The following is a 57,671-nucleotide window of genomic DNA, read 5'->3' as shown; positions in this document are numbered from 1 at the left end:
TCAGATTTCACCAAAGCCACCTCCTGCAATACTCTTTTCGGATAATCGAGTATGTATATGCCATTTCACAAGAATCATTTATCAGGCAAGTGCATCAAACACAAACTACTCGTAATCAATCATTTACAATATTGTCCATTTTTTGTCCATGCCCTTTTTTGGGTAGGCTAATTTGTCGGGTGTAATTTTCGGTCGAAATTCTTTCGATGCAGTAGTGAATCATATCTTCAAATTTATCAGGCAAAATCTGACAGACACTTCCGATTGATTGGTATACAATTAACACTTTGAAAAGGATATAATTCAGTACTTATCGGAGTCAGGACATTCCGATTACACGCATAAGTAACAGGCCAGAAAATAACCCAGATTCTAAAATGAAATCCCTACCGTTCAGCATTGTTGTATTCTTACTCATTTTTAGTTGCAAGCTGTTGGCTCAAACACCCGGCTTACCTGACTTAGCTTTTAATACAGCAGACAAAGGACTGAATATTACCTCTGCCACAAAGATACATGTGCAGCCTGATGGTAAAATAATAGCGGCGGGGCAGTTGGTTTATATGTCAAAAATAAATGGCGTTGAGAGCAACGGTATTGTAAGGTTTAATGCAGATGCCACCATTGACACCACCTTTGATGTAGGCAGTGGTATTACTTCCGGTAAGACCATACAAGCAATGAAAGTACAGAGCGATGGTAAAATTCTTATTGCAGGTAAATTTACAAGCTACAATGGGGTAACACGAAATGGGCTAGCCCGAATAAATGCAGACGGAAGCCTCGACACAACTTTTAATCCGGCTACTGAAGAGGATGCCGACATTAATGCCATTGTAGAACAAACTGACGGAAAAATTATTATTGCTGGAATTTTCTCAAGCTATGGAGGTGTTGCCCGAAAAAATATTGCACGCTTAAATACAGATGGAAGTCTGGACACTACTTTTGACCCCGGCACAGGTACAGACAATGGTAGTTTTATTTATGCAGTTGGCATACAGCAGTCTGGTAAAATAATTATCGGAGGTTTTTTCTCAAGCTATAATGGTACAACCGCCAACAATATTGCCCGCTTAAATACGGATGGGTCAATTGACACAGCATTTAACTCAGATGGCTCAGGGACCGACCGAGAAATATATACCATTGAGATTCAGAGTGATAACAAAATTCTTATTGGTGGTTTTTTTACCACTTTTAATGGTTATACCAGAAAAGCACTGGCTCGTTTAAATGCTGATGGCAGTTTAGATACCGATTTTGTACCTATAAATATCAATGGCTTTATTTCTAATATTTTTGTGCAAAATGATGGAAAAATATTTCTCGGGGGGCTCTTTTCTTATAATTATCTTGGTAATAAAAACAACCTTGTCAGGCTAACCTCAACAGGTGCGACTGATATTTATTTTACCGTAACAGGTACTGGCACAAATAATGGTTTGAATACTATTAATGTATTGAGCGATGGCAAAGTGATAATCGGGGGTAGTTTTACTACTTATGGAGGCTCTAACAGAATGGCTATTGCAAGGCTAAATACTTCCGGTACTTTAGATAGCTCTTATGCACCTAACACAGGTTTTAATAGCTATATCTATACTATCAGTGTTCAGAATGATAATAAAATTATTGTTGGTGGCTCATTTACCCGTATAGGTAATGGAATAAAAAATTTCATTACACGGCTCAATATGGATGGCACTACCGACACTACCTTTAATGCTGGTACAGGCAGTAATAATTATGTCATGTCATCATTAGTCCTGCCAGACAATAAAATTCTGATGGCTGGCCTTTTCACATCTTATGGGGGAGTAGTAATGAAGTACATTACTCGCTTAAATACCGACGGAACCGTAGACCCTGATTTTGCCACAACAGGCCCCAATGGCCCTGTTTATGGAATGGCTCTACAAGCCGACGGCAAGATTCTGATTGGGGGGAGCTTTAATAACGTAAACGGCACCACAAGAAATAACTTTGCCCGCCTGAATAATGATGGTACGCTGGACACCAGTTTTAATCCTGGTAACTCGTTCAACAATTATGTCAATAATATAGCTGTGCAAAGTGATGGCAAAATTCTGGTTGTTGGTAATTTTCAGTCTTTTGATTCCAAAAAAGCAGTCCGTATTGCCCGTCTTAATTCAGATGGCAGCCTTGATACTGATTTTAACACTGGCTTAGGCTTTAATGGAGAGGTTTATAAAATAACTCTCCAGAAAGATGGTAAAATTCTGGTAGGCGGATTATTCACCTCATATAATGGAACCACGGCCAATTATATCATACGCCTTAATACCGACGGCACCATTGACACAACCTTTGCCATAGGAACCGGAGCACAGTATTTTATCAATACCATTACTGTTCAGGACGATAAAAAAATTATTCTTGGCGGAGGATTCAACAATTTTAATGGTTTTTCTACACTAGGGCTTATCCGTTTAAATGTCAATGGTAGCGTTGACTCTACTTTTAATACAGGCGTTGGCACCAATAATAGTGTTTTTATTACTGCTTTGCAGAACGATGGAAATCTGCTTGTGGGTGGTGCATTTACAACCTATAACGGTATAAGAAAAAACCGTCTTATGCGGGTATATAACTGCATAAACCCCAATATAAGTACACAACCCCAAAGCCAGCTAGTAATGCAGGATACCCCCGCAAACTTCTCGGTCGAAGCCAGCGGTATATCTGTTACGTATCAATGGCAGGAAAAAACACCAACTGGCACATTTACTGATATTATCGGCGCTACTGAATCCACACTTACCCTTCCAGAAGCCCTTTTATCCAAAAACACGAACCAGTACCGTGTAGTAGTCAATAGTGGTTCTTGTGCTATTATCAGCGATACCGCTATTCTTTCGGTGCGTCCATCGCCACCTGTTATTCATTCATATAGTCCGGTTAATGCGCCTGTGGGTACATCTATAACTATTACAGGGCGTTATTTCAATAATTTGGCTAGTGATAATATCGTCAGATTCGGTAGTGTACAAGCTAACGTAACAGCCGCAACCGATACTACATTAACGGTGGTAATCCCAGAAGGAGCCATGTTTGCCCCTGTGTCGGTAACCAATTTGGGTAATCACCTGACGGGCTATTCAAATCAGATTTTTCCCGTAACTTCAACAGGTAGTTTTGATTTTATCCCGCCGCAGGACTTAAAAACACCAGTCGGGTCTCAACCAAAAGCTATTTTATTAAGCGATATAGACTCGGATGGGAATGCAGATATAATCTCGGCTAATTATAACAGTGTTTCAGTCTTTCGGAATCTTTCTGATAGTACAACGCTGTCTTTTGCCGAACGCCTTGATTTAATGGTCGGCTCGTTGGTCTCACAAATAGACCTAAAAGATATGGACGGAGATGGGAAACAGGATTTAATCGTGCTGATGAAAGACGAAAGCGCATTGGCTATTTTACCTAACAAATCAACCACAGGAAATATCAGTTTCGGAACTACTATTAATTACAGTGCAGGTCTGAATCCTTATGCAATGGCCTTAGGCGATTTAAACAATGATGGAAAACCCGACCTCGTTATTTCCAATTATGGCACTGCCGAAGTCGCAGACAGCACTTTGAGCGTTTATCTGAACACCTCAAAACCAGACTCTATTCGTCTGGCAATGCCTGTTTTTACATCAACTAAAGGATTACATCCTACTGCCCTTACAATAAGGGATATAAACGCCGACGGCTTAAACGACGTGATTGTAATAAACAAAGGTAGCAATAGGGTGTCTGTATTAACCAATGAGTCGGTGCTGGATACTATTAGCTTTAATGATACCCTGACGCTGTTATCTGCACTTAACTACCCGACTGCCCTCGCCATAGAAGATTTTGACGGAGATAACAGGTTGGATATTGCCGTGAGCAATGCTGGCACAAACACAGTTTCGGTATTTAGAAATACCGTTGCTGGCGGCTTCGCTAAACAGAACTTTGAGACGCAACTTTATCCGAATGCGCTTGAAATTGGTGATTTTGATGGCGATGGCAAGCCGGACTTAGCCATTACAAATCTGAAAAGTAATTCGCTGAGTATCTTACAGAACAAATCAGTCAATGATACAATCAAGTTTGTGCAGGCAGGTAATTTTACTGCATTAAAAGCACCTGTGGCGGTCGCTATCGGAGATATTAATCATGATAAAAAATATGATTTTATTACGGCTAATTCAGAAGGGCAACGTATATCGGTTAGCCTTCAGAAAAGCTGTGCTTATACAGAAAATGCAGGCACACAAGACAACGGCCTACACTTTGATGGCATTGATGATTACGTACAGATTTCAAACTGCTCGGCAAAGCCGTTGCCGTTGAGTGAGGCTATTACCATAGAATACTGGTTTAAAGGAACAAATATGCAGTCGGCTGTTCGGCTGCAAACTGACACAGCCAATGCCATTATTATGGGTTGGCAGAACGCTCATCATACCATTATGTTTCATGGGCAGATAGATAGCATTACAGTTGGCGCATATATAAACGACGGGCAATGGCACCATGTGGCCATGAGTTGGGAAAAAGGCAAGGCGAATGGTTTTAAATCATACCTTGATGGGACGCTGGTTACTCAAAAAGACGCTACCGATATGAACTTACCCCCTATTGAGACCAACTGGTATCTGGGTAGTTTATGGGGTAATGAAGAATTTATGAATGGTGCGCTAGATGAGGTAAAAATCTGGAACATAGCCAGAAGCGAAACACAAATTCATGAAAGCATGAAGTCGGACCCGACAGATACAACTGGTCTTTTGCTTCATTACGCATTCAGGCATGGCATTGCCAGTGGCAATAACACTAATCTGACTCAGGTTAAAAATAATGCCGATAGCTCTATCTATACGGGTTATCTGAGACATTTTTCTTTAACGGGCAATACCTCAAATTTTATAGCCTCAATACCTGACTCGCCGGAACTGGCTGTTGCAGGCGACAGCGTTGTGTGTTTTCCTTCTGGCCTGAACCTCACGGCAAGTGGTTGCGAAGGTACAGTTACGTGGTCTTATCAGCACAAGACAGGAACCAGCCTTACACTTCAGGAAACAGGAACTTATAGTATTTCGGCAATTTGCACTGTTAATGGGTATCCTAGTAGGGTTAGTCACGCAATTACAGGCTTAACTATTTATGCCAAACCAGAAGCACCAACAATTACTCCTCCGGCAGAAACAAGCGTTTGTGCAGGTGATACACTCATTATAACCAGCAATAATTGTGCAGGGGTAATAATATGGTCAACCGGAGCTACGGGCAGTAGTTTAGCCATTACTGAAACAGGCACTTACAGTATTTCGGCCACTTGCACCGTTAATGGCTGTGTGAGTGAAGCTAGTGCCGCTATTGAGGCTGAAATAAAAGCCAAGCCAGTAGCTCCGACAATTATAGGTGCTGCCACGGTATGCGCCCCTACGCCTGTGACGCTTACAGCTAACGGATGCGACGGCCTAGTCAGGTGGTCTGATAACAGCACTGGCAGTAGCATCAATATTACCGAAACAGGAATTTACAATGTTTCAGCCACTTGTACTATTAACGGCTGTACCAGCAATGCAAGCGATTCTGCCAGAGTTGAGATAAAACCGAAACCCGCTAGCCCAACCATTGAAGGCTCGCTGATAGCTTGTGAGGGTGATACCATTACCTTGAACATTTCGGATTGTATGGGGGGGCAGGTTACATGGTCAACCGGAGCTACGGGCAGCAGTTTAGCCATTACTGAAACAGGTACTTACAGTGTTTCGGCTATTTGCACCATTAATGGCTGTGCGAGTGATACAAGCACGGCTGTTATGGTTGAAATAAAAACCAAACCAGCAGCCCCGATTATTCAGGGTGGCGATACTGTATGTGAAGGAGATTTTGTACCTCTCACGGCTAGCGGTTGCGAGGGTTTGATAACATGGTCGAATGGTGAAACAGGGAACGAAATATCTGTTTCAGAAGCTGGCACTTATAGTATTTCGGCCACTTGCACTGTTAATGGCTGCACTAGCAATGCAAGCAGCCCTGCGTTTGTAACAATAAAAGCCAAGCCTTCTCCACCAAGCATTGATGGTGGAGGCGGAAGTGTTTGCGCTCCTAATACGGTTACACTTACAGCAAACGGTTGCAATGGGCTGGTTACGTGGTCAAACAGTGCCACGGGTAGTAGTTTAACTCTTTCAGCGGCAGGCGTTTATGTTATCAAGGCAGTTTGCACAGTTAATGGCTGCACCAGCGAAGAAAGTATGCCAGCCACAGCAGTAATCAGAGCCAGACCCGAAAAGCCCGTTATTACAGGCACAACCGCTGTCTGTTTTCCTGATAGCGCAATCCTTAGCGTTAGTGGATGCACCGGTTCTGTATTGTGGTCGTCAGGTGGGTCGGGGTCAAGCATAACCATCTCAAATATAGGCACTTATGCTATTTCGGCTATTTGTATGGCAAACGGTTGTGCCAGCGAATCGAGTTCAACCGTATTAGTTCAGATAAAAGCCAAACCAACTGCCCCGACTGTTCGGGGTGGAGGCACTGCGTGTGCGCCTGACACAGTTACACTCACGGCATCGGGCTGTGAGGGAACCATTAACTGGTCGACCAATGCCACAGGTACAAGCCTGACGTTTGCATCGGCGGGTAGTTACAGCATTACTGCCACTTGTACCGTAAATGGCTGCATCAGCAACGCAAGCACACCCGTAACGGTTAATATATTAGCACTACCTGCCAAACCAAGCATCACAGCAAATAATAGTTCAGTATGTAATGGAGGAAACATAACACTTACAGCCAGTTCGTGCGATGGCGGCAAAGGTACGCTGTATTGGACAGGCGGCAAAACAGGCACTTCTGTTACGGTTATTCCTTCCAAAACATCGGTCTATCGGGTGCTATGTAAAACACTGGCGGGCTGTGTGTCTGACTCAAGCGATGCCTTTACACCTACTGTAATAGATATTCCATCTGCACCTGTGGTTCAGTACAAACTTATCAATATGGGAGCTACCGCTACCCTTACGGCTACCTGCACGGTTGGCAGGCCCGTGTGGTACAGTTCTGCCAGTGGTACAACCGCGCTTGCTACTGACACCTACACAACGCCTGCACTCACAATCTATACGGTTTATTATGTGGCTTGTGAAACAAACCCCGGAAATGCCATTAACTGCCAGAGCAGCCGAGCGGCACAAGTTGTGAATGTTGACCAGTTTGCCATTACCAGACAACCAGAAGACCTGTTCGTCTGCACAGGTCAGGATGCTATTTTCAGTGTTACAACTACTGGCTTTAGCATGGCCTACCAATGGCAGGAGAATCGCGGCAATGGCTGGCAGAATATCATTGATGGCGGCATCTATTCAGGAACCAAGACATCTAGCTTGAAACTAACAACGCCGGGAGCGGGCTACGGGGAGTATCGGTATAGATGTGTGGTAACAAATACGTTTCCTAATGGCGTGCCAACTAGTCTGACATCGACAGAAGTATTATTGGTGGTTCAGAACTCAGCCATAGCCAATACCCTCACAATGGTTAACCAACTGGCTGGCATAGTAAACACTTATCAGGCAACTACTGCCATTACAGCCACCAATATCATAGAATCGAATGCGAGAGTAAATTACTTTGCAGGTAATTCAATTACATTAAGCCCGGGCTTCGAGGTAAAAGCAGGAAGTTATTTTCAGGCAAAAATTCAGACCTCATGCGCCAATAATTAGGGTTATGCTTCTTATCAATCACCTACCCCATACATTTGCCTTGTTGTTGTTTATCACAGCAGCAAGGCCATTTTTAGTTCAATAAATACCCCTGATTTTTCAATAATTTTCTATGCAATCAGTTATTATAATCGGCGTAGGCAACTAAATATCAATATAGATGTTAGCCTTTTCGTATACTACTGATTATAAAGAGTTTCATTCTGAAAAAGCAACTCCGTATAAAATGCATCAATTAATAATATATTAAAACTTTATATTTTTTTCATGAGTGTATAATAGTTCAGAATCATTTCGTTAACTTGCATAGGTTTTAGTTACTACTATTATTTATGAGAAGAAAAAAAGACATTCCACGTCTGCTGTGGTTTATCTTGCCCGCGCTTGTGGGTTTAATACACTTTTTACGTAAAGAGTATAATAATTATGCTATTTACAAAGGTGTTTTCTACCATCTTATTAAAGAAACAAATCTTTACAGCTTATATCCTGCCGAGTATTTTGACACAAACCATTACGGGCCATTGTTTGCGCTAATTATTATGCCGTTCAGTGTTTTGCCTGATTATTTAGGACTAGTTCTATGGACAACCTTTCATGCGTTTGTATTATATAAGGCAATTACCACATTACCCATTAAAGAGGCTAATTTCTGGATTGTTATCCTGATTTGCCTAGTCGATTTAATGACCTCTTCTCACAATTTACAAGTTAACCCTAGTGTAGGAGCTTTAATTATTTTATCGTGGTATTTTGTCAGAAAAGAGAAAGACTTCTGGGCGCCGTTGTTTGTCATGATTGGTGCTTTTGTTAAACTCTATGGCATTGTCGGGCTGGCTTTCTGGCTGTTTTCAAAGCATAAATTCAAATATATTTATTCGGCTGTTTTCTGGGCGGCAGTATTGTTTGTTTTGCCTATGTTAATCAGTTCTCCGTCGTTTGTTGTGCAATCCTATTCAGACTGGTACCATAGCCTTGTTGAAAAAAACCTTTCAAACCAGACTGGTAGCAGCGGCATTGGTAATATGCAGGATGTCTCTCTGATGGGGCTTGTCAGGCGATTAGGTGGGTTCGAGCTCTCTAATCTGGTTTTTATTGTACCGGGGCTATTATTACAACTGGCTCCTTTAGTGCGTTTTTCGCTTTATAACAATCTTGTTTTTCAGCTAAGGTATCTGGCCTCGATTCTGATATTTGTTGTTATTTTTTCATCATCTTCAGAGTCTTCGACTTTCATTGTGGCTACCTCAGGCGTAGCAATCTGGTTTATTACACAGGAGTACCCGGTAAAACGCTGGGTATGGGCACTGCTGATATTGGTTCTGGTAGGCACTTCACTATCGGCTACCGATATTTTTCCTTATCACGTGAGGCAAATGTTTATCAACTATTCTATCAAGGCATTTCCTTGTTGTGTGGTTTGGTTTACGTGCATTTATCAGTTACTCAAAGACAAACACTCCCTACAAGATAAAAAATGGATACTTCAAGACTAAAAATTTGTATTCTGTCTGCTGCATATAATGAAAACGAAAATCTGTTGGTTTTCTATGACGCTGTCAAGGCGGTTATAGATACCTTGCCTTATTCGTTTGAGTTCTGTTTTGTGAATGATGGTAGTGTGGATAACACACTCCGAATCATCAGAAATCTGGCACGAGAAGACCATCGGGTTAAATATCTTTCGTTTTCGCGCAATTTTGGGCAGCAAGTGGCCTTAAAAGCAGGTATCGACTCTATTGATGCCGATGCCATCATTATGATGGATAGCGACCTACAACACCCGCCTGCACTGATTCCGGTGTTGATTGATACTTGGCTGCAAAAACGTGTCAATATTGTCAATACCATTCGGGAAGAAGACAAGGATTTATCGTGGTTCAAGAAAAAATCAAGCCATTGGTTTTATAAGCTACTAAACAATATCAGTAATTTATCATTAGAGCCCGGGCAGGCCGATTTCCGCCTGATTGACAGGCAGGTAACCCAAACATTGAAAAACTCAAAAGAGCAGGATGTATTTTTACGCGGCATGATTCAGTGGATTGGCTACCGGCAAGCACAGATTCCTTACAAACCACATAAACGTTTTGCCGGAGAAAGTAAATACACGTTCAGTAAAATGGTTAAACTGGCCTTAGCCGGTATAACCTCTTTCAGCGTAAAGCCTTTGCACGGTGCCATTTATTTAGGCTTTACTATTGCTTTGGCCTCGCTCCTTTACCTACCTTATGTGCTTTATAGTTTCTTTAGCGGGCATGCGGTTGATGGCTGGAGCTCCGTTATTATCACTATTGCATTTTTTGGTGGGTTAAATCTGTTTATTTTAGGAATCATAGGGTTATACATTGGTAAGATTCTTATTCAGAATAAAGAACGCCCTTTGTATATTATTCAGGAACATAATATTTATGAAAATAGCTATTCTCAGCTTTGATGTAGAAGAATTTGATATGCCATTCGAGTATGGGGGTAACCCACCAATGGACGAACAGATTGATACTTCAACAACTGGTCTGGAAAATATTTTACCCGTTCTGGCCGACTATCAGGCCGAAGCAACATTTTATTGTACGGGTGTGTATGCCTCATCAAAACCGGAAATAATTCAGGAAATGAGCCGTACGCACGAGATTGCCTCTCATAATTATTTCCATTCAACACATAAAAAAGAAGACCTCCTGAACTCCAGAAAAGTATTAGAGGAAATTACCAATAAAGAAGTAAAGGGTTTCAGAATGCCACGAATGGCACCTGTTTCGGATGCCGATTTGCTGGCAGCAGGTTATAGTTATAATGCATCTTATAACCCAACGTATCTGCCTGGCCGATACGATTACCGACATATTCCCCGAACGGTTTTCCAACAGAATGGGCTGATACATATTCCTGCGTCTGTTTCGCCCAATTTAAGGTTACCCTTGTTCTGGATAGCTTTCCATAATTACCCTTTGCCTTATTTTTTATATCTGTGCCAGAAAGTAGTAGAGGCCGACGGTTATTTGCATCTTTATTTTCATCCGTGGGAGTTTACCAATTATACAAAGCTGCCTAACGGGGCAAAATACCCGTTTTATCTACACAGAAATAATGGCTCAGCCATGTTAGAACGGTTTAAAAAACTCATGGCCTTTTTGCAGAAAGAAGGTTTTACGTTTAAAACTACCTCATGGCTACTTGAGCAGCCATATTTATTACCTGCTCTTAATGCAGAAAAAGAGCAAGCTAAGGCAAAAAGTAGTAAGTAATAACCAATGCCGAAATAGCCCTTATATATAAAAAACCAATTCAGGAGATGCTTCCTGAATTGGTTAGTAAAGTTTCAGTTCGCTTTTACACGCCTATTTTGAATATTTCTTTCAGTTCCTGCGCATCTTCGGGTTTCATTCTGCCAGCTAATACTAATCTTAGCTGACGTCTGCGTAAAGCTCCTGCATACAACTCTATTTCTTCGGGTGTTTCAGGTTCTACTGGTGGCACCTCAATCGGGCGACCCGTTTGGTCAACAGCTACAAAGGTCATAAAGGCTTTATTGGTATATAGTTTTGTACCTGCCGGAATATTCTCGGCCCATACGTCGATACCGACCTCAAGCGATGAATTGAATGCCCTTGTTACTTTTGCCTGAAGCGTTACAACCGAGCCTAACGGAATGGCTTCTTTAAACGAAACATTATCAACCGATGCGGTCACAACAATCCGATTACAGTGTTTCTGAGCCGCAATGGCTCCGGCAATGTCTAATAATCTCATCAGGTTTCCTCCCATCAGATTCCCAAGCGTGTTGGTATCATTCGGAAAAACCATTTCGGTCATAACTGTAAGCGACTCTTGTGCTTTTCTGGCTTTTTGCATAAATACGTTAAAATATTATTGTTGATGGTTAAATTTCGGGCTAGTTGTTATCGGCGGTCAAGGCGGACGAACAATTCGTTTCCTGCTCTGGGTAGTATAGAGTTATAACATTGCTCGAAAACAACAGGTATGAAATAAGGCTCAAACAGGGGCAGGTATTCTTCTGGTGTGCCTCCAAATGGCGGCCCTCCTTCAAAATTGATTCCGAAAATAACCCCTACGAGTTTTCCGTGTGGTTTTAACAACTGATACATTTGCTTGGCGTAGTCTGGCCTTAATGTTGGCGGAATAGCCGAAAGAAATGTTTGTTCAATAATTAAATCATATTGTCCGTGATGCGCAAAGAAATCCTGATGAATTACCTTACAACTGCCTTTTTCGATGTAAAATTGTAATTTTTCTGTCAATCGTTCTACTAAAACCGCCGAAATATCAATTAAAGTAATATTCTGAAAACCTTTTGCCAACAGATATTCAGCTTCGTAGGAGTTGCCGCACCCCGGAATCAGGATACTTACAGATGTATCGGCTAATTGGTCAAAATACGCTTTCAGCGGAGTTGAAACTTCGCCTATATCCCAGCCCGTCTGTTTGTTCTGGTAACGTTGGCTCCAGTACTCGTCGTTTAAAAAAGTATCCATCGGTTTTTTGTTTTTTTCTGAATCTATCTGGCATTTTTAATGTTGCCCCAGAAAGTTAACTGATTGAAATACAAATATAATAAAATGAAAGCAGTAGCCGATTACCTACGCCAAACCCTTGCAGATGTTTTACCAGCCCTGATGGCTATTTCGGAGCAGGAGGCCAGCATCAAGCCCCTCCCCGACAAATGGTCGAAAAAAGAAATTATAGGACACCTCATAGATTCTGCCACCAATAACCAGCATAAGTTTGTACGAACTATGGCGCAGAAAGAAATAACTTTTGTAGGATATGCACAGGATTTCTGGGTAGCGGCACAGCACTATAACAGTAGAAACTGGGTTGAATTGGTTACGTTTTGGCAAGCCTATAATTTACATATTGCCCATATTATTGAATATGTAAAGCCCGAAGATTTATCTAACACGATAACTATTGAAAAAAGTGGACCCTTTACCTTAGGCTTTATTATGGAAGATTATGTGGAACACCTGAAACACCACCTGAAAGCCATTTTGCCTGATACCGACATCCGTAGCAAGTTTCAGAATATTTACAACGCCTGAAAAACCAGTGGGGTGTACTTTTTGGCACACCCCACTGGCTTATTGTTTTAGTGGTCATAACTAGCCACGCGTGAAATCTTCCAGACCCCATCTTTCTTTTGCCAGATATGTAAAAACTTGAAGGTTCCGCAATCATCTTTGCCGTTTTCTTTATGGCAGAAAGTATGCTCCCCTACCTGAATGGCTCCGTAATCTTTTACCGGATACACCTCCATGCTGCCTTCTACCAATTTACGGTTTAACCCATTGTTATTTGAGGCTAGGTTTTTAAAAGATGCCATATTTTGTGCGTAGTTCATTAAACCGCCTTTATCGTGGTAAAATTCGAGGTCTTCGGTAAATATATTTTTAAGTACTTCATAATTATGCGTGTTGAAGGCGTTAAACAATACGCTATCCATGTGCGCAATTTCATTGTATAGCATATTACCTTTGTCTGGAACAGAAGCAAGTTTGGTATTTACCAGATAATCAAGCTCCTGAGTCATTTTCCAGCCTTCTTTTTGTTTTTCCCAAACTCTCGAAAACTTCGATTCTTCCAGTAATTTGTTTTCAAGGCTGTAAAACCTTTGTGTGCCTGTTTCTATCACCTTCGTGCTGCTTACTTCAATGAGTTGTAAACTTCCTTTTACCACCTTTCTTTTTATCTGGATTCCTTTCTGGCAGAAATTCTTTTCAATACTGTTCTTAAAATCTGTCAGCGACTGTCTGGTAGTAACATTGGTGTATCCGTTATCATGACAAAAAACAAAATCTTTACTCAAAATGCCGTCCAGTTTACTTAATTCACAGTCGGCAATGGCTTTAAAAAGCAGGCTGTCTTTTCGGGAAAGTTCATCAAAAATCAACGTTGATTGCGCTTGTAATTTTGATACAGACAAGAGTGTAACAAGCAGACACAAGAATGTCAGGTGGAGGTGTAATTGCTTTTTCATATTAATATAATTTTGTATTGGAGTTACTTATGTAATGTTTTAGTTTTTAAGTTTACGCTCAATTACGAAATGGGCAATAAGGCTAAAGCCGCCAAAAAGAAATATCATAGAAAAGAATGCGACTTCCTTATTCAGGTCGAATTTCTTGTATAATATATTGCCAATTAATATGCCCAGCGCAATCCCTACGAAGAGCATCCCGAATTTGAGTGTTTGCAGTTGCGCCCTGCCCTTCAAATCGAATATGGAGGCATCGCGTCCTTTTTCTATCATCAGCATACGTTCTCTGTTACGGGCCGTCAGGAATACGTACACAATGCCAAAGATTCCGGCAAAGGCGGCCACTGATACAATCATATCTCTAAGAATTTCGTCCATAAAAGTATGTTTTAAAAAATGAATGATGTTCTAATGCCCATAAGACACCCTACGGCATAACATGGTTACAGATTTTTCACAAAAAATAATTTTCTAAAAAAAATGCTTATCTTTTGTAACCACTTGCCAAGTATTGATGTCTTACCCGCAAACATTACGCTTAGCCTCAATGCATACAGAAGAACAAGCCTATATAGAAAGAGTTAAAAAGGGAGATTCGGCTTCTTATGCGTTTCTTGTAAATAAATATAAAAATATGGCCTTTACGGTAGCTCTAAAGATTGTAGCAAACGTAGAAGAAGCCGAAGACACCATTCAGGAAAGTTTCCTGAAGGCGTATCAGCAGATTCATACTTTTGAAAACAAATCGAAGTTTTCAACTTGGCTTTATACAATTGTGTACCGTACTGCACTTTCAAAATTGCCCAGCAATAAAACGTCATTTATGGCCCTGAATGAAGATATTCATGAAAAATATACTACCGATTACACAAATATCCCTTTAGAAACATTAAGCATTAAAGACACCCAGAAGTACGTAAAAGAAGCTATTGCCCGTTTACCTAAAAGCGAAGCATTGCTTATTACGCTTTATTATATGAATGAAAACTCATTGAAAGAAATTGAAGAAATAACAGGAATAACGCTGAACAACATCAAAATAAAGTTGTACAGAGCCAGAAAGAAATTAGAACAGGAATTACAGTTTTTGTTATGAAAATACTGATAGTAAAATGGCAAAAAAGAAAGAAGATAAGTTAAAAAAGCTGATTCAGGGTATTGAGCCTGACCAACCTGCGCTCGATTTTACTGAAACACTCATGCAAAAAATTCAGAGACAAGAAGAAACAGCGATGAACGAAGCGTTACAGTCTTTATTAATACAATATGCGGTAGAAACCCCCTCGACCGGCTTTACAGAAAAACTATTAGCAGCTATTGAAAAAGCCGATAAAAAACCAGTGTATAAGCCTATTATTGGGGCAAAAGTGTGGTATAAGCTAGGCATTGCGGCATCGGTAATATTTGGTTTATTGGTATTTTTCAGTAAACCCGCTAGCGTATCGGGCAAATCTTCAGAAGTGGCTAATATCATTAATCGAGGTACTCATGAACTCATGACAAGTATAAGCACACTACCCTCATTATTTCTGATGGGCTTTTTTGCCATCAGCCTGCTGATATTACTTGATTTCTGGGTAGTAAAAAAAATATAATCAAAGTGCCTGCCGGCACTTTGATTATGAGCTAGTCTTCTAAAATACCCATGCGCCCCATTTCATAATCTTCAATGGCCTGTTTTAATTCGGCCGGATAATTCATCACAAAAGGGCCATAGGTCGATAACGGCTCCTGAATAGGCTCGCCTGCCAGTAACAATAATTTACCTTTTTTTATAGCCTCAAAGTCTATCCCGTCGCCTGTCTGGTCAAATGTGGCCATGTTTAACTGCGTTACGGTGGTTTCGTTGGTTTTTATTTCTCCTTCTAATACATATACCAATGCCTGATAAGAAGCTGGTATTTCAAAGAAAGTTCTGGCTCCTGCTTCAAAATGCACCATCATGGCCAGTATGGGCGAAAAAGTTGAAGCGGCACCAGTATACCCCTTGTAATTTCCGGCTACCAGTTGCATTTCAAGCCCGTCTTCTTTTAGTACAGGCATGGTGTCTTTGGTCAGGTGCTGGTATTTGGGTTCTGTCATTTTATGGGCGCGGGGCAGGTTAACCCATAACTGAATAAGTTCAAAGTTGCCTCCTTCCTGAGCAAATGCTTCTGAGGGCCCCTCTGAGTGAATAATGCCTTTGCCTGAGGTCATCCATTGCACATCGCCTGCATTCAGAAAACCTTCGTTACCGAGCGAGTCTTTATGGTGTATTTTGCCCTGAAACAAAAAGGTAACAGGCTCAAACCCCCTGTGCGGGTGCGGGCTAAGGCGTGGTTTATTGGCATTAGGGCTATGATACGTTGGCCCTGCGTGGTGTAACAATATAAAAGGACTCACCTGCCTGATATTAGTAGCAGGAAGTGGTTGTTTTACGCGCATGGGTCCCATCTGGAACTCATTGGCAAAACTGATTTGCTGAACATTACGAGCTTTCATTGGTTGGTTTAGTTAAGCTCATTGCTTCATGCGGTTCAGGCATGATGTAACAAGTTTGTTTCTTTTTTGGTTACAATTCTATTAATAAGCCACAGGTACTCTGTCACGAAAAGTTCGACGGCTTTAGCAAAGGTTTCGTCTGTCAGGTTGCCGTGGGCATCAAATTTTTTATCAACCGCTGGTACTATGAGCATGTGCGGCGAAGCAATACCGAATAAAGCCGCTACAAGGCTAATCATTTGCTGGCTGGCCCTCATGCCGCCCATTGCCCCGGGCGATGCCGTAACAATTCCGAACGGTTTATGAATCTGTTTCGGAAAATGGTCTAACAGATTTTTCATGGCTGGTGAGTAGCTTCCATTATATTCAGGAGTAACCAGAATAAAAGCATCGGCCGAAAACATACGGTCGCCTAGTTCTTTCCATTGTGCAGGCACAGCGTCGGGCGAAGTCCATACCTTTTGAACAAAAGGTAGTTCGTAGGTTCTTACATCAATAATACCTACTGAATAATCGGTTGCTTTACTCAGATACTGCTGAAGATACAGGGCTACACGCGCGGTAACGCTTTCGTGGCGGGGGCTTCCTGAAATAATTTCAATTCTCATTTTTTCTTTGATTTAAGTATTTAGAATAACATCGGAACCTCGATGAGCAAAATTTCTGCATCTGTTCCGGCTTGTATTAATATTTCGTTAGTTTCACTTACTCCTAGCGCATCTCTGCGCTCCAAGCCGTGGTTATTAACAGTAACTTTTCCTTCAAGTACAAACACATATATGCCATTGCCCTCTAACTGGGTTTTGTAGCTTAGCTCTTTGCCTGCTTGCATATTACTCAGCGAAAACCAAGCATCCTGATTAATACCTACCCCACCTTGTTTTGCCCCGATAGGCGAAACAACTGTTTGAAACTGATTCAGCCTGTCGGCTATTGAAAAGGCTTGCTGGTCGTAACGGGGTTCTATGTTTCTGAGTTTAGGAAATACCCAAATCTGCAAAAACTTCACCGTTTCATTATGGTTTTTATTTCGTTCTGAATGGTAAATTCCTGTGCCAGCCGACATAAGCTGCACTTCGCCTTTGCTGATAGTGCCTTTATTCCCCATGCTGTCGGCGTGTTCCAGTTCACCTGATAACGGAATAGAAACAATCTCCATGTTATCGTGTGGGTGCATTCCAAAGCCTTTGCCTCCGGCTACGGTATCGTCATTTAAAACCCTTAATGCGCCGAAATGAACTTTTTCGGGGTCATAAAAACCCGAAAAGCTAAATGAATGATAACTATCGAGCCATCCATGATTGGCATGGCCACGTTCATTTGCTTTATAATATATTGTTTTCATTTTAAATACATTAACATTTAATGTTAATACATATAAAATAAAGAAAAAGTTCAGATAACAGAAAAATGCTGAATTAGCCTTTAATAGCCCGATTCAGGAACACTACATAAGGGTGCATGGCCTCGAAGCCTTTCAGTATGGTATCTACAAAAGTGGGGGTTAGTGCCTGAGCAACATCAAACGAATGGGAAACTGTAAAACTTTTCAGTTTGAGTAATTCAATGGCCGGATTAGCGTCGTCATAACCTTTAGGGGGCCGTGTGGTAGATGCATCTTTATCAAGGCCATTCGGGAAATATGTACGAAAACTTTCTGCTGCCAGAATAGCTTTTATTTCTTCATAATTATAATCAATTTCTTCACGGATTTTCTTGAGGTCTTCGGTTTCGGGCATCCAGATACCACCCGCAAAAAAACACTCGTTGGCATCGATGTGCAGATAATAGCCCGCGCCAGATGCTTTTTTACCTCCGGCATTAAACCATGCGCCGAAATTAGTTTTGTACGGAGATTTGTCTTTTGAGAAACGTACATCCCGATTAATTCTGAATATACAATCTTTAGGCTGCAAGCGGCTTTCTTCAATGGCTTTGTCGAACTGCCCTATGCCTTTAATCAGTTGCTCAATTACCTGAATGAAATTCTGGCGTGCAGTTTCATACGTTTTGCGGTTAGCATCAAACCACGGTTTATTATTATTCTCTTTTAAATCTTTTAAGAATTCTAAGGTTTCTGCTTGAATCATAGCTCTTGTATTGATTATCAACTTAAGAAACCCAAGTAAGGGGCAAAAGTTCCCGCAAATTAAAAGGTTTTATATCTCGTTTACCAGCGGCAGTCCATTCTGAAAATCGCTGATATTCTGCAAAGTAATAAGTGCTATCTGGCTAAGGGCCTCTTCGGTCAGAAAGCCCTGATGAGAAGTAATTAACACATTCGGGAAGGTCATCAAACGAGCCAGTGTATCATCCTGCAACACCTGCTCTGATAAATCATTAAAAAAGATATTTTCTTCTTGCTCATAAACATCAATGCCCAGATACCCCACCGTTTTATCTTTGAGTGCCTCAATAACAGCCTGTGTGTCTATCAGCCCACCTCGGCTTGTATTAATAAGCATTACACCTTTTTTCATTTGTGCCAGTGCCTGCCTGTTAATCAGGTGATGGGTGCTATCGCTTAAAGGGCAATGCAACGATACGATGTCTGCCTGAGCCAGTAAATCCTGCAACTCAATATATTTAACCCCTGCCGCGGCAAGCGACTCGTCGGGAAATTTATCATAGGCCAGTACCTGACACCCCAATGCTAACATAATACGGGCAAATACCCCTCCTATTTTGCCGGTTCCTACTACTCCCACGGTTTTATGGTAAAGGTCAAAGCCTGTTAGTTTTTCAAGCGAAAAATTACCTTCACGCACCCGATTATAAGCCTTATGGGTTTTCCGGTTGAGGGTCATTATTAATGCCAGCGCGTGTTCGGCCACTGCGTGAGGCGAATAAGCCGGAACCCGCACCACCTTAATACCTGCTTTTCTGGCTGCTTCTGTATCTACGTTATTAAAACCTGCACACCGAAGCGCAATTATGCGAATACCGAGGTTTTTTAGTGCATCAATAACCACTGCATTCAGTTTGTCGTTTACAAAAACGCATACGCCGTCGGCTCCTTCGGCTAAACGAACCGACTGCTCGCTCAATGCTACCTCATGGAAAATCAGTTCGTGGGTCTGATTGTATTTTTCAAAAAAATCTTTGTCATAAGGTTTTGTACTAAAAAATACGATTCTCATAGTTTTGTGTCGGGTTTAGTTTTATTTAATTGATAAGCCAGTGTAAAATGCTGCGAAAAACCAAGCATGGAATGGTTGCTCATAGCGTAGTCGAAAAAAAACTGTTTAGCCTTGATTCCAAAGCCCAAATGTACATCATTAATTTTAGAGGTAAGCCCTGTACGGATATAGAAGTTGCGCACAAGCTGGTATTCAAGGCCCATTTTTATGAGCGTCGGGAAATCAAGGTCTTTTTCGGCCTCTGCTACCAACAACAATTGACCGGAAGGCTGAAAGGCAAGACCCAGACGCAACACCGTAGGAATACGTTGGGATATATATAATTGTGCGCGGGTAAGGTTGTAAGCATTAAAACCCAACTGAACTTTGGGGCTTAGTTTACTTATTACACCAAATTCTGTGACAAATGTATGCTTTGAACTGAGGTTTTCGACAACCGCCTGTGAATATGAAACTTTAATACCCAATGCTACCCTGTCAATACTTTTTGCAAACACCAACCCCAACTTCTGTTCGTGATACAGTTTATCTCCGAAACGCTCAACCGTAATGCCTGTGTTAACTAACCGATGCACATAATTTGCCCCTAACGCGAAAGTTTGCAAGCCTGCCAGATTAAACCGGCTGTGATAAGCTGTATGAACAAAGTTTTCGGTCAGAAAACCCACTCCTGCCGGATTATTAAAAACGGATTGCTTGTCGGCCATTGCAGCCGTAGCATTGGCTAACCCCCAACTTCTGGCTCCTATCGGGAAAGGCTCGCCGGAAGCCCTAACACCTGAACACACAAGCAGATAAAAACCCCCTATGAGCAGGGTTTTCTGCCAGCCAGTTAAAACGGTAGATTTTACTTTTATCTTAGTCAAGCTAGTAGTTGTATTTTTAGGCAAAATAAACTACCCGTAGCAAAACGCCAAAAATATTTGTATTGATAAATAATTAAACAAAAAATGGCAGGCGTTTCTGCAAACACCTGCCTGTAATGTATTAAGAATGACTTCGGGCTGTAAGCTATTGTTTAGTTAAATCTACGTTTCACAATTTCGATAAACTCTTCGGCTTCAGCCCCTGTAATATCCCACATATAGCGGGGTACATATTTTTTCAGAATCAGTTCTTTTGCTTCACTAAAATCCTTGCAAAGCTCTATTTCATCTAACGCGTGCGAAAACGCCTGTATGTTACCCCCAAAAAGATTATTGGTAAACAAAAATCGCTGATTCAACGAAATAGCACCTGTGATACCTTCTATTCTGTTATGCTGATGGTGGTCCAGAATGGTTCTGCTAGCTTTAGCTTGGTCGTTCAGGCTTTTATGTTCGCTGGCAAGTTTTTCATTCAGTCTTAATTCTTCTGCTTCTTTTGTGGCTGTTTTTTCATAAACAGGTTCGCTTACTTTCTGGGCCACAGGCTCAGGTTTATACTCATAAGCTGGCCTGCTTTCAATTACGGCTTCTCTGATGGGTTCTGGCTTAGGTGGCTCTACGTAAGCAGGCACTTCGGGTACTCTGTTCTGCGGAGGAGTTACTGGCGGGGGAGTATATGCCCGCTCTTCTCTGGGCCTGTTCAACTCCAAATCAAAAAAAGAAGCACTTGAAGCACTATTAAGCACATCGGCCACCGGAACCGCCCTTGTAGGCATGAGTTCTTCAGGAATACTTACTTTTTCGGCAAAGAGCGACAAATATTTATCAGGGTTTTCGGCAGTAATGGGCATTTCCTCAATCCATGTCATGGCCTGATTAGCAAATACAAATTCTTTTCCGTTCAGTTTTTCAACCAGATTAGGTATTACCTGTTTGTTAATCTGAATATATTTTGAAAGCGGGGCCACATTTTCCTGAGTGAATCTAAAATTGGGCAAATCGCGCATTAATTCTTTGTAAAAAGTCTGAGGTTCCAGAATCAACACTAGTGTTTCTCCTACGGCATCAATCAGAAGAGGCTCAAAATGCTCACGTTTCACAGAAATAAACTGCGAAACTACATTCATAAAACTTTTTAATGCTTGTTGCACTTCGGGGTTGGCAAAATCGAAATATGGGCTACGTAAACGCTGTGTATCTCCCTGCCATTTTTCGTATAAAGCCCTGATTGTTAGCAAGTTTACTTGCTGAACATTACATAAAGAAAGAATCTGCTTGCCCGAAATAGCATTATTATGAGCAAAAAAATCATCACACACTCTGGCTGCATAAGCCTTACTGTACCGTTCAACGGCGGACAAATTCAATTTGTTCGACATTCTGAAATTTGTTTGTTTTGTAATTAAATAGCTAATGGTCTTTGACTGGGAGCTAGTGTTAGCTAGTCATGCGGAAGATTCATTTTTGCTAACTGACAGTAAAATTACTACAACTTTTTTGCCAGTTTTACTAAGAACGAAAAATTTCAGAAAATAATGTTTATTGAACCAAAAAGAGGTAGAGGGCAAGGCCATAAAACCGGTTGGGTGGAAGTTATTTGTGGGTCAATGTTTTCGGGTAAGACGGAAGAATTGATTCGGAGGTTGAACAGAGCCAAGATTGCTCAACAGCATGTAGAGATTTTTAAACCAGCCATTGATGTACGTTATCATGAGGCTGACATTGTTTCGCATAATCAGACTGCCATCCGCTCTACGCCGGTTAATACCTCGGCAGAAATTCTGCTCATGACCAGCGACTGCGAAGTAGTGGGCATTGATGAAGCACAGTTTTTTGATGAAGGACTAGTGGATATAGTAAACAAACTGGCCGAACAAGGTAAGCGAGTTATTATTGCAGGCTTAGACATGGACTCAAGAGGGGTACCTTTTGGGCCAATGCCTTTTTTAATGGCTATTGCTGAATATGTTACCAAAGTACATGCAATTTGTGTGGTATGTGGCGATATTGCCCATTATTCTTACCGGAAAGTAGCCGACGGACAACAGGTTTTGCTGGGGGAATCGGATAGTTATGAAGCACGTTGCCGGCGATGTTATCATTTAAACGCTTAATTTGTTCCGATTGCATTTCATCTAACAAAAGATTTTATAACTTTGTGGCCGGAATAGTAAACTAATGGCTTAAGTAAGAAAGATGCCTCGTTTATGTTCTGCTGATAAAAGTTTGAATCCCTTCGGGAACACAATAATACCAAGTTCTCGTAGTTCAATGGATAGAATGCGATGGTCGCCCCGTCAGATTCCGGTTCTGATGATGCACCAACAGCATAAAAGTTAATACCAAGTTCCCGTAGTTCAATGGATAGAATGTCAGATTCCGGTTCTGATGATGGGGGTTCGAATCCCTTCGGGAACACCATTCTTTTTTTCTCCTCTTAATACTGTAAGACTAAATTGCTTTTGCTGACTTGTTGAGAATACTATCGATTTATTAGAATTCCATTTTGTTAATTTAGACTTATAAATCCAATGAATCCCCTTATTGACAGGAGGGAAGAATATCCGCATGGGTTATTCTGCCTCGACACACACGCGCCTTTACAGCATAACCCTCTTTATATCCATACCGTTCAGGCGGGGTTTCCTTCTCCTGCCGAAGACTACACAGAGGCGGCAATTGACCTTAACAAATTTTTAATTGATAAGCCCTCTTCAACATTTTTTGTACGCGTAAAAGGCTTGTCAATGATTCATGCGGGCATTATGGATAACGCGCTACTGGTAATTGACCGAAGCAAGAAACCGACTGATGGGAAAATTGTACTGGCAGTTATAAATGGAGAATTTACCGTAAAGTTTTTTCAACGCATGAACGAAAAAATTCTGCTGAAACCTGCCAACGATGCGTTTAAAGATATTGAAATTACCCCTGACATGAGTTTTTCTGTGTGGGGTGTTGTTACTTACATTATCAATGAAGCATAAATATGTTTGGCATCATTGATTGCAACAACTTCTATACTTCGTGCGAGCGGTTGTTTGCGCCGAGCCTAGCCCAAAGCCCTGTGGTGGTGCTAAGCAACAACGATGGCTGTGTTATTGCCCGTTCGGAAGAAGCTAAAACAATGGGTATTAAAATGGGGATTCCTGCTCATGAAATTGAAGAAATCATCCATAAAAATCAGGTGTATGTTTTTTCAAGTAACTATGCCCTGTATGGAGATATATCTAACCGTGTAATGGATGTTGTCAGAGAGTTGGTACCATCAATTGAGATTTATTCAATTGATGAAGCCTTCATTGACCTGTCAGATATGCCCTACCACGATATAGAAGCATTTTGTTATGGCATAAAAGACACAATTTTGCAGTATATAGGCATACCTATTTCTATTGGCGTAGCCAGAACTAAAACACTGGCTAAAGTAGCTAATCGATTTGCAAAAAAACACCTACGCGACAAAGGCATTTGTGTGCTTGACAACCCTGTTGATATTCAGATTGCACTGGAAGCCACTAAAGTAGAAGACATTTGGGGAGTAGGTTCTAAATATGCCCGAATGCTCTATGAACTCAGTATTACTAATGCGCTTCAGTTTTCGTTGCTTAATCCGAACTGGATAAAAAAGAAAATGACTATACACGGGCTTCGTGTGCTTCGGGAATTAAACGAATTTCCTTGTCTTGGTCTTGAGGCACAAGTAAACTCAAAAAAAACTATTCTTACTAGCAGAAGTTTTGGCAAATCATTAAAAGACCCGAAAATTATTAGTGAAGCTATTGCAACTTTTGCCGCCCGTTGTGGCGAGAAACTCCGTAAGCAAAAAAGTAGGGCTAATCTGTTAAATGTTTTTCTTAGTACCAATCGCTATGCCAATGAGCCACAATACCATATTTCAAGGACTATCGATATATCTCCCTCTACAAATAACACCTCCGATTTGATAGCGGCGGCCCTACGCCTTTTTGACATGATATTTAAAGCCGGCTTCAATTATAAAAAATGCGGGGTAATAGTACACGGCATAGTACCTGAAGAATTTGTGCAGACCAACCTCTTTTTTGATATCAAAGAAAAAGTAAACAAAAAAAATGCGGAAGTAATGAAACGCATGGACGATTACAACAAAAAAGCTGGCCGAGATACCATCAGGCTGGCAGCTATGGGCTTCGGGCGGGAATGGAAACTACGACACGAACACAAGTCGCCCCGTTATACAACAGTTATCAGAGAAGTACTGACTATAAACATGGATAAATAAAGACAAAGTCCGCTTGAATATTTCAGTTCAGAACTACTCAGCAAACAGTAAATTTTGTTGCCTGAGTAGTTTACTCATTCATTAATTGCCTGATGGTAGCCAGATGCGCCAGTAGCACAACAGGCACAATACAGCAAGGTAGCCAGATGAACGGAAAATAGAAAATGCCTACATTGGGTTGTTCAAAAGCAAATTGCTGCAAAGGCGACGGAGCCGATAAAATAGCCGTTGAAACAATATTTGCCAGTAATATCAGGCAAACGAAGTTCCACATGAGCATGATTCCGGTACCGATACTCTTTCTTACAAAAGCCAGGTAATAAATAAGGGGGGCTGTAAGGCCCGAAAAAATATCAAAGTTTTGTCCTTCAAAAGTCATGAGTTCGGGTACTTTTTTGTACTGATATAGCCACAACAACACTATTTCTACCGGAATCCTTACCAGATGTAGTAATGTTAATGCCTTCAGGTCGAGTCCATCAATAAACTTTCTTCCTCTGGAGCTAACAAACAAGAACAGTATCAGTAAAGCAGGTGGCAATACAGCTAGTAAAAAACGTGGTGGCAGCACATTTGTTACGGTATAAAAACCACTGAAGCTAATACCTGCCTGCACCACAAGCCATAGTATTAACAATACCCATATACGGGTGGTGTACGCTTGTGCCGACCTGATAAACAGGTAAATAGCCAGAAAAGTACTTAAACCCATTACAAGAGGAATATAAAATGGCAGATGTTCCATAATAGTAGAGTGGTTGTTTTTGATGCAAAGAAAAAGCTTTAAGCTGAAATAACTCTTGTCATTTGACAAGTTCTGACTATTTAGCTACGATGTCGGGCATACTCTTTTCTGATACGGCTCAAAGAAGTATCCGTTACTCCAATAAAAGAGGCTATCATTTTTAAAGGTGCTTTCTGAAAAATCAGCGGGTTCGATTCCATCAGTTTAGCATAGCGTACTTCGGCTGTTTCCTGCAACATCGACAACATTCGTTGCTTTAGTTGTGCATAAGAGTTTACCAGAATTAACCTTCCGAACTCCCTGAAATAAGACATCCCATGAAAGGCGAGTTGCAGTTCATCAAAAGTAATATACCAGCCTTTGGTATCGGTCAAAGCCTGAATATTTTCCTGCGCTGGTATCCGTTTAAAAAACGACGACAACTCACAAACTATCTGGTTGGGCGAATAAAAAGCCGTGGTAACATCGTTCCCGTGGTGGTCGTGGGTATATGCCCGCACATAACCCTCTTCCAGAAAATAATACATCTGGCACACACGCCCTTCTTCGAGCAGGTACTCGTTTTTCTGAAATACTCTGGGCTTAAAATACTGCACAACCGAGTGCCGTTGCTCTTCCGACATCGGGTAAATGCTTTGTATAAACTCGTAAATTTTATGTTTCCCGTCCGACATTTTTACAGGTTTATTACTAATAAATGATTGGCAATTTAAGGAAGATTCGCCCAAAACTCCCACTAAAACCCCTGCAAAGTTTTTATAAGCAACCCACCTGAGAGTTTTCGCGTCTATCACGACAAACACCTTTACTCACACCAATTATGAAAATTCGCCGATTCGTCTCATCTGCTATTCTTACTGTTTTATGGCTTGCCTCTTGTAAATCTAATCAGGAGAATGTTACGCCTGCTGCCTCAACTAACCCAGACTGGACAGAAGAGTCACATAGCAATAAGGTATCGCCCAGTTATAGCGTGGTTTTCCCGCAAAATACGGTTAACAGCCTCGAAATTACCCTCAGAAAAACTCAATGGGATAGTATCAGAACCGACATGAAAGCAAAATACGGTAGTGATTTTGGTGTTGGTGGTGGCACAGGGCCAGGGGCAGGTGGTGGCGCGGGAGGCGGAGCAGGCGGCGGTGTTTTTAGTTCAGAAGAACCTAATTATTTTGCCGTTACGCTGAAGTTCAATGGCAAAACATGGACAAACGCAGGCTTTCGTCTCAAAGGTAATTCCAGCCTTTCGTCAATCTGGCGGTCGGGTATTTACAAGCTCCCTTTCCGGCTGAATATGGATGAGTTTGAAGACCAGTTTCCGGCCATAAAAAATCAGCGGCTTTATGGTTTTCAGGAATTATCGATGTCACCAGCTTATAACGATAACTCTCTGATGCGGGAAAAACTAGCGGCAGATATTTTCCGTGAAGCGGGTGTTCCGGCTGCGCAAACTGCTTTTTATAAAGTATACATCGATTTTGGCGAAGGCAAAAAGTACTGTGGTGTTTACACAATGGTAGAAGTAATAGACGACACCATGGTGAAAAACCAGTTTACTGAAGACACCGAAGCCAAAGGGAATATTTATAAGCCGGAATCGACTTTGCAGAGCTTTCAGGAAAACCAGTTTGAAAAGAAAAACAATAAAACCGAAGCCGATTACACCGACGTAAAAGCCTTTATTACGGCCCTTAACGCCAGTAACCGCTTGTCGGATGCTGCAACATGGCGGGCCTCACTTGAAAAAACCTTTAATGTTGACCATTACCTGCGTTATCTGGCTGTTAATAATACCATTGTTAACTGGGACAGCTACGGAGCAATGGCACATAACTATTATTTATATCATTCTCCGACCCGACAACTCATCTGGATTCCGTGGGACCACAACGAATCTATGAAAACCAGCAGTGGAGGTAGAAGTGCCGTTTCGTTGTCTATGACAGAGGTAAAACAAAACTGGCCTTTATTGAGGTATGTTGCCGATGACCCCGTTTATTATGCCAGATATAAACAATACGTAAAGGAATTTACCGAAAAAGTATTTACTCCCGAAAAAATGGGTACACTTTTTGAAAAGTATTATACCCTGATTTCGCCCTATGTAAACGGTACAGAAACCGAACAAAAGCCTTACTCGAACCTGACCAGTACCAACACTTTTGTAAGTGAGCTAGCCAGCCTTAAAACACATGTCTCGACACGGAATCAGGTGGTAGCAACCTTTTTGAAATAACAAAAAGTTTATGTAAAATTGACAGATAATTAACAGAGCTATTACACCATTATGATTGATTTACAGCAATTTGAAGGCATATCGCTTGCAGAAATGGAAGCCGTAAAACTGCTTAATCGGGTAGATAGCAAGTATATCTTTCATAAAAATACCCTGCCTGAGATTCTGAAAGAGCTAAGCCCTTACTATTCAGTGCTGGAAATTAACCAGAAACGCACCCACAGTTATGAATCTCTTTACTTTGATACCGACGATTACCAGTTGTATTACCAGCACCACAACGGCAAACCGAATCGGCTAAAAGTGCGATATCGCAGGTATTCTGACACCGGACTGGTATTTTTTGAGGTAAAAAAGAAAATCAGCAATAGCCGGACAATAAAGTATCGGGAAGAACGCGTAAGCCTAAACAAACAGTTACAGAGTATCGATTATCAGCTATTCAATAGTTTTTTACAAACATCCGAACGCCTGCAAGACCAACTCTGGATTTATTTTGACCGCATTACCCTCGTCAGGAAAGACCTTGCCGAACGCCTGACACTCGACCTGAATCTGGTTTTTCAGAAGGGCAATGCCCGAAAATTCAATAATGGGCTGGTAGTGGCAGAAATCAAACAGGATAAAGGCTCTGTTTTTAGTCCGGTGGTGCAAAGTTTCAGGAAAAGACACATTGCCCAATCTAACTTCAGTAAATATTCGGTTGGGATAGCTACCCTCGAAAAAGTAAAAACGAACTCTTTTAAACCTGTTTTATTAAAATTGGGCAAAATAATTCAGGAACCAGACACCCCTACTTGTTGAATTATCAGACAACCATCATTTAACCCAAACACACTCTATTACTCATTATGGAAGAACTGGAAGGCAGCTCGAATGCCATCAATCAATTTTTAGGCGATAACATAGTTATAGAATTCGGAGCAAGGTTTCTGCTAAACCTGCTGGTTATCCTGATTCTGGTACGTGGCATCTACTATAACCGATACAAGAATAAAGACTTTGTTTTTACTTTCTTTTTATTCAACATTGTTAATTTTCTGCTTTGCTTCCTGCTAAGCACAACCAAGCTAAAAATGGGTTTTGCCTTTGGTTTGTTTGCTATTTTTTCAATTATCCGCTACCGGACAGTTACTGTACCTGTGCGCGAAATGGGCTATTTTTTTGTTTGTGTAGCCATAGGCATTATTAATGCCCTTACTCCACTAAATATGAGTCATTATGAGTTACTAATGGCCGACGTACTGCTGGTAGGGTTAACATTTGGCTTAGAACATGGCCTGAATATTAAACACGAAAATTTCAAGGAAATACGCTACGAAAAAGTAGAACTGGTAAGCCCTGACCGTCGGGAAGAAATGATTGAGGACTTAAGAAAACGCATAGGTTTGCCTATTCATCGGGTTGAAATTCTGAATATCGATTTCTTGCGTGATGTGGCCCGTATTCATGCCTTTTATTATTCAGATGAAAATGAAACCAAAAGTGCTGCCTACGGAGGAGGAGAAAGCGATGATTAAGCAACTATTGGTAGCTTTGTTTATGTATTTGCTCGTTGTTCAAGCCATAGCTCAGAATAAATCGACTCAGGATTTTCAGACGTGGTATGATACCGAGCTTAAACTTAACCTTAAAAAAGGCTGGGAACTCAAGGGGCAGTACAGGGTACGGTTCAACGAGAACGCTTCTCATTACAAAGGCTCTTATTTTTTTCTGGCAGGCGAGAAGAAAATCAACAAATACCTGAAAGTAGTAGCTAATTACAGACTGGCATTAGTTGAGGACAATAATTACCATCGTTTTCTGATTGGGCTTCAAGGGCAACTTAAAGTCAATGATTTTACTTTTTTCACCCGCCCTATGATACAAAATCAGAAGAAATATTTTGTTGGCGACGATGAAAACCTTACAGACACAGACACCCACTTGCGTTTAAGAACAGGCGTAAAATACCAGATTAGCAAACATTGGGATACCTATGTGTATGCAGAACCTTTTATTCCGATTAAGCAGGGTAAAACCCCTGAAATCAGGTTCTGGCAAAATGCTGCGGGTTTGTCTTACGAATATATGAAAAACAAAAAAGCAACTTTGTATTATATTTGGCAGCCCGAAGTAAACCAGAAACACCCTCATACAAATCATATCGTAGGTCTTAGCCTTGACTTCGAGGTGAAACCTTACAAGAAGAAGAAAAAAAAGAAAAATGCCTGATTCAACAAAATTAGAAGTATGGTTAAGAGGTACTTTGCCTGATGTTCCGCCTCTTTTACAACCTATTGCCCACGCATTACTGCAAGCACAGGAAGAAGTGCATACACTTATGGCTGATTTCCCTGATACTCTTTTGTGGGAACGGCCAGCCGGTGTAGCTTCTGTGGCTTTTCATTTACAACACCTTACTGGCGTGCTCGACAGGCTTTTTACTTATGCACAGGGCAAAGCATTAACTACGCAACAGTTAGGTAGCCTTGCTGCCGAAGGCAAACCAGACGAAACCCTTACAGTACAAGCACTTATAAAAGCATTTGACGCACAGGTAGCACAGTCGTTGGCAATATTAAAAAATACCGATGAAAACACCTTAACTCAGGCCAGAGAGGTTGGTCGGGCCAAGTTACCGTCTACCGTTGTAGGCTTACTTACGCATTCAGCAGAGCATACTACCCGTCATTTGGGGCAATTGTTGGTTACGGTCAGGGTTTTAAGTTCGGCCAAATAACAAACTCTGTTAACTCGGCTGGTACTCTTCGGGAGTGAGTAGCCGTGATTTTATTATGAACCGTACGCCCAGCGGAATTTCTAAAGAAAAACTGGCTCCTCTGCCCTGCACCACATCTAGGGTAAGGTGTGTATGTTTCCAGTATTCGAACTGGTCTTTCGACATATAAAACGGACAACCAGCCACATAGCCTAGTAGCACATCGTTATCGTCGAGATACATCTCGTCTTTCTGAAAGCACATAGGGGCCGAACCGTCGCAGCACCCACCGCTTTGGTGAAATATGAGTTTACCGAAGTCTTTTTTAAGTTTTTCAACCAGTTCGGTAGCCTGAGGGGTTATGGAAACTCTTTGTGCAGAAGCCATAGTTTTCATAAAAAAGGAAGGTTGTCTGAAATATTGGCAGAATATAGCTGGCATGTAGCAATGCTGGCAGCTTGGCCCGTAAACATGTGCCACGATTAAACCATTCCGAGCCAGCTACCAGCTATTCGTTAAAATTCCAGAACAACCATTCCGGTATATTTTTTAGAAGAATCCTAATTTATTTTTGTCATAAGAAATCAACATATTTTTGGTCTGACGATAATGCCCTAGCATCATTTTGTGTGTCTCACGGCCAATACCTGATTTCTTGTAACCTCCGAATGGTGCGTGCGCCGGATACGCGTGATAGCAATTTACCCATACCCTACCCGCTTTTATACCTCTGGCAACTTTGTATGCCTGATGCGTATCACGCGTCCAGACTCCGGCACCCAACCCATACAGCGTATCATTAGCAATAGCCAGTGCTTCTGCTTCATCTTTGAAGGTAGCAACACACACTACTGGCCCGAAAATTTCTTCCTGAAATATTCTCATTTTATTATTGCCTTTAAAAATAGTTGGCTGTATGTAATAGCCTCCCTCTAGGCCCTCGTTATAAGCTGTACCACCTCCTGTTAATACTTCGGCTCCTTCTTCGCGCCCGATTTCGATATAATTCAGGATTTTTTCATACTGGTCGTTCGATGCCTGCGCGCCCATCATGGTGGTTGGGTCAAGCGGATGCCCCAGTTTAATAGCTTTTGTACGCTCAACTACTCGTTCAATAAAGGCATCGTAAATACTTTCTTCGACTAATATTCTTGATGGGCAGGTACATACTTCACCCTGATTGAGAGCAAACATAACGGCTCCTTCCAGACATTTATCAAAAAACTCGTCGTCGGCATCCATAATGCTTTTGAAGAAAATATTAGGCGATTTCCCCCCAAGCTCAAGTGTTACCGGAATAATGTTTTTTGAAGCGTATTGCATAATAAGCTGGCCTGTGGTGGTTTCGCCGGTAAAAGCAATTTTATTAATACGTGGGCTTGATGCCAGTGGTTTTCCGGCCTCAATACCAAAACCATTTAATACGTTTAATACGCCGGCAGGTAGTAGGTCCTGAATGAGTTCCATTAATACCAGAATACCCACAGGTGTTTGTTCGGCTGGCTTCAATACTACGCAATTGCCTGCTGCCAAAGCCGGAGCCAGTTTCCATGCTGCCATTAATAACGGGAAGTTCCACGGAATAATCTGCCCTACTACACCTAGAGGCTCCAGAATATTCATTGAAACTGTGTTGGCATCAAGCTCGCTTACCGAGCCTTCTTCGGCTCTGATAACGCCTGCAAAATACCTGAAGTGGTCAATAGCCAACGGTAAATCGGCTGCCATTGTTTCTCTTACGGGCTTGCCGTTGTCCCAAGTTTCAACCTTTGCCAATACCTCAAGGTTTTTCTCCATTACATCGGCTATTTTCAATAAAATATTGCTTCTTTCAGCAGCAGAGGTGTTGTTCCAGTGCGGAGCGGCTGCCCATGCGGCATCCAGTGCTTTTTCGATGTCTTCTTCTGTTGAGCGAGCTACCGAGGTAAAAACTTTTCCATCAACTGGCGAAACCGTTTCAAAATACTGGCCTCTTACCGGAGGAGTCCATTTACCACCAATAAAGTTTTCATATTGATTTTTAAATTTAGGAGCAGCTATATGTGTCCGTTCTTTTTCTAGCAATTCTGACATAGTTTTGGTCGTTTAATAGTATAAGAGATAAATCTTATGCAAAACTATCTTGGTAAATTCATATTTATTTTACCTTTTCTCTTAAAAAGATGAACAATCCTATCATTATGAAAAAGTATATTTTTTTACAATTATTTATATTATATATTTGAATAGTGATATTTAAAACAATCGACAGGCTATGGAATTAACTGATTCGTTCTTAAAGAGCAGACGCATCGAGACCCTGATAGAGAATAGGTCAACTTTTACGTTGAACCATACCGAATTAAGTATCTTTGAAACGCACCAACGTGCCGAAAACGTGTATCTTAAGTTCTCGGACCCCGTACTAGCCAGTATGATAATGGGCAAGAAAATTATGCACCTGAATCAGCACATGGATTTTGACTTCCTGCCCGGAGAATCGGTCATTCTGCCATCTGACGAAGTTATGTGTATTGATTTCCCGGAGGCTAGCCTCAAAACCCCTACCAAATGCCTTGCCATGGCATTTGAGCAGGAAAGGCTCGATAAAGTGATTAATAACCTGAACGAAATCAGGCCAAAAATTGATAATCAGGAATGGAGGTTTACCAATAGTAATTTTCATTTTACGAACGATATTGCCATCCAGCATATTCTGCAACGACTTGTGTTTATATTTACTGAACAGCATCCTTCAAAAGATATTTTTGCTGATTTAATGATTCAGGAATTAATCATTCGGATTGTTCAGACAGAAACCAAAGCTATTTATGCTAAAAATGCAGCCAAACTCGCTACCAATAACCGCATTGCGCATGTAGTAAATTATATCAAAGAAAATATACGGGAACAAATTCAGGTAGAACAACTATGCAAAATTGCCTGCATGAGCGAGTCTAATTTTTATCGGGTTTTTAAAGATGAACTGGGTATTTCGCCTATCGAGTTTATCATCGAAGAACGCATAAAACTTGCCTCCAGCCTATTGAAAAACCCTGAGTTCAGAATCAAAGATGTTTATTTTGAAAGTGGATTTAATAGCCTGTCTTATTTTAATCGTATGTTTAAGAAAAAATTCAAGGTTTCGCCCAGCGAATACAAAAATCAGGTAGCGGTGGTACGTTAGTTAACAGGTTCGGTTCAGGATGTTGCGCTATTAGCAACACCCCTAATCCGACAATTTTGCTTAGTTATATCTGTTTCTTGCAGGCATTTTTAAAAGCTGCTTGGTTCAGAAATAGAGTCTTGGGCTGATAACCTTCTTGCAGGTAAGCCAGAAAAATGCTTATCTATGATACTGTTTAGTAATTAAACAGGTATTCGAGCTGGTCTTTTTCTGAAGAAAAATCCTGATTATGCGCCCAGTCAATTTCTTGGTAAGGCAAATTACTGTATCGGATGATAGTCACAATATCAAAAGTTTTTTTGGTAACCTTTAGGCGATACGTTTTAGGGACAAATATCTCATCTACTTCATTATTTTCTACGAATCGAATCAAAGCCCTTTTGGTCTGGTTATGCAACAACCGGATTTCGAGTTCGGTAATCTGAAACTCAAAGCGATTTTTGAGTACCTCTAACGCCGACATAAACTCTTTGGTCATGAGGGCATTTATTTTATTTTCAGGACGATAAAAAAGCAACTCAGTAATTGAATCGTCAAGAAACTCAGCATATAGCAGAATCACTTTGTTAGGTCCGCCATCGCTGTTTTCGAGCGCATACTTCAGCGTATTCAGAGACGCCACGCGAAAGTCGATAGGAATTAATATAGTTTTTTGCATACCTGTTTGTGAATAATTATTAGGCAGCAAAATTCTATCATGCACATTAGCAGAAACTAAGAATCAGATTAGAATGCTATTAGAAAGATTAAATTCAGATTAGAAAACTTATTTATTGAATTTAGCTAACGGGAAAGTCATCTGTACGGTAGTGCCACTATTCACATTTGATGATACCTGTAAGATGCCATTATGTAGTTTAATTATATTACGTGCCAGCGGCAAACCTATGCCGTATCCTTCAAAGAAACGTGTATTGGAAGCCCTGAAAAACGGGTCATAAATAAACTGCAATTCGTTGTCGGGTATACCAATGCCTTGGTCTTTGATAAAAATTACGAGTTGCTCCTGACTTGACCCTATATGTACCGACACAGGTTTGTTATGCGAGTATTTACAGGCATTGTTCAGGATATTGGCCAGTGCCAGATTAAGCATTTGCTTGTTACCATTAATTTTCAGTTTTTTGGGGTCTTCCGGCAAGAGGCTTAAGTCTACCATGATTTTGTTTCCCGGATTCAGGCGGTCAATGAGGGCCTTAACCTCCCATAGCATTTCGTCCATGCGCACAATTTCAAATACAATTTTATTGCCTTTGTAACCTGTTTGAGCCAGAAAGAGTAACGATTTTGTTATCTGATTCAGACGCTCGGCTTGTTGCAGAATATTTTGCAAAACAAGCTGGTATTCTTGGGGTTTTCGTTCTTTAATAAGGGCAACGTCGGCCTCGCCAATAATGGCCGTTAAAGGAGTTGCCAATTCGTGCGAGGCATTACTAATAAAGTTCTTCTGGGTCTCAAAGGCGGTTTCCATCCGGTTTAACAAATCGTTAAAGGTGGTGGCCAGTTCGCTTATCTCGTTATTGTTGTCGGTTTCGTTTAGCCGAAGGTGAATATTTTCAGTACTGATTTGCTTGACCTTGTTTATAATTTCGCGAATGGGGTCAAAGAAATGTCTTGAAAACTTAATTGACAGGTATACCGTAATCATAACTGTTAACACCAAACCCCAGAAGAGTGTATTGCGCAGAAAAATAAGGTGGTGCGATACAAACCTGTTATTAGCCGACACTATTACCAGATACGTAGCCTGCTGGTGTTGCACCTTAACGCCTCCATAAAAACTGCTGCCTTGCTGGTAACGTGCCTTACTGTTTTTTAATAACGATTTCAATAAAGACAAGGGCAGGTCGTTCTTTTCGGCTATTTGCGGTAGAGAATCAACCGAATTTACTTTTATGATGTATTCGCGTTCTGCTTCTAGCCTTTCAAGGTGTTGCTCTCTTATCCTCTTAAAAGCCTCGGCGTTGGCGGTATCTATTTTCAGGTTATACTTGGCCCCTATGGCGGCTCTGGTTTCGAGCCTTTTGTAAAAATCGATGTATGAGTATTCGTTCAGAAACAGATACACTCCTATGCCAAACAATAACAGAATGGCAAAGTTGAATATCACTAACGATAACGCTATTTTGGTTTGAGTTTTCATCCTTCTTTCAGCACGTAACCCATACCTATTACCGTATGAATCAGTTTTTGTTTATGGTCTGAATCAAGTTTTTTTCGTAGATAATTAATGTATACATCTACTACATTGGTTCCTAAATCGAAGTTAATATCCCAGGCACTTTCGAGTAAATCGAGCCGCGACAATACCTTTCCTCTATTCTTCATAAGTGTTAAAAGCAAGCGATATTCGGTGGCTGTTAGCGAAATGGTAGTTCCGGCGCGTTCTACGGTTTTGGCATCATCGTTAATTCTGAGGTCGGCAATGCTATAAATTGTCTGGGGTAAATCGCCGGAAGTAGCAGCACTTTTTACCGACCGCCGCAACAATGCCTTAATTCTGGCACTTAGTTCAATAAATTTGAAAGGTTTTACGAGGTAATCATCGGCTCCGGTATTTAAGCCGAGAGCTATGTTTTCGGAAGTTCCTAGTGCGGTCAGAAACAAGATAGGTACCTGAATATCTTGTTCACGTAGTTCACGGCAAATATCAAGGCCGTTTTTATCAGGCAGCATGATGTCCAGCACAATTAGGTCGAACTCGTTAGCCAAAGCCATAGCAATGCCGGTTTCACCATTCAATGCTACCGAAACCTCATAGTTTTCTTCGTTTAACCCACTTTTTATAAAGCTAACTACGCTGATTTCGTCTTCTACCAAAAGTATTTTTTTCATAGGCTAGTGTGGTGCTTAAATTATGATGGATTCTGAAAGGGCAGATACATTTTACAAATATAATAAATAATCAATTCTTTATTTCATAGCCCTGTATGATATAGGCGTTAGTTCGTAGGCCCGTTTTACTTTATGTTGTGTGCTGTTGAGCAAACCCCTATGTTTTACATAAACCCGTACTAGGTTTATGCAACTTGGCAAACAGGCATTATTAGCACCACAACCATATTTTGCTAGTCGATACCGAATTAAGGCTTTTTTGATTAAATTTGGATCGTATTTGCTTACTATTTAAAATAAATAATTACCATGAGAACTTTTTTCCTCACAATGTTTTGGGGTATACTAAGTATCGCCTGTTTTTCTACATCTTTTGCACAGAGCGTTACTATTGACCCCAACACTAATGCTACTGGCATCATAGATGCCAGTTCGACCACCAAAGGCTTTCTGATGCCTCGTATGTCAGAAATACAACGTAATGCTATTACCGGTTTGCTTGCAGGCACACAGGTTTATTGTACCAATTGCGCGGCAGGTATAGGGGCCTATGCTTACAATGGCTCTGTTTGGGTGCCTATGTTTAATACCAGTAGCATAATGTATGCTGTTGGCCAAGCCAAACAAGGCGGTATTGTTTTTTATGTGGATGACTCGGGCCAGCATGGGCTAGTTGTAGCTACAATTGACTGTGCCTCAGGAACTACCTTTAAATGGATAAGTGCGAGCAATATTAATACTAATGCTGTCAGGTCGGGGGTCTACGGCGGGCAATACAATACTGAATTAATTAATGAGATTCAGGGGAGTGGCTCATCGGCGGCTATGGCTGCGGCTCAGTTTACCGACGGTACTTATGGCGACTGGTACCTACCTTCTAAAGGCGAACTTGCCATTATGTATCAGCAACGGGCCAATATTGGCATGGGAAGTGTTACCAATACCTATTGGAGCTCAACAGAAGTACCTGTCAGTTTTGATTCTGTTTCTGAAACAGCCATCACCGTGAATTTCAGCGGAGGCGCACAAACTACTTCTGCTAAAAGTAATACTTTTAAAGTAAGGGCTATCAGACGATTTTAATTCATTTTATACAAAGATACTCACATGAAAAACAGATATACTTTTTTATTGCTGGCAGTTGTTTTAGTTGCTGGTTTATATCCAAATATAGCATCGGGACAAGCCACTCGTACATGGGTTTCGGGTGTAGGTGATGATGCCAACCCGTGTAGCCGTACAGCACCCTGTAAAACTTTTGCGGGGGCTATTTCCAAGACAGCCGCCAAAGGCGAAATTTCGGTATTAGACCCGGGCGGTTATGGGGCCGTTACCATTACTAAATCTATTACGATTAATGGCGATGGCACATTGGCAGGTGTTTTAGGGGCTGGTGTGAACGGTATTATTATAAACGCTGCTGCCGATGATATAGTCATAATCCGAAGCATATCTATTAATGGCGGCGGTTCCGGGCTTAATGGAATAAAATATATTGCTGGAGGTCAGGTAAATGTCGAGAACTGCACTATTAACGGAATAGCTGCCGGAGGCAGCGGTATTTTGGTAGACCACTCGGCAAAAGCCTTGCTTACTGTAAGAAATACCACTATTACAGGGCCTTTAAATACAATGAATGGCATTAGCATTAAAACCAGTTCGGCTACTGATACTGCCAAGGCTTTTATTGAAAACTCGAATATTCAGGGATTAGCCACCGCTATTACCGCCCGCGACAGAGCCATTATTAATCTCAACAATTGTGTTGTGTCAAATAATTATAAAGCCCTGTATACCGAAGTAAGTACCTCGCTTATTCGGGTGTCAAACACAAGTGTATACAACAATACCATAGGTGTTGATACAGGCTTGGGTAAAATTGTTTCTTTTGGCAATAATCAGGTGGCCGGAAACCTCCAGAGTGCCCCCATGACAAGCGTTATGTCATCTCAATAGGCAAAGCATCATGCCTAAAAAATGGGGTCTGGCTACAATAGCCAGACCCCATTTTTTATAGTACCTGATAATATAAATATCAGAGAGACTTCATTTTTTTAGCCACATAAGTATGTAACTGGTTAATTTGCTTAATGGCTGCTTTTTTATCTTCTTTCAATAGTGAATCATAAATTGGCTGAATTTGCGCTTTCGCTTCTTTTTCTGAACTCAGGCTTGTGAGTGTTATTTCTAACTGATACAGTAAGCCGTTTATCTGTACATTATCTGCATCCATTAGTATAGCCGCTCTTAGCTGGCTTACATGCTTTTCAAAATCAACGCTATTTTCATATTCCGTTGCTTTCTCGACGTTGTAGTTTTGGGTTGCAAAACTTTCTTCGGGTATGCCATTAAAAGCATAGTAACAAACAATGAGCATAAAAACGACGATTGATAAAAAATTCTGGAGGTAAGTCTGACGAGCTATAACCATTTGTAAATTGTATATTTTATAACAAAATACCTGATTTAATATTAAATAGAGTTTATGAGAATATTAAGAAAAAATAAACTTTGGTATTCATGCCTACAACGGCAATCGGCTCTGAGTTTGCAGTTTCTTAATATTGGCACAATATTGTGTTTAAATTCTAACCCGAACTTTGTAGCGTTAAAAATGAAGAACATGAAAAAAATACCATATAATTTTAATCAACTGCATTGGAAATACAATGCCCGTATAACGAATGGTTTTAGTGAAGAACGTATTTACGAAGACGATGATAATTTTTTTGAAGAGGCCTTTGAGGGAGATGAGTTTGATGAAGCCTATGAGGATGAAATCTCGATTAAAGAAATGAAACTGGCCGCTTAAGAGAGGCTAATAGAGCATATTTATATAGTTTGTTTAGGTTAATTGATTGAAGATAGCAGAGGGATTTTCCTTCTGCTTTATTTTTTTCTTTACATTTTCGTAACATCCTCTTAATCAATACTTTATAAAGATTATAGAAATTTGTCGATATGAACAAACACAAACATTTCCGTACGATAGTGCTTTCTGACCTCCACTTAGGAACAAGTGGAAGTAAAGCAAAAGAAGTTACCGAGTTTCTGAAACAGTATCGCTGTGAACGCCTGATTCTGAATGGAGATATTATTGATGGCTGGCAATTAAAAAAATATGGTAACTGGAAGAAAAAACACACGGCTTTTTTCAGGGTTGTGTTGAAAATGATGGACAAGCATGATACCAAAGTGATTTACCTGCGTGGGAATCATGATGATTTTCTTGACCAGATTCTTCCGTTAGTGGTTGGCCGCCAATTCCAGATTCGTAGAGATTATATATTGAAATCGGGCGATAGGAAGTTCTACGTAACTCACGGAGATGTGTTTGATAGCATTACTACCAATATGAAATGGCTGGCACACCTGGGTGACCTCGGCTATACATTCTTGCTATGGCTTAACAAGAACTACAATAAATACCGCGAATGGCGAGGCTTGCCCTATTACTCGTTGTCGCAACAGGTAAAGCAAGCCGTTAAAATAGCGGTTAATTATGTAACAGATTTTGAAGAGAAACTGGCCGAACTAGCCAAAGCTAAAAACTGCGATGGCATTATTTGTGGGCATATACACCAACCCGCTATTCGTGAAATTGATGGGGTGTTGTACCTTAACTCTGGCGATTGGGTAGAGACGATGTCGGCCCTTGTAGAAGATTTTGAAGGGAACTGGAGTCTGGTTTATTACTCTGTTAGTGATTTTCAGCATTCGGAAGACCCTGAAGAAGATAAATCAGAAATTAAGGAAGACCGCTTTGTTTTACCAAGAATTGCCGCCACGCTATGAAATTTCTGTTGATTGTACAAGGAGAAGGGCGCGGGCATTTAACACAGGCAATTGCGCTTACTGAAATACTCGAAAATAACGGCCACACAGTAGCCGGAGCATTAGTAGGCACTACTGACGGCCAGAAAGCCCCCGCGTTTTTTGCTGAAAACTTCAGAAATGCGATTTTTCCGTTTGCCAGCCCTTATCTGGCTTATAATAAAAAGACCAAAGCCCTTGATATACCCCGAACGCTTATAAATACCCTAATGGGGCTTGGAAAATATGTAAGCAGCCTGAAAAAAATACAATCACATATTGAATCAATTAACCCCGACATAATTATTAATTTCTATGATGTTTTAGGCGGGCTTCATCAAGGGATTTTCCGCCCTAAAGCACCTATGATTTGTATTGCACACCAATATTTATTGCTTCATCACAATTTTCAACACCCAAAAAACCATTGGCTCGACAAGCTGCTGGTAAATACCAATACCCGCATAACAGCTTTAGGCGCAGCCAGAAAATTAGCTCTTTCGTTCACGCCTTTCGATAACGACGAAAAGCAGAGAATTTTTACGATTCCCCCGCTACTACGTTCCGAAATCTCACGGCTTAGTACTGAATCTGACAATTACCTGCTTGCTTATGTAACTCAGTATTCATTAGCCGAACAACTGATACAATGGCATGAACAAAACCCCGATGTAAGTATCCATTGTTTCTGGGACAACCCCATGTATACGGATACTTACATTTATTCACCCAAGTTACACTTCCATAAAATTAACGGGCAGCATTTTTTACAAATGATGCAAAACTGCCGTGGGCTTGTAAGCACAGCAGGCTTTGAGTCTATCTGCGAAGCCATGTACATGGGTAAACCCACATTTATGGTGCCTGTACCTAAACATTATGAGCAAGCATGTAATGCACTGGATGCCCAACGAGCAGGTGCGGGCATTACAGCCACTAGCTTTGACCTGACCAACTTTATTAATTACTTACCTAACCACAAAGACATAAGCCCCGATTTCAGGGCGTGGCATAGCCGTGGCGCATTTATTTTTCTGAGAGAAATAGAAGATACGTTATCGGAGCTAAACAAAAGCAACAAGGCTCAGCATACTGTCCGCCGGCGTGACCTCGTGCCAGCTTTTGTCAGACGCTTTGCACTCTCTATTACAAAAGGTTAGCAGATATTATATTTATCAATTACAAAAAAAGAGGCTTACGCCTCTTTTTTTGTGTTCGGGGTCTTGGTTATTTTTTTGCACTTTTTACTTCTTTGCCAATTTCCTTTCCGTTCTGGAAGTCATAGCCTAAAAAACTGGCAGCCGTTTTGGCTAGCTGATTCTGGTATAACTGCCCTTCTGTTTTAACTTCTCCTAATGCAGGTGTATCTGGTCCTATTACTGCAAACCATATCTGGTAGCAGTCGGCCACTCGCTGGCCGTGGCTGGTCCATTGGGCTTTGTTTTTATCTCCTCTACCGTGGTCGGTAGTAATAATAAAAGTAGTTTTACCTTTGTATTCAGGCGTACTCTGGCAATAATTCCATAAATCCGCTATAAATTTATCAACTGTATGTGCTGCAAATAGGTACTCATCATATTTAGCTTCGTGTGCAAACTCATCGGTTTCATCGAACGATAAAAAGAAAACATTAGGCTTGTTTTTCTTGACATATTCTTTGGCCAGATAATACGTAACGAAATCGTGACGGTCGCTGGCCAGACTCGTATAGTTCGATTGTATCTCGTTCAGCATTTCTTCTTTTTCGGTAAGTTTGCCTTGTACTAGTTCTTTACCCGAATTTACCGGAATACCGCTACGAGGCTCATTAATAATGTAGGGGAATACATCCCACGTAGAATAAGCCGCAACTTTACCTTTGAGCTTTTTCTGCTGATTCAAAAATTCCAGTACTGTTATATTTTCGTTCAGTTTCTTGTCGTTTGAGTTTACTTTATCATCGGCGTATCCGGTCAGGATTTCGTTATAGCCCGGATAAGAAAACCAGTAAGGGTTCATGACATTTACTTTATTACCAACCCAACGGTTGCCGTATAACTGCCCCTGGCTGGCAATTGTGTTCCAGAAAAAAGGCAAAAGTTTTTTCCGTCTTTCTTCTAATGTATCCGACCAGAACGTCTTTTTCAGGCGGTCTTTTCCTCGCACAAATTCTTTTTTATTCAAAAGGGCTGAATCAATACCGCCGAAAACCTCCTGCCAACGAAAACCGTCAGTCGTAATAATAAATACGTTTTCGGTTTTGTTCTGGGCAAAGGCATAGCCCGATAATAATAACAATAAGAGTATTCTTTTCATAATAAATAGATGTTTGATATGTATAGCGTATGGTGTTAACAAAACTGTGGTTATCAGTAATAAGTAGGCTGGCTGGCACGCAACCAGACTTCACACTGATGCAGAAAATGCCCTAAATCAGGCAATTCCTGATTTTCTACTTTAGCGGCTTCATCCCATCGTCTCATGCGAATAATGGTGTCAAAATACGGGTTTTTCTCGAAGTTTTCGGCTTCATCTTTTTCCATTTTTCCACCCTGAAACGCTAAAGTTTGCCTGCTTGCTTCTGACAAATTGTTATAATAGGCCGGATTAGCATAACACAAATACCGTTTTGCATTTACGTGGTTTTCGACCAGCACCGCTATTTTTTCAGAGAAGCCTCTATGCCGCAACCAGTCGGCGGCTACACCTTCGTGGTCTTTACGACCATACACCTCCATCAATTCCTCTTCCGATTCGGCGGGTAATAAATGCCCTATGTCATGCAAAAAAGCGGCTATCTGCACTTCCTCATCAAAACCCGATTTCTGTGCCAGAATAGCGGCTTGTGCGGCGTGTTCAAACTGGCTTACAGGCTCGCCATAATATTGTTCATCGCCCTGCGATAAAAATAACTGACGGATTTCGTCAATGGTTTTACTAATATCTTTCATTTGATTACTATTAATGACCGAATTAAAAAATAGCGGAACAAAGCTCCGCTATTTTTTATTCTATTCCTATGATGTACAAAACTACTTCAGTATCCAAACGGTGTCGTTAATATCATCTTTGCCACCGTACTGGCTATTGATAGCATCTGTATAGTTTTTACTATTGGTAGTACGTTCCGAAATTGGGTATTGCCAACGAAGAGCTATACGGTTTGAGTTACCGTTACCTACACCCGTTTCAAATTTAGGGAATCCGGTACGTCTCCAGTTAAAATATGCCTCCATACCTGAGTTCATAAAGAATGCAGCATATTTCTGGCTGATTATCTGCTGTAAACCTTTAGTAGTTTTACCAGCATATTTAACGGCATCTTGGCTGTAATAGTCGTTAAAGTTGAAGTTTACAGTATAATTAGCCAAGTCGGCTGTTTCTCTACCACCTGTTTTTGAGTAGGTCATGGTATTAGCTCCATCCTTAACTCCGTAAAAATCAAGCGATGCCTGAATACCTTTTTTATACCATGTTTCGGCGTCGCCGTTACCCCAACCTAAGTGGTAACCTTCAGCAATATTGAAACACATTTCAGGGAAACCAACAATGAAAGTATTCTCGCCTGTATAAGTACGGTAATAACGGAAACGGTTCTGGAACGAATACAAACCCGGAGCAAAGCCAGCACCATTGTTTCTACCTGCTTTATCGCTCATATCGGTTAAATCTTCGGCCGAACTTGCACCAACAAAGGCAGTATAGTCTGACGGCAGTTTGCCTGCTTTTAATTCAGCACCGGCTGGCTCGCAGGTAATCATAACGCGTGGGTCACGCATACCTGACAACAACTGCACGTATGTTTTTGCCATGTTCTGGCGGGTAGCATCAAAACCAAAGTTATCAGGGTTCGACGGATACTTGTTAAAGTTATTGTACTTATACTCAAGGTTATCTTCCAAACCACCCAATAATGGATACTTTGCTGGGTTGCCTACTACTTCGGCAAAACGGGCTTTCACGTTTAAATCAGCGTCAGCGTCTTTTTTGCTTAATGAAATTAACACCCTCAGTTTATAGGCATTTACTACTTTCTGCCATTTACGAAGGTCACCTCCGAAATAGAAATCACCAGCAACAGTTGTTTCACCTTTAGCAATTAATGAAGCCAGATTATCGTTGGCTTCATCGAGCCATTTTAGAATTTGCACGTAAGCCGCTTTTTGCGTATCATATTTAGGTGTAAGGTTTGAAATACCTTTCAGGGCTTCTGACACCGGTAAATCACCTACACGTTTTGCCATTTCGTCAATAAAAATTGCACGGAAAAACTTACCCAATGCCGTATAACCGTTTACTTCGGCCAAACCCGCACGTTTAGCTTCTTCTTCCATTTTCACTACGTTTTTAAGAGTATTGTAGTGGTTTGGCGTTGCTGTCCAGCTATACTCGTTGTTAGCGTAGTAGTTATAGTTTGAACAGTAGAACTGATTCCAGCGCATTTCGGCACTGAACGGGCGGCCTGTGTTGTTAGCCAAGTCAGACTCAACACCCTGCAAAACCAATGAAGCAGGCACATTAACCGGACGGTTAGGGTCTTTTTCGAGTTCTTGAAAGGTTTTTTCGCAACTGCTTAGCGTTACTGCTAAAACTGCGAAAACTCCTGCAAATAATTGATGTATCTTCATTTTAAATAATATGTCTTAATAATTTTGAAATAAATAATAACAACGAACCTGTTTACAGATTAGAAAGTAAAGTTCAGGTTGATACCGTATCTTCTGGTAGATGGTGTCTGTAAGCCTGAGCCACCGTCAGTAATGTACTGGTTAAGGTCGATGTCTTTTTTAGCGGCAAAGTACAGAAGGTTTCTACCAACTAAAGATACAGAAGCGTTTCTGACTGCCTTACCGAACCATCTTTCAGGAAGTGAGTAGCCAATTACTACTTCGCGTAACATGGCAAACGAGCGGCTCATTAAGTTACCTTCGTCGGTATTATAATAACGGCTTACGTAGTCTTGCACAAATTGTTTAGTGTCGTTTGCTTTGTATTGCAATTCTGAGTAGTTAGTAACTTTACCGTTAGCATCGTATTTGATAGGCACATTGTTGGCAATCTGTACGCCTTCGCCTACATAGGCTTTTACACCCAGATAATCCTGCTCGCGGGCAATACCCATTACGCCTTCGGTAGTACCAATGTGGCGGCCACCACGGTAGGTCTGGCGTTGAATGTAATTAGAAATTACACCACCGATACGACCATCGAACTGGAAGCTGAAACTAAGGTTTTTATAGTTGAATTTGTTATTAATACCAAATACAAATTTAGGGTTAATATAACCTAAAAATTGTGCAACAGGGGTAGTAATAGGACGACCCGACGCATCGTTCACGATTTGCCCGTCTGGGGTTCTTACAAATGCTGAGCCATAGAATTTATCAAGGCGGTCGCCTACTTTAAAGAACGTATTAAGGCTCTCAACACCCGGGTAAATCTCTGTCAGTCTTTCCTGAAAAGTAGAGTAGTTCACTACTACATCCCAGTTTAAGCCATCAGGGTTTTTCAATGGTGAACCTGTTAGAGCTACCTCCCAACCTTTTTTCTGTGTTTTAATACCGTTCACAAGTGCCGCAGTATAACCTGTGGTTGATGAAATTGGTAAAGAGAAAATTCTTGGCCCTTCGTTAGAAACGAAATAGGTAACATCAAGCCCGATACGGTTTTTCAATATTCTGAAATCAAGACCTACTTCAGTCTGAGAGGTAGAACTTGGGTTTAACGAAGGGTTATTTAAAGTACCTGTAAAATAAGCCGACGGCTGATTGTTATAGGCAAATGGCGTTGAATAAACGGCTGCGTTGCTATAAGCAGGGCCATCATAAGGAGAATAGTACTGGTCGCCATAGCCAAGTGGGTTACCGTCGCCCAAACTAGGTGTTGTTCCGATTGTGGAGCGGGTTAAACCGTCTTTCACGTTTGCATACGAGCCTCTTAGTTTGAAGAATGAAATCGTTGAAGGCAGGTTTACGTAATCAGAGATAACGGTTGAAGCCGATACCGACGGGTAGAAGAATGTATTATTGCCCGATGGCAGGGTTGATAATTTATCAACACGACCTGTGGTTCCGATTGTCAGTAAATTTTTAAAGGTAAAGTCAGCAGAATAATAAGCCGAATTTACACGCATAGCTGAGTTAAAGTTAGCCGTACGAACAGGGTTTGCCGAGTTACTGAAATTATACAAGCCCGGTACGTTCAGGTAATCGGTTGAGCCGTATTGTGAGTTATATTCAAAAGAACGGATATTACCACCAGCCCAGATTTTTGCATTTAAACCGCTTACGATGTCTTTATCGAATTTAATCAGAACATCCGTATTGTTTTCAAACAGGTTACGGCGGTCTTCGCGGTAATCGCCACGGCGTTCGTCACGGCCATAAGCACCTGCCGAGTAAGGCATTTTTTCGTTACGGAAGAGGTTCCAAGTAGTAATCTGCGAGCGAAGTGTAGCTTCAAGGTAATCGGTAAATTTGTAAGTTAAAGAAGCCTGACCAATGATATCGGTTTTATAATGGCCTCTTAACCACTCGTAACTCATGAAATACGGGTTGTTGTAACGTTGGTACTCTGCATAAATTTGCTGAATACCCTCTTTACCCGGCTGCCAGTAGTTACGCATATCGTCAACGTTCCAGTCGGCACCTGCCCAAAGAGTCATGTTATAGATAATTGAGTTGGGGCCGTAGTTAATATCAGGAATATTAGGCGTGTATTGTCTGTTATATTGTAAGTTCGACTGGAAAGAAAGTTTATTTGAAAACTTATAATCTGAACTCACATTGAAGTTTGTAATATTAAGTTTGGTATTAGGCACAATACCACGTTGTGAAATCTGAGAAGCCGAGAAACGCAAGTTGTATTTCTCACCACTAGCCGAAACGGCAATATTATTGGTCGAAAGAATACCCGCTTGCAGGAAACGCTCAAGGTTGTCTTTTCCGCGTGCTACCCATGGTGTGCCTTGTCTTACACCCGTTTTAGGGTCAACAGGGCTATCATATTGAGGAATTAACTGACCTTCAAATTTAGGTCCCCAGCCACCATCATAGTCACCGTCGTTAAGGCCACCGCCTTTACCATCAACGAAAGCATAACGGCCGTGGTCACCAGGGCCATATAAATCTTGTACTTTCGGAATAGCATAAAAGCCTTTATCCATCATAGTTGAAGAGTTTACTTCAACCGAGAAACCGCGTTTGTCTTTAGAACCGCGTTTAGTGGTAATCAGGATAGCACCGTTTTTACCACGAAAACCATAAAGTGCCGACGCTGACGCTCCTTTCAATACTGAATAAGTTTCAATATCATCAGGACTGATATTCCATGTATCCGAGTTGATAGGTACACCATCTACTACATAAAGAATTTCAGTATTACCACGAAGCGAGATATTTGGCTTACGTAATAATTCAGGTTGCGCACCAATAGTTAAACCAGCTACTTTACCTGCAAGGGCATTAATGGCGTTTGGCTCACGTGCTTTGATGGTAGAGGCTCCGTCAACCGACTGGATAGCTACCCCAATACGGCGTACATCTTTTTTAATACCCAAAGCTGTTACCACAACTTCGTTTAATGTTTTTGTGTCTTCCTGAAGTGTAACATTTATTACAGCTTGGTTACCTACTGTACGTTGTTCTGTTGTGTAACCAATAGTCGAAAATACCAACACGGTATTTGCGTTAACATTGCTTAGTCTGAAGTTTCCGTTAACATCAGAGTTTGTTCCCTGCGTGCTGCCTTTTACTAATACGCTTACGCCGGGTATACCCTCACCAGCGGCTGATGAGATTTTCCCGCTAACCGAATTTTGTGCGTAGGTTGCTTCACTGATAAACACACTAATCAGGAAAACGACCATACATAATAGGAGATTTTTTTTCATACTTTTCTTTTATTTTTTAAGTGGTTTATGAAAGATATGGGCCAGTTAATTTTTTTTTAAATCAGTTTGGTGTTCCTTTCAGGGCGCAAAAGTACATTTGTAAGATTCTGTAAATGTTACGGCTGAATTAAGCTATTGTTAAGTCGATAGAAATAATGGCAGAATGAATATTTTTTTTCAGAAAAGGCTGAGTTTTGTAACAAAAGCCCCTGTTTCTTACATGGGTTTATACTTTTTATTGAATAAATGCCTAACCATTTGCCATTGTTGTCTATGCCTGCAACAAGTCATAAAGATGTGCATAACAGATTACAGCTAAAGATTGTGTCACCAAACCCATAGAGCAGAAAACATGAAGTCGTTCGGTATTTGTACACTTCACACAAAGGCAGAAGAACTTTCGTACGAACAGCAAACAATATATCTGGAAGCACAGAAAAAATATGATAAGGTTATACTTATTAATCCGCGACTAGTGAATTACCTGTTTTTGAGGGCGCGCCCGAAACCTGTTATTTTATATAAAGGTAAAAATATAGCTACCCTTGATACCCTCATGATACGCAGTGCGCAGAAGAGCGAAGCAGCCGTGGCGATTCTGGCACGCGCGCTGAAAAGTTGCGGGTGTAGCCTGATTGACCCCACCGGAAGATACACCGTAGGTAAATCGTCTAAACTACTGACAACCCTTAACCGCTTTGAACGTGGGGTTGGCACCAGCAGTTACATGAGTTTTACGCGTACAGGCGCAACTAGTTTATTAAAAAAACTCAATGAAAAAGGTCAAATGCCCTTGCTTACTAAGCCTATTGATGGTAGAAAAGGTTATGGTGTAGAAGTTATTCAGAATCTGGAAGCGGGTCTGGACTGTGTGAGCCGATATTTTGGCACTGCTAACTATAAGCCCTATCCTTTTTATTTTCAGGATTATATCCATTTTAAGCATGAATACAGGGTTATGGTTATTAATGGTGAGGCTATCGGGATAGTTGAAAAAGTAAAATTGGCCGATAAAATAACGGCTAATGCCGCGCAGGGTGCTGAGTTTATAAAAGCCGATGCCCCAGAAATAATTAAAGCCGTTTTACAGCATGTAAGTAACGAAGGCATATTAGGCGTTGATGTAGCCCTTGACCAGAACAACAATATTCATATTATAGAGACCAACCGCGCACCACAGTGGCAAACTTTTGAAAAAGTAACAGGTATTAACGTAGCCGAAATAATAGTGGCTCATACACTAAAAGGCCCTGTTAAACGCAAAAAAATATTTGGTTCACGGTAATAAACAACTCATTGCGATACCCCACTGAGAGGCTTGTAGCAAGCCTCTCACAAAAGCAATAATTTTCATAAAAAGTGCCTATTGCTTTTAACTTTTTCTTTATAATTCCTTTACCATAATATAACCTGTCAATTAATTTTTATTGGGGGCATCATAGTAGTTTTGAGGTCTAATCAACTTACGCAAATGCCTGATGTATCTGAAATTAAAACGCTTCTTCAACCCTCAATTACGCGTGTTTTTAACGAAATAAAACATTATCTTTATCCTTCGTACCGCTATCTTCAGGGTAATTGCCATTGTAATGCTCATTTAGGTTCTTTGCTATTAAAAAAATATGGTATTCCGCACAAAAAAATCTGGATTTTTGCTCCCTGCCGCTACTCAGAAAACACCAATACTGCCTTTATTGTACATGACCCTAATCAGATTGCCCCTCGAGGCTACATCAGGTGGGGGTATCATGTTGCTCCTATTATAGAGACAGGGCAGCAACAATTAATTTTTGATTTTAATTTTTCGGCCCACGCACCTATGAGCCTTGATACATGGCTTGCCCGTATGAATGCCAGAAGTTTTAAATGTATTATCGAAAACCCCGAGTATTTCCTGTTTTATTCGGTGCCTTCTGAGGCAAATCCTAAGAAAAGTCTATTTAATGGTAATTTTTATCCGATAGAGGGGGTATCATTAGAAAACCAGTGGTTTGAGAAAGGGCTGGCAGCTAACGAAACAGCCTATACTATGTATGAAGAAGTAATTAAAACAGCCATTGAACGCAAAGCTCCTGCCGAATTAATTACTGAGTATAAACACCTGATTGGCAGCATCAATAATTTTGAATGTGTGTTCCGAGACAACAGCACTAATAAAAAAATGACGCTTTCCTTTCAAGAAAAGCATCATGATTTGATTCATTATTATCGGGGTGTTTTTGAAGATAATATCAGCAAGTGGCATAAGTTTATACAGGAAATTGTATAAACTTATCCTTATTTTGCCGGAATACTTTTTAGTTCTTTGCCTGCTATGTCTTCCCAACGATATAGATGAAACGTGCGGTTGTCGCTCATGGCAATAAACAAGCCATGTTTAAAAGTATTGTTTAAAGGCAGCGATATGGTTTCTGAGCCGTCGCTCTGATTAGCCTTTACTTTTACTACTTTCAGCAGTTTATGCTCGAAAGGGTTCTGTTTGGTTCCTTCTCTGCTGAAAATATGGAATTTATTTGCCCCTTGGTCTGACACCAGAATATATCCTTCGGTAGCAGAAAGTTTATAAAGCGAAATGCCCTCGTGGTCTTCGGTAAAACCTGTGGTAGCAAAGAGACTCAACTCCTGATTCCCTTTGGTGGGGTCGGCATAGTATTGTCTAACACCCACGCCTTCGTCTGAGTAATAAACATAGCCGAGGTCATCGTCAACCATAATAGATTCAATTTCCTTTTTGCCGCTATACGTACCAAATTTTCTTACAAGGCTGGCTTTTACATGGCCTGTACCATCGTCTTTCAGGAGGTACTGCCACAAATATCCACCAGTAGTGGGGCCTGTTTTACGCCCTACTATTGCATAAATATCTCCATTTTTATCTTTATATAGAGCAATTCCCATTAAATCACGAAAACCTTCGCTTGTTTCATTCTCAAATACCTCAATACCTCCATTATCAACGGGCTGCATATCGGGCAGAGAAAATATCCTGAGTTTGTGCGTAAGCCTTTCGGTAGTTACAGCAATGTCAGTTGCTACCCCTTTTAATGTTAGTCCATACTCAATGTCTACGTTGTTGGGTCTTTTTAATCCTGTTACCACTTTGTTTTTTTGTACTTTCCCTTGCAAATCAAACACATATAAAGCTCCGTCAGCATCTTTGTCTGTGCCAATAATGAGGCTTTGAGAGGGGTCTTTGGGGTTAACCCAAACAGCGGGGTCGTCAGAATCTTTCTGAACCGTGTCGGTTACAATTACAGGACTAATAATGGTTTCAGCCCTATTCAGGCTGTCAGTTGTTGTTTTGTTTTCCTCAGTCTGTTTATTTGTACAAGCAAACATAAGCGCACAGAGGCTTAAAAAAAGCACCGATTTACCGTTCATTTCTATGGGTTGTTAAATTGAATCAAAAGCCACTTATATAAGTGGCTTTTGTAAAGTATTATTATTATTGACAATAAAATTATTTCACATTAAATGCACCTGTATAACTAGCAGGCTCAGGCGATTTATATAACTGGCCATTAAGCGTAATACCGCTGGCAAAGTTTCTTTTGAAAGTGGTAATACCTTTACCCAATATTGGTGAACCAGCCTGCACTCTGAAATCCCACGAGTCGTTAAATGCACTTTCTTTACCTGTATTTACCGGAAAACTAACAAATTTAGGGTCGTTATCACCGGCAGTTTTGCCAATAACATCGTTTTTGCCAGCAATAATTTCGGCACTAGGCTGAAACTGGTTTACCCCGTCCTGATAATAGCCATAGTAATAAGTATTACTGAAAACCGAGCGGGCATCTTCTGGTTTTTTGGCATCTCTTTTAATACCAAAGCGGCAGTTTACTAATAAGTTATTATATAATTCGGCATTTACGCTTTGCTCAACCCAGATAGAACCACCTTTAACTGATGGTCTTCTCCATCCATTGTTTACTAACGTATTATTATAACCAATAATATATAATTGTGGGGTTCTTTCTCCGGCGTTTGATAATTTCAAACCATTTGTATTAACATTATAAATCAGGTTGTAGGCTACATCGGCCACTACGCCCGATTTCAGGTTGATGCCATCGCCACCACTTAAGCCTATGGTATTGAACAAGTTATTTGCAAAAATAACATTACCACCCTCAATATAAGTGGCATCTTCACCGAAGTAACGAATGGTTGAATTTTGCACTACCAATTTACCTGCTACATTTGAAAACCAAAGGGCTGGTACACGCTCGCCACTAGCTGCTTTGTATAAACCTTGCTTTACCGACGAAGAAGCCTCGGTTGTGGTGGCTCCGCCATATTCAAGAATGGTATTGTCAAGCAATAACTCAGCGCAGGTTTTTGAGGCCATTATCCCACCCCAAAGCTGTCCAAAACTATATTTGCTTGTTCTGGCGGCTTCTGGTACAGTAAATTTCACTGGTTTTTCTTTTGTACCTACCGAGTAAAGGTTACCATGAATAATAAATTCAGGTTTAGCCGTAGTATCCATTACTACTGTTACACCTTCTTCGATTGTAAGGGTTTTTCCGGCCGGAACAAACACATCACCTTTTACTGTGATAATGGCATTTTTCTTCCATGTACCCGACACTTCGCCTGACACACTTAGCTCATCAGGTTTTACTACTGTGGGGTCGCCGCTGGTGGCAGCATCTTTGTCGCAACTAGTTACTAAAACCGATGCAGCCATCAATAAAACAAGTACTTTTTTCATTGGTCTCTTTTGTATTTGTAGTTAAAAATTTTATTATATCTTAAGTCGTAAGCCTATCAGGTAACTTCTTTGGTAAAAATCTTCTCGAATAAGCGTTTTGTTTTTACTGTTTACATCCTGATAAATGTTATCATTCTGCGGGTTTGTGTTTTTAATGAAAACCCTCATGGGTGTATCAAGTAAATTATTGGCTTTGGCATAAATCACCCATTTGTTACCAATCGTTTTTTCAACCGAGGCATCCATCTGGATAAAAGCCTCCTGCCAGAGGTCGTTATCAAGGAACTGAGAAACCGTATTGATGCGCTCGCCGGTATATGAAGCAGCCAGCTGAGCATCCCAGCCTTTTTTTGCATCTTTAAATAACAGCGAGATATTGGCTACGTGCGCAGCCTGCCCATAGAGCGGGCGGGTTTGCTCAACGTTTTTTGAACGCAGATTACCGTTCTGGTCTCTTTCGCGGATAATCTTCTGGGTAGTAATTGAAGAATTGGTATAAGTATAATTAGCCTTGATTCCGATTTTCTGGAAGTATTTAATAAGGTCGAGTTCAAGCCCGTAATTAGTGGCGTTTCCGTAATTACCGGGCGAATAAAAAACATCCTGCCCACGCGTGGCATCTACGCTTAATGCGTATTCGATAGGGTCTTTAATGTATTTATAGAACAACCCTAGCATAAGCTGGTCGGCCGGATTCGGGAACAACTCGTATCTTATATCAAAATTATCAGCGATGGCTCTTTTTAAATCAGGGTTACCTCTTTCCTGAAATTCTTCGTTAATTATTTTCCCTGGCACTATTTCAAAAAAGCCCGGGCGGTTAATAGAACGGAAATAAGAAGCTCTGACAAATTGTTTAGGTTTTACTTCATATTTCAGGTTAAGGCTTGGCAGGAAATCTGTATAAATCTGTTTGCCTTCTGGTCTTAGTTCTCCCAGAGGAAAAAGCATATCATACCCTTGTCGGGTGTGCTCCATACGCAAGCCTCCAATTACTTGCAGGCCGTTTACCTGCCATTTTGCCATTGCATATTCTGCTATGAGTTGCTCTGATGCTTTATATGAAAGCGCATTAGCAACCGAACCTCTGGGGTTTTGCAAACTCCATTGAATATCAGTGTACTCCTGATAATCTTTGCCATAAAGGGCAAACGGATTTGTGGGCTTGAATACGTAGTTATTATAGAAATTATTACGGTTTTTGGTTCTGAACAACCCACCTGTCGAAAGTTCTACTTCATTTATTTTATAAATCAGGTTCAGGTAAGCTGCAAGGTCTTGGTCGGCATTATGCTCCCAACGGCGTGTGTATTCTTCGGGGTAAGTGCGTGTTTCAACAAAGTTTTCGCGTTTACCTAGTAAGCCTATATTAGTGTTGTCAGGAACTTTATTGGTAGCAAGCGAATAAACCGCCGACCAATTCAGGCGCAAGTTGTCGAGCAAAGTATGGTTACCTTGTAAAGTACTATTAAATATCTGTTGTATGGTAAGCCGTGAGCGTGTGCTGAACGATAAGCCTGCGTTGCCTAGCACGGGGTCATACCCACCCGACGAGTACTCGGTCTTTTTGGTATCTCTTACCTGTTGGTTAGAAAGATACAGAAAGGCATTATACCATTGCAGTTTATTACTATTGTTAATTTTGAAATCAAGTTTGGTATGTAGGCCGTAGCGCCCTTGCTGCTCTGAATACTGCCTGTCGGCTCTGCTTGTGATACGGGAAGTCCGTTCGGTGTCGTAAACCGTCGAAGAATAAAAAAGGCTATTACTACCCCGATAGGTATTCTGGAAACTACCTGCAATAACAGCTCCTAAACGTTTATGCAGAAATCGGTTTCCTATCGAAAACCCTCCTATCAGATTAGGCAATGGCCTTTCTGATTTGTATTGAAGCGGTGCTTTAGGGAAATTCTGAGGGGTTGCGTTATAATCTTTACCGAATTGCTCATAGGGTGAGCTTGCATTGACCTTGCCAGAGGGGTAACTTACAAAATTACGACCGAAAAAAAGCTGGTTATAACCGGTAGCCAGATTGGCTTTTATTTCGAGGTTATCGGGGGCATCTTTCATAACCATATTTACTACTCCACCCACAGCATCGCCTTCGAGGTCGGGGGTTAAGGTTTTGGTTACTTCAAGGCGGCCTAGTAACTCAGAAGGAAAAATGTCTAGCGGCACATAACGGTATTTGTTATCAGGGCTAGGAATTTTCACGCCATTCACTAGCGTATAATTATAGCGTTTATCCATTCCTCTTAGTATGGCATATTGCCCATCGCCATTGCTGTTACGCTCAATTGATACCCCTGATACGCGCTGAATAAGGTTAGCCACTGTTAGGTCAGGCGAAATTTCAATGGCTTTTCCTGAGACAATGTTCATTAACTGGTTAGCGTTTCGTTCAATCTGACGGGCAACTATTTCGGTCGATTTATCTGCCGATGCCGTTACTACTACTTCATTAAGTAGTTGTCGGGTATCTTCTTCCAGAGCCACAGCAATTGTGGTTTCCTGCCCAATTTTAATATTGGTAACAGAAGTCCGATACGATACGTAGCTTACTTGTAACTGATAATCGCCTGTGGGGATATTTCTGAGAACGAAAGAGCCATCGAGCCCTGTTACATCATAATAAGGATGATTGAGTATTTTTACAGAAGCCCCAATCAATGGTTCTCCGGTAGTTTTATCTGTAATGGTTCCTTTAAGGTTAAAGGCAAACAGTTTAAAAGAAGCTAATACAAATATTAAGATAAATTTCTGGGTCATCAGGCATTAGTAGTAAATGCAGTGTTAAATAAAATGCAAATGTCGACACACAGAAAAAACTAATAATTAAGAGAAGGTAAAGGGATTATTAACAAAAAAACTCAATATTAAGTAAGTATGAATTTTGCTACTACCAGTAGTTTATATGGTTATTTATTACAAACAAAAACCCTTCCGGTAGCAAACTTGAGCTACTACCAGAAGGGTAAAGTTTCAGCCATATTCAGTTTAAGGTTTTTTCTTCTTTTTGCTGTTGTCTACAATAACGCCTGTTAAAGCTCCGGCACCGGCTCCTACACCTGCGCCAATTAAGGCACCTTGCCCTTTGTTTTTAGCAACAGCTACACCTGTAAGGGCTCCTACACCTGCCCCAATTAAAGCACCTTTAGCGGCATTATTCATTTTCTTTTTAGGTTTTGTTTCTGCCACCGGAACATAGTTATCTCGGTAAACAACTGTTTTCTGGTTAGCAGCTACCTTTTTAGCTTCGGCTATCTCGGCTTCTCTCAGCGCATTTACTGAGTCGATAGCGGCTTGTTTCGCCCGTTCTATCTCAACTACTTGGTTTACCGAGTCAATGGCGGCTTGTCTGGCAGCCTGTATTTTTTCATTTGTGTTTGCTCTGCTACTGCATCCCATCGCTAATCCTACGAGTGAGATACCAATCAATAGTTTTTTCATGACCTATATATTTATTTAATAGTGGTTTATTGACAAGTAGCCCGACTGATAGTTTAAAAACTGCTGTTCAAGCTAACCTTGTTTAGTTGCTTTATAAATAAAAAAAATAGTCCTACACCTGCCCTTTCAGATATAAGCACAAAAAAACAAAAACATAAACAATTCATAATCAAACATTTACATATAATTCAAAAAACAATAAAAGAAAAATAGTAGTCATGAAAACATCTTTTTTACACATAAAAATGGGGAAATAATTACCCAAACCTGTTAAATGTCGAATAGTTCTGGCACCAAAGCATTGCACGAAAACAGGCAGAGGGTAGATGTATCGGGCAATGATGTAGATATAAAAAAGGGGTGTATGGGCTTTGTGCAAGTTTGCTTAACAAGGTTATATAATGAAATGGGCTTAACAAAAACATAATATGTTATATTAAAACAAGTACTTTATTTTTGTCAAAAACAATTCTTATGCATCCAATCAAACTAGTCGTTTTTGACATGGCAGGCACTACGGTGCAAGACAAAAAAGAAGTTGAAACCTGTTTTGCCAGAGCCTGCGAATATGTCGGACTGAATGTATCGGCCGAGCGAATTCTGGCCTTACAAGGTTATTCCAAAATAGAAGTTTTCAAGCTACTTTGGGAGGAAAAAATTGGGAAAGAACATCCTGAATACAACGAAAATGTAGTTTACTCTTATGACTACTTCCGTATGATTCTGGAAGAGCATTACCGCACGCATGACATACTGCCTACGGAAGGGTGCCTTGAAATTTTTGATTTCTTACGTAAGAAAAACATAAAAATTGCTCTTACTACCGGCTTTTATCGGGTAGTAACCAATATTATTCTGGAGAAACTTGGCTGGCTTGATGGCCTCGAATACAACTATGTGAATACTTCGGGCAGGTCTGTTATTGATGTGTCTATTGCCAGTGACGAGGTTCCCAAAGGCCGCCCCGAACCCTATATGATTCAGAAAGCCATGAAATTAATGGGTGTATCTGACCCATACGAGGTAATTAATATAGGAGACACCCCCTCTGATTTGAAATCAGGTGTAAGAGCGGGCTGCCGCCTTTCGTTAGGAGTAGTTAATGGTACGCATACTCGCCAGCAATTAACTATTCTACGCAATGATGGCCTGCTGAATTCATTGAAAGAATTAAAAGACATTATTATTAACCTGGGGGTTCTTAGCGAAGCATAAATGAAAAACTTTGACTTAATTGTAGTAGGAAGCGGAATTATGGGGGCATTTCATGCCTACCATGCAGCTATGGCGGGTAAACGGGTTTTAATTGTTGAGAAAGATAATTTTCCGGTTAGTTCTACTGTCAGAAACTTCGGGCAGGCTGTTCCTTCTGGTTCAGCCGGAAAGTGGTTCGATTTTGGCCGCCGAAGTTTAGAGATTTATCAGCAAATCCAGCAAAAAGTCGATATTTCTATCAGACGTAACGGCACTATCTACTTCGCCTCTGACGAAACCGAATGGCAGTTGGCTAACGAATTATATGATATTCATCAAGGTAAACAGTATGATTGCATTCTGCTTTCTAAAAGACAATGCCTTGACCTCTACCCTGAACTTAAACAAGATTACGTTCGTGGAGCTATTTATTATCCTAATGAGGTAAGCGTAGAGCCT

Annotated in this window: 54 protein-coding genes and 1 tRNA gene (1 of these 55 running past the window's edge); 27 read left to right on the top strand and 28 right to left on the bottom strand. The window is 40.9% G+C overall.

The window, feature by feature from the left end; all coding sequences use genetic code 11:
- Window positions 1–115: 115 nt before the first annotated feature.
- Complete coding sequence (locus WAA15_RS11220) at window positions 116–286, bottom strand: hypothetical protein (RefSeq protein WP_337042837.1); 171 nt, start codon at window positions 284–286, stop codon at window positions 116–118.
- 91 nt (window positions 287–377) lie between these two features.
- Between WAA15_RS11220 and WAA15_RS11215 the strand changes: the two genes are divergently transcribed.
- The 4 genes from WAA15_RS11215 to WAA15_RS11200 all read left to right on the top strand — a co-directional run bounded on the left by WAA15_RS11215 (window position 378) and on the right by WAA15_RS11200 (window position 10,987).
- Window positions 378–7,739, top strand: a complete 7,362-nt coding sequence (locus WAA15_RS11215) for an FG-GAP-like repeat-containing protein (protein ID WP_337042836.1) — start codon at window positions 378–380, stop codon at window positions 7,737–7,739.
- Window positions 7,740–8,071: 332 nt separating this feature from the next.
- Window positions 8,072–9,235, top strand: coding sequence for a glycosyltransferase family 87 protein (locus WAA15_RS11210; protein ID WP_337042835.1), 1,164 nt, complete (start codon window positions 8,072–8,074; stop codon window positions 9,233–9,235).
- On the top strand, window positions 9,217–10,176 hold the full coding sequence (locus WAA15_RS11205; protein ID WP_337042834.1) for a glycosyltransferase family 2 protein: 960 nt from the start codon (window positions 9,217–9,219) through the stop codon (window positions 10,174–10,176). The genes WAA15_RS11210 and WAA15_RS11205 overlap by 19 nt, the downstream gene beginning before the upstream one ends.
- A complete protein-coding gene (locus tag WAA15_RS11200; protein ID WP_337042833.1) occupies window positions 10,151–10,987 on the top strand; it encodes a polysaccharide deacetylase family protein in 837 nt (278 codons plus the stop codon). Before WAA15_RS11205 ends, WAA15_RS11200 begins: the two co-directional genes overlap by 26 nt.
- 85 nt (window positions 10,988–11,072) lie before the next feature.
- Here WAA15_RS11200 and WAA15_RS11195 read toward each other — a convergent pair whose 3' ends face one another.
- The gene (locus WAA15_RS11195) at window positions 11,073–11,594 is read right to left on the bottom strand and encodes an acyl-CoA thioesterase (RefSeq protein ID WP_337042832.1); all 522 of its coding nucleotides are present in this window, start codon (window positions 11,592–11,594) and stop codon (window positions 11,073–11,075) included.
- Window positions 11,595–11,641: 47 nt separating this feature from the next.
- Window positions 11,642–12,235 carry a methyltransferase gene (locus WAA15_RS11190; RefSeq protein WP_337042831.1) on the bottom strand — a complete coding sequence of 198 codons (594 nt, stop codon included), beginning with the start codon at window positions 12,233–12,235 and terminating at the stop codon, window positions 11,642–11,644.
- Between the two features lie 84 nt (window positions 12,236–12,319).
- Here WAA15_RS11190 and WAA15_RS11185 point away from each other — a divergent pair, with 84 nt between their 5' ends.
- Window positions 12,320–12,802 (top strand): DinB family protein, encoded by a 483-nt coding sequence (locus WAA15_RS11185; protein WP_337042830.1) that lies wholly within the window; start codon window positions 12,320–12,322, stop codon window positions 12,800–12,802.
- A 47-nt stretch (window positions 12,803–12,849) separates the two neighbouring features.
- Here the strand turns inward: WAA15_RS11185 and WAA15_RS11180 are convergent, their stop codons facing one another.
- Both WAA15_RS11180 and WAA15_RS11175 read right to left on the bottom strand, forming a co-directional pair.
- On the bottom strand, window positions 12,850–13,737 hold the full coding sequence (locus tag WAA15_RS11180) for a nuclear transport factor 2 family protein (RefSeq protein WP_337042829.1): 888 nt from the start codon (window positions 13,735–13,737) through the stop codon (window positions 12,850–12,852).
- Between the two features lie 39 nt (window positions 13,738–13,776).
- Complete coding sequence (locus tag WAA15_RS11175; protein WP_337042828.1) at window positions 13,777–14,115, bottom strand: DUF6249 domain-containing protein; 339 nt, start codon at window positions 14,113–14,115, stop codon at window positions 13,777–13,779.
- Window positions 14,116–14,284: 169 nt separating this feature from the next.
- Here WAA15_RS11175 and WAA15_RS11170 point away from each other — a divergent pair, with 169 nt between their 5' ends.
- Together WAA15_RS11170 and WAA15_RS11165 are read left to right on the top strand one after the other, a co-directional pair.
- Window positions 14,285–14,833, top strand: coding sequence for an RNA polymerase sigma factor (locus tag WAA15_RS11170; RefSeq protein WP_337042827.1), 549 nt, complete (start codon window positions 14,285–14,287; stop codon window positions 14,831–14,833).
- A 16-nt stretch (window positions 14,834–14,849) separates the two neighbouring features.
- Window positions 14,850–15,332 carry a hypothetical protein gene (locus WAA15_RS11165; RefSeq protein WP_337042826.1) on the top strand — a complete coding sequence of 161 codons (483 nt, stop codon included), beginning with the start codon at window positions 14,850–14,852 and terminating at the stop codon, window positions 15,330–15,332.
- A 31-nt stretch (window positions 15,333–15,363) separates the two neighbouring features.
- Here WAA15_RS11165 and WAA15_RS11160 read toward each other — a convergent pair whose 3' ends face one another.
- The 7 genes from WAA15_RS11160 to WAA15_RS11130 form a co-directional block, all read right to left on the bottom strand.
- Window positions 15,364–16,218, bottom strand: a complete 855-nt coding sequence (locus tag WAA15_RS11160; RefSeq protein WP_337042825.1) for a pirin family protein — start codon at window positions 16,216–16,218, stop codon at window positions 15,364–15,366.
- Between the two features lie 35 nt (window positions 16,219–16,253).
- Entirely contained in the window at window positions 16,254–16,826 is a 573-nt protein-coding gene (locus WAA15_RS11155) for an NADPH-dependent FMN reductase (protein WP_337042824.1), read from the bottom strand.
- A 20-nt stretch (window positions 16,827–16,846) separates the two neighbouring features.
- A complete protein-coding gene (locus WAA15_RS11150; protein ID WP_337042823.1) occupies window positions 16,847–17,563 on the bottom strand; it encodes a pirin family protein in 717 nt (238 codons plus the stop codon).
- Between the two features lie 73 nt (window positions 17,564–17,636).
- A complete protein-coding gene (locus tag WAA15_RS11145) occupies window positions 17,637–18,308 on the bottom strand; it encodes a DUF2461 domain-containing protein (protein ID WP_337042822.1) in 672 nt (223 codons plus the stop codon).
- Between the two features lie 69 nt (window positions 18,309–18,377).
- Window positions 18,378–19,358, bottom strand: coding sequence for a 2-hydroxyacid dehydrogenase (locus tag WAA15_RS11140; RefSeq protein ID WP_337042821.1), 981 nt, complete (start codon window positions 19,356–19,358; stop codon window positions 18,378–18,380).
- Entirely contained in the window at window positions 19,355–20,224 is an 870-nt protein-coding gene (locus WAA15_RS11135) for a hypothetical protein (protein WP_337042820.1), read from the bottom strand. Before WAA15_RS11135 ends, WAA15_RS11140 begins: the two co-directional genes overlap by 4 nt.
- Before the next feature lie 152 nt (window positions 20,225–20,376).
- Complete coding sequence (locus WAA15_RS11130; RefSeq protein WP_337042819.1) at window positions 20,377–21,603, bottom strand: hypothetical protein; 1,227 nt, start codon at window positions 21,601–21,603, stop codon at window positions 20,377–20,379.
- Window positions 21,604–21,759: 156 nt separating this feature from the next.
- Between WAA15_RS11130 and WAA15_RS11125 the strand changes: the two genes are divergently transcribed.
- The 4 genes from WAA15_RS11125 (at window position 21,760) to WAA15_RS11110 (ending at window position 24,488) form a co-directional block, all read left to right on the top strand.
- On the top strand, window positions 21,760–22,338 hold the full coding sequence (locus WAA15_RS11125; protein ID WP_337042818.1) for a thymidine kinase: 579 nt from the start codon (window positions 21,760–21,762) through the stop codon (window positions 22,336–22,338).
- Window positions 22,339–22,570: 232 nt separating this feature from the next.
- Window positions 22,571–22,645 (top strand) — tRNA-Arg (locus WAA15_RS11120).
- Window positions 22,646–22,755: 110 nt separating this feature from the next.
- Window positions 22,756–23,211 (top strand): LexA family protein, encoded by a 456-nt coding sequence (locus tag WAA15_RS11115; protein WP_337042817.1) that lies wholly within the window; start codon window positions 22,756–22,758, stop codon window positions 23,209–23,211.
- Window positions 23,212–23,213: 2 nt separating this feature from the next.
- Window positions 23,214–24,488, top strand: a complete 1,275-nt coding sequence (locus tag WAA15_RS11110) for a Y-family DNA polymerase (protein ID WP_337042816.1) — start codon at window positions 23,214–23,216, stop codon at window positions 24,486–24,488.
- 70 nt (window positions 24,489–24,558) lie between these two features.
- Here the strand turns inward: WAA15_RS11110 and WAA15_RS11105 are convergent, their stop codons facing one another.
- Both WAA15_RS11105 and WAA15_RS11100 read right to left on the bottom strand, forming a co-directional pair.
- On the bottom strand, window positions 24,559–25,233 hold the full coding sequence (locus tag WAA15_RS11105; RefSeq protein ID WP_337042815.1) for a hypothetical protein: 675 nt from the start codon (window positions 25,231–25,233) through the stop codon (window positions 24,559–24,561).
- An 80-nt stretch (window positions 25,234–25,313) separates the two neighbouring features.
- A complete protein-coding gene (locus tag WAA15_RS11100) occupies window positions 25,314–26,027 on the bottom strand; it encodes a Crp/Fnr family transcriptional regulator (RefSeq protein ID WP_337042814.1) in 714 nt (237 codons plus the stop codon).
- A gap of 26 nt (window positions 26,028–26,053) precedes the next feature.
- On the opposite strand from WAA15_RS11100, the gene WAA15_RS11095 reads away from it, so the two are divergent.
- The 5 genes from WAA15_RS11095 to WAA15_RS11075 are packed head-to-tail and all read left to right on the top strand — an operon-like array spanning window position 26,054 to window position 30,188.
- The gene (locus tag WAA15_RS11095; RefSeq protein WP_337042813.1) at window positions 26,054–27,466 is read left to right on the top strand and encodes a CotH kinase family protein; all 1,413 of its coding nucleotides are present in this window, start codon (window positions 26,054–26,056) and stop codon (window positions 27,464–27,466) included.
- Between the two features lie 51 nt (window positions 27,467–27,517).
- Window positions 27,518–28,270 (top strand): polyphosphate polymerase domain-containing protein, encoded by a 753-nt coding sequence (locus WAA15_RS11090; RefSeq protein WP_337042812.1) that lies wholly within the window; start codon window positions 27,518–27,520, stop codon window positions 28,268–28,270.
- 47 nt (window positions 28,271–28,317) lie between these two features.
- Window positions 28,318–28,986: a DUF4956 domain-containing protein gene (locus WAA15_RS11085; RefSeq protein ID WP_337042811.1), complete on the top strand. Its 669-nt coding sequence runs from the start codon at window positions 28,318–28,320 to the stop codon at window positions 28,984–28,986.
- The gene (locus WAA15_RS11080) at window positions 28,940–29,680 is read left to right on the top strand and encodes a DUF2490 domain-containing protein (RefSeq protein WP_337042810.1); all 741 of its coding nucleotides are present in this window, start codon (window positions 28,940–28,942) and stop codon (window positions 29,678–29,680) included. The genes WAA15_RS11085 and WAA15_RS11080 overlap by 47 nt, the downstream gene beginning before the upstream one ends.
- Window positions 29,673–30,188, top strand: coding sequence for a DinB family protein (locus WAA15_RS11075; RefSeq protein WP_337042809.1), 516 nt, complete (start codon window positions 29,673–29,675; stop codon window positions 30,186–30,188). The genes WAA15_RS11080 and WAA15_RS11075 overlap by 8 nt, the downstream gene beginning before the upstream one ends.
- 9 nt (window positions 30,189–30,197) lie before the next feature.
- On the opposite strand, the gene WAA15_RS11070 is transcribed toward WAA15_RS11075, so the two are convergent.
- Window positions 30,198–30,563 carry a DUF779 domain-containing protein gene (locus WAA15_RS11070; protein ID WP_337042808.1) on the bottom strand — a complete coding sequence of 122 codons (366 nt, stop codon included), beginning with the start codon at window positions 30,561–30,563 and terminating at the stop codon, window positions 30,198–30,200.
- 153 nt (window positions 30,564–30,716) lie between these two features.
- Entirely contained in the window at window positions 30,717–32,240 is a 1,524-nt protein-coding gene (exaC, locus tag WAA15_RS11065) for an acetaldehyde dehydrogenase ExaC (RefSeq protein ID WP_337042807.1), read from the bottom strand.
- Window positions 32,241–32,421: 181 nt separating this feature from the next.
- Here exaC and WAA15_RS11060 point away from each other — a divergent pair, with 181 nt between their 5' ends.
- Entirely contained in the window at window positions 32,422–33,333 is a 912-nt protein-coding gene (locus tag WAA15_RS11060; RefSeq protein ID WP_337042806.1) for an AraC family transcriptional regulator, read from the top strand.
- Window positions 33,334–33,508: 175 nt separating this feature from the next.
- On the opposite strand, the gene WAA15_RS11055 is transcribed toward WAA15_RS11060, so the two are convergent.
- The 3 genes from WAA15_RS11055 to WAA15_RS11045 all read right to left on the bottom strand — a co-directional run bounded on the left by WAA15_RS11055 (window position 33,509) and on the right by WAA15_RS11045 (window position 36,168).
- Window positions 33,509–33,991, bottom strand: coding sequence for a universal stress protein (locus tag WAA15_RS11055; RefSeq protein ID WP_337042805.1), 483 nt, complete (start codon window positions 33,989–33,991; stop codon window positions 33,509–33,511).
- A 108-nt stretch (window positions 33,992–34,099) separates the two neighbouring features.
- Window positions 34,100–35,476 (bottom strand): sensor histidine kinase, encoded by a 1,377-nt coding sequence (locus tag WAA15_RS11050; protein WP_337042803.1) that lies wholly within the window; start codon window positions 35,474–35,476, stop codon window positions 34,100–34,102.
- Window positions 35,473–36,168, bottom strand: coding sequence for a response regulator transcription factor (locus WAA15_RS11045; protein ID WP_337042802.1), 696 nt, complete (start codon window positions 36,166–36,168; stop codon window positions 35,473–35,475). Before WAA15_RS11045 ends, WAA15_RS11050 begins: the two co-directional genes overlap by 4 nt.
- A 309-nt stretch (window positions 36,169–36,477) precedes the next feature.
- On the opposite strand from WAA15_RS11045, the gene WAA15_RS11040 reads away from it, so the two are divergent.
- Together WAA15_RS11040 and WAA15_RS11035 are read left to right on the top strand one after the other, a co-directional pair.
- Window positions 36,478–37,251 carry a hypothetical protein gene (locus tag WAA15_RS11040; protein ID WP_337042801.1) on the top strand — a complete coding sequence of 258 codons (774 nt, stop codon included), beginning with the start codon at window positions 36,478–36,480 and terminating at the stop codon, window positions 37,249–37,251.
- 24 nt (window positions 37,252–37,275) lie between these two features.
- Window positions 37,276–38,124 (top strand): hypothetical protein, encoded by an 849-nt coding sequence (locus WAA15_RS11035; RefSeq protein ID WP_337042800.1) that lies wholly within the window; start codon window positions 37,276–37,278, stop codon window positions 38,122–38,124.
- A 79-nt stretch (window positions 38,125–38,203) separates the two neighbouring features.
- Here the strand turns inward: WAA15_RS11035 and WAA15_RS11030 are convergent, their stop codons facing one another.
- On the bottom strand, window positions 38,204–38,599 hold the full coding sequence (locus WAA15_RS11030) for a hypothetical protein (RefSeq protein ID WP_337042799.1): 396 nt from the start codon (window positions 38,597–38,599) through the stop codon (window positions 38,204–38,206).
- A 183-nt stretch (window positions 38,600–38,782) separates the two neighbouring features.
- Here WAA15_RS11030 and WAA15_RS11025 point away from each other — a divergent pair, with 183 nt between their 5' ends.
- The 3 genes from WAA15_RS11025 (at window position 38,783) to WAA15_RS11015 (ending at window position 41,141) form a co-directional block, all read left to right on the top strand.
- Window positions 38,783–38,980, top strand: a complete 198-nt coding sequence (locus WAA15_RS11025; protein ID WP_337042798.1) for a hypothetical protein — start codon at window positions 38,783–38,785, stop codon at window positions 38,978–38,980.
- 149 nt (window positions 38,981–39,129) lie between these two features.
- The gene (locus WAA15_RS11020) at window positions 39,130–39,963 is read left to right on the top strand and encodes a UDP-2,3-diacylglucosamine diphosphatase (RefSeq protein WP_337042797.1); all 834 of its coding nucleotides are present in this window, start codon (window positions 39,130–39,132) and stop codon (window positions 39,961–39,963) included.
- On the top strand, window positions 39,960–41,141 hold the full coding sequence (locus WAA15_RS11015; RefSeq protein ID WP_337042796.1) for a glycosyltransferase family protein: 1,182 nt from the start codon (window positions 39,960–39,962) through the stop codon (window positions 41,139–41,141). The genes WAA15_RS11020 and WAA15_RS11015 overlap by 4 nt, the downstream gene beginning before the upstream one ends.
- A gap of 67 nt (window positions 41,142–41,208) precedes the next feature.
- Here the strand turns inward: WAA15_RS11015 and WAA15_RS11010 are convergent, their stop codons facing one another.
- The 4 genes from WAA15_RS11010 to WAA15_RS10995 all read right to left on the bottom strand — a co-directional run bounded on the left by WAA15_RS11010 (window position 41,209) and on the right by WAA15_RS10995 (window position 47,851).
- A complete protein-coding gene (locus WAA15_RS11010; protein ID WP_337042795.1) occupies window positions 41,209–42,276 on the bottom strand; it encodes a phosphoglyceromutase in 1,068 nt (355 codons plus the stop codon).
- Window positions 42,277–42,329: 53 nt separating this feature from the next.
- The gene (locus WAA15_RS11005) at window positions 42,330–42,911 is read right to left on the bottom strand and encodes a phosphonate degradation HD-domain oxygenase (RefSeq protein ID WP_337042794.1); all 582 of its coding nucleotides are present in this window, start codon (window positions 42,909–42,911) and stop codon (window positions 42,330–42,332) included.
- An 81-nt stretch (window positions 42,912–42,992) separates the two neighbouring features.
- Entirely contained in the window at window positions 42,993–44,588 is a 1,596-nt protein-coding gene (locus WAA15_RS11000; protein WP_337042793.1) for a SusD/RagB family nutrient-binding outer membrane lipoprotein, read from the bottom strand.
- Between the two features lie 59 nt (window positions 44,589–44,647).
- The gene (locus WAA15_RS10995; protein WP_442892783.1) at window positions 44,648–47,851 is read right to left on the bottom strand and encodes a SusC/RagA family TonB-linked outer membrane protein; all 3,204 of its coding nucleotides are present in this window, start codon (window positions 47,849–47,851) and stop codon (window positions 44,648–44,650) included.
- Window positions 47,852–48,203: 352 nt separating this feature from the next.
- Between WAA15_RS10995 and WAA15_RS10990 the strand changes: the two genes are divergently transcribed.
- Window positions 48,204–49,136, top strand: coding sequence for an ATP-grasp domain-containing protein (locus tag WAA15_RS10990; protein ID WP_337042792.1), 933 nt, complete (start codon window positions 48,204–48,206; stop codon window positions 49,134–49,136).
- A gap of 186 nt (window positions 49,137–49,322) precedes the next feature.
- The gene (locus WAA15_RS10985) at window positions 49,323–50,120 is read left to right on the top strand and encodes a protein-glutamine glutaminase family protein (protein ID WP_337042791.1); all 798 of its coding nucleotides are present in this window, start codon (window positions 49,323–49,325) and stop codon (window positions 50,118–50,120) included.
- Between the two features lie 8 nt (window positions 50,121–50,128).
- Here the strand turns inward: WAA15_RS10985 and WAA15_RS10980 are convergent, their stop codons facing one another.
- From WAA15_RS10980 to WAA15_RS10965, 4 genes are all read right to left on the bottom strand, one after another.
- A complete protein-coding gene (locus WAA15_RS10980; protein WP_337042790.1) occupies window positions 50,129–51,232 on the bottom strand; it encodes a phytase in 1,104 nt (367 codons plus the stop codon).
- A 79-nt stretch (window positions 51,233–51,311) separates the two neighbouring features.
- The gene (locus WAA15_RS10975; RefSeq protein ID WP_337042789.1) at window positions 51,312–52,568 is read right to left on the bottom strand and encodes a right-handed parallel beta-helix repeat-containing protein; all 1,257 of its coding nucleotides are present in this window, start codon (window positions 52,566–52,568) and stop codon (window positions 51,312–51,314) included.
- A 33-nt stretch (window positions 52,569–52,601) separates the two neighbouring features.
- Window positions 52,602–55,337: a TonB-dependent receptor gene (locus WAA15_RS10970; protein WP_337042788.1), complete on the bottom strand. Its 2,736-nt coding sequence runs from the start codon at window positions 55,335–55,337 to the stop codon at window positions 52,602–52,604.
- A 228-nt stretch (window positions 55,338–55,565) separates the two neighbouring features.
- Window positions 55,566–56,018, bottom strand: coding sequence for a YMGG-like glycine zipper-containing protein (locus tag WAA15_RS10965; protein ID WP_337042787.1), 453 nt, complete (start codon window positions 56,016–56,018; stop codon window positions 55,566–55,568).
- A gap of 274 nt (window positions 56,019–56,292) precedes the next feature.
- Here WAA15_RS10965 and WAA15_RS10960 point away from each other — a divergent pair, with 274 nt between their 5' ends.
- The 3 genes in view from WAA15_RS10960 to WAA15_RS10950 are tightly spaced (at most 47 nt apart) and all read left to right on the top strand, a layout consistent with a single transcriptional unit that may run on beyond the window.
- Window positions 56,293–56,445: a hypothetical protein gene (locus WAA15_RS10960; protein ID WP_337042786.1), complete on the top strand. Its 153-nt coding sequence runs from the start codon at window positions 56,293–56,295 to the stop codon at window positions 56,443–56,445.
- A gap of 47 nt (window positions 56,446–56,492) precedes the next feature.
- Window positions 56,493–57,233: an HAD family hydrolase gene (locus tag WAA15_RS10955; RefSeq protein ID WP_337042785.1), complete on the top strand. Its 741-nt coding sequence runs from the start codon at window positions 56,493–56,495 to the stop codon at window positions 57,231–57,233.
- Window positions 57,234–57,671: the beginning of a TIGR03364 family FAD-dependent oxidoreductase gene (locus WAA15_RS10950; protein WP_337042784.1), read on the top strand. The gene runs 708 nt beyond the window's last position; only the first 438 of its 1,146 coding nucleotides appear in the window; it begins with the start codon at window positions 57,234–57,236; its stop codon lies beyond the right edge, outside the window.

This window comes from Emticicia sp. 17c, from assembly GCF_037153985.1.
In the GTDB taxonomy this organism is placed as follows: domain Bacteria; phylum Bacteroidota; class Bacteroidia; order Cytophagales; family Spirosomataceae; genus Emticicia.
Note: the sequence above shows the minus strand (reverse complement) of the source record. Positions and strands in the feature narration are given on the sequence as shown.

Bases quoted from the DNA above. Each gene is read 5' to 3' on its own strand.
- WAA15_RS11215 (WP_337042836.1), top strand. From the start codon at position 378: ATGAAATCCCTACCGTTCAGCATTGTTGTATTCTTACTCATTTTTAGT.
- WAA15_RS11210 (WP_337042835.1), top strand. From the start codon at position 8,072: ATGAGAAGAAAAAAAGACATTCCACGTCTGCTGTGGTTTATCTTGCCC.
- WAA15_RS11205 (WP_337042834.1), top strand. From the start codon at position 9,217: ATGGATACTTCAAGACTAAAAATTTGTATTCTGTCTGCTGCATATAAT.
- WAA15_RS11200 (WP_337042833.1), top strand. From the start codon at position 10,151: ATGAAAATAGCTATTCTCAGCTTTGATGTAGAAGAATTTGATATGCCA.
- WAA15_RS11195 (WP_337042832.1), bottom strand. From the start codon at position 11,594: ATGCAAAAAGCCAGAAAAGCACAAGAGTCGCTTACAGTTATGACCGAA.
- WAA15_RS11190 (WP_337042831.1), bottom strand. From the start codon at position 12,235: ATGGATACTTTTTTAAACGACGAGTACTGGAGCCAACGTTACCAGAAC.
- WAA15_RS11185 (WP_337042830.1), top strand. From the start codon at position 12,320: ATGAAAGCAGTAGCCGATTACCTACGCCAAACCCTTGCAGATGTTTTA.
- WAA15_RS11180 (WP_337042829.1), bottom strand. From the start codon at position 13,737: ATGAAAAAGCAATTACACCTCCACCTGACATTCTTGTGTCTGCTTGTT.
- WAA15_RS11175 (WP_337042828.1), bottom strand. From the start codon at position 14,115: ATGGACGAAATTCTTAGAGATATGATTGTATCAGTGGCCGCCTTTGCC.
- WAA15_RS11170 (WP_337042827.1), top strand. From the start codon at position 14,285: ATGCATACAGAAGAACAAGCCTATATAGAAAGAGTTAAAAAGGGAGAT.
- WAA15_RS11165 (WP_337042826.1), top strand. From the start codon at position 14,850: ATGGCAAAAAAGAAAGAAGATAAGTTAAAAAAGCTGATTCAGGGTATT.
- WAA15_RS11160 (WP_337042825.1), bottom strand. From the start codon at position 16,218: ATGAAAGCTCGTAATGTTCAGCAAATCAGTTTTGCCAATGAGTTCCAG.
- WAA15_RS11155 (WP_337042824.1), bottom strand. From the start codon at position 16,826: ATGAGAATTGAAATTATTTCAGGAAGCCCCCGCCACGAAAGCGTTACC.
- WAA15_RS11150 (WP_337042823.1), bottom strand. From the start codon at position 17,563: ATGAAAACAATATATTATAAAGCAAATGAACGTGGCCATGCCAATCAT.
- WAA15_RS11145 (WP_337042822.1), bottom strand. From the start codon at position 18,308: ATGATTCAAGCAGAAACCTTAGAATTCTTAAAAGATTTAAAAGAGAAT.
- WAA15_RS11140 (WP_337042821.1), bottom strand. From the start codon at position 19,358: ATGAGAATCGTATTTTTTAGTACAAAACCTTATGACAAAGATTTTTTT.
- WAA15_RS11130 (WP_337042819.1), bottom strand. From the start codon at position 21,603: ATGTCGAACAAATTGAATTTGTCCGCCGTTGAACGGTACAGTAAGGCT.
- WAA15_RS11125 (WP_337042818.1), top strand. From the start codon at position 21,760: ATGTTTATTGAACCAAAAAGAGGTAGAGGGCAAGGCCATAAAACCGGT.
- WAA15_RS11115 (WP_337042817.1), top strand. From the start codon at position 22,756: ATGAATCCCCTTATTGACAGGAGGGAAGAATATCCGCATGGGTTATTC.
- WAA15_RS11110 (WP_337042816.1), top strand. From the start codon at position 23,214: ATGTTTGGCATCATTGATTGCAACAACTTCTATACTTCGTGCGAGCGG.
- WAA15_RS11105 (WP_337042815.1), bottom strand. From the start codon at position 25,233: ATGGAACATCTGCCATTTTATATTCCTCTTGTAATGGGTTTAAGTACT.
- WAA15_RS11095 (WP_337042813.1), top strand. From the start codon at position 26,054: ATGAAAATTCGCCGATTCGTCTCATCTGCTATTCTTACTGTTTTATGG.
- WAA15_RS11090 (WP_337042812.1), top strand. From the start codon at position 27,518: ATGATTGATTTACAGCAATTTGAAGGCATATCGCTTGCAGAAATGGAA.
- WAA15_RS11085 (WP_337042811.1), top strand. From the start codon at position 28,318: ATGGAAGAACTGGAAGGCAGCTCGAATGCCATCAATCAATTTTTAGGC.
- WAA15_RS11080 (WP_337042810.1), top strand. From the start codon at position 28,940: ATGAAACCAAAAGTGCTGCCTACGGAGGAGGAGAAAGCGATGATTAAG.
- WAA15_RS11075 (WP_337042809.1), top strand. From the start codon at position 29,673: ATGCCTGATTCAACAAAATTAGAAGTATGGTTAAGAGGTACTTTGCCT.
- WAA15_RS11070 (WP_337042808.1), bottom strand. From the start codon at position 30,563: ATGAAAACTATGGCTTCTGCACAAAGAGTTTCCATAACCCCTCAGGCT.
- exaC (WP_337042807.1), bottom strand. From the start codon at position 32,240: ATGTCAGAATTGCTAGAAAAAGAACGGACACATATAGCTGCTCCTAAA.
- WAA15_RS11060 (WP_337042806.1), top strand. From the start codon at position 32,422: ATGGAATTAACTGATTCGTTCTTAAAGAGCAGACGCATCGAGACCCTG.
- WAA15_RS11055 (WP_337042805.1), bottom strand. From the start codon at position 33,991: ATGCAAAAAACTATATTAATTCCTATCGACTTTCGCGTGGCGTCTCTG.
- WAA15_RS11050 (WP_337042803.1), bottom strand. From the start codon at position 35,476: ATGAAAACTCAAACCAAAATAGCGTTATCGTTAGTGATATTCAACTTT.
- WAA15_RS11045 (WP_337042802.1), bottom strand. From the start codon at position 36,168: ATGAAAAAAATACTTTTGGTAGAAGACGAAATCAGCGTAGTTAGCTTT.
- WAA15_RS11040 (WP_337042801.1), top strand. From the start codon at position 36,478: ATGAGAACTTTTTTCCTCACAATGTTTTGGGGTATACTAAGTATCGCC.
- WAA15_RS11035 (WP_337042800.1), top strand. From the start codon at position 37,276: ATGAAAAACAGATATACTTTTTTATTGCTGGCAGTTGTTTTAGTTGCT.
- WAA15_RS11030 (WP_337042799.1), bottom strand. From the start codon at position 38,599: ATGGTTATAGCTCGTCAGACTTACCTCCAGAATTTTTTATCAATCGTC.
- WAA15_RS11025 (WP_337042798.1), top strand. From the start codon at position 38,783: ATGAAGAACATGAAAAAAATACCATATAATTTTAATCAACTGCATTGG.
- WAA15_RS11020 (WP_337042797.1), top strand. From the start codon at position 39,130: ATGAACAAACACAAACATTTCCGTACGATAGTGCTTTCTGACCTCCAC.
- WAA15_RS11015 (WP_337042796.1), top strand. From the start codon at position 39,960: ATGAAATTTCTGTTGATTGTACAAGGAGAAGGGCGCGGGCATTTAACA.
- WAA15_RS11010 (WP_337042795.1), bottom strand. From the start codon at position 42,276: ATGAAAAGAATACTCTTATTGTTATTATTATCGGGCTATGCCTTTGCC.
- WAA15_RS11005 (WP_337042794.1), bottom strand. From the start codon at position 42,911: ATGAAAGATATTAGTAAAACCATTGACGAAATCCGTCAGTTATTTTTA.
- WAA15_RS11000 (WP_337042793.1), bottom strand. From the start codon at position 44,588: ATGAAGATACATCAATTATTTGCAGGAGTTTTCGCAGTTTTAGCAGTA.
- WAA15_RS10995 (WP_442892783.1), bottom strand. From the start codon at position 47,851: ATGAAAAAAAATCTCCTATTATGTATGGTCGTTTTCCTGATTAGTGTG.
- WAA15_RS10990 (WP_337042792.1), top strand. From the start codon at position 48,204: ATGAAGTCGTTCGGTATTTGTACACTTCACACAAAGGCAGAAGAACTT.
- WAA15_RS10985 (WP_337042791.1), top strand. From the start codon at position 49,323: ATGCCTGATGTATCTGAAATTAAAACGCTTCTTCAACCCTCAATTACG.
- WAA15_RS10980 (WP_337042790.1), bottom strand. From the start codon at position 51,232: ATGAACGGTAAATCGGTGCTTTTTTTAAGCCTCTGTGCGCTTATGTTT.
- WAA15_RS10975 (WP_337042789.1), bottom strand. From the start codon at position 52,568: ATGAAAAAAGTACTTGTTTTATTGATGGCTGCATCGGTTTTAGTAACT.
- WAA15_RS10970 (WP_337042788.1), bottom strand. From the start codon at position 55,337: ATGACCCAGAAATTTATCTTAATATTTGTATTAGCTTCTTTTAAACTG.
- WAA15_RS10965 (WP_337042787.1), bottom strand. From the start codon at position 56,018: ATGAAAAAACTATTGATTGGTATCTCACTCGTAGGATTAGCGATGGGA.
- WAA15_RS10960 (WP_337042786.1), top strand. From the start codon at position 56,293: ATGTCGAATAGTTCTGGCACCAAAGCATTGCACGAAAACAGGCAGAGG.
- WAA15_RS10955 (WP_337042785.1), top strand. From the start codon at position 56,493: ATGCATCCAATCAAACTAGTCGTTTTTGACATGGCAGGCACTACGGTG.